The organism is Ruegeria sp. YTSA075, from assembly GCF_059610245.1.
In genome coordinates this window covers 111,247-166,878 of sequence record NZ_JBXWNG010000005.1, presented here as the reverse complement: position 1 = coordinate 166,878, position 55,632 = coordinate 111,247, and the positions used below count along the sequence as shown (strand labels likewise).

Sequence of the window (55,632 nt, the reverse complement as noted above, 5' to 3'; positions counted from 1 at the left end):
AATCGGCGATCCGTCCCGCTCGATCACGCGGGTCAAGGATGAACCGACGATCACAACCGTCTGCATATCGGCCATTTCAGGGATCGCTTCGGCCAATGTCGAAATCTGGATTGCCTCATCTGCGCGAGACACGGCGCGGGCGAACAGGATCAACCGTTTTGGCTCACATTCCTCGCGCAGGATTTCCAGCGTCTTTACAAACCCTTCCGGGCGATACTTCGAGCGGGGGTTATAGAACGCCATGGCGAAATCGCCTTGCGCAGCCAGACGTAGCCGCTTTTCGATCAGCGACCAAGGTTTAAGGTTATCACTCAGGTTGATGGCGCAAAAATCATGCCCCAGCGGAGCACCGGCGCGGGCCGAAGCGGCCAACATGGCCGTAATGCCCGGCAACACGTCGACAGGAATGTCGCGCCACTCAACGGGGCCGTTTTCCATCGCCTCGAACACGGCGGCGGCCATGGCAAATACGCCGGGGTCTCCGGACGAGACCACAACAACCCGTTTTCCGTCGGATGCCATTTGGAGCGCATGCTGAGAGCGGTCGATTTCAACGCGATTGTCGCTGGCATGCAGGGTTAGTCCTGCACGCTCTGCCACACGGGCAACATAAGGGATGTAACCGACTACATCCGTGGCCTCGGCCAGGGCTGCAGTAACCTCGGGCGTCACTAGCGCTTCATCCCCGGGTCCGAGCCCGGCGATCTTGACCCAACCGCTCATGGCCGCCGTCCCTGACCATGAACGATGATGATCGAGAAATAGGGCGTGATCTCTTCACAATCATCGGAAAGTTTGCAGACCCGCTGATTGGGCATCTGGGCGTATTCCACGATCCAGGCGCGGTCGTACAGGCCTGCGGTTTTCAAGGCGCGTTTGACCTTTTCGATATTGCGCCCGATCTTCATAACGACCAACGCGTCGGTTTGCTCCATACGACGGGCCAGATCATCTTCGGGCAATGTTCCCATCAGAACAGTCAGGACGTCATCGCCCCAGGTGATCGGGTCGCCCGTTGCGGTCCAGGCCCCGGACATGCCAGTGATGGCGGGCACGACATCAACTTGAGCCTCACCGCGCAAGCGGCTGTAAAGATGCATGAAAGAGCCGTAGAAAAACGGATCACCCTCACACAGAACTACGACATCTTCGCCTGTGTCTGCCAGGCTTTTCAGATGCGCGGCGCAATCCTCGTAAAACGCAGCAAGCAGGGCATTGTAGCGCGGATCAGACAGCGGAATCTCCGTGGTGACGGGGTATTCCATCGGAAACTCCGTCGCGTTGCCGGGGATCATCCCGTCCACGATCTTGCGCGCCTGACCGTTGCGGCCCGGCTTGCGAAAGAACGCCACGTGGCGCGCGTTGCGCAACAGGCGGTCAGCCCGGACGCTCATCAGATCCGGATCGCCGGGGCCGAGGCCCACGCCATATATCGTGCCTGCGCTCATTCCGCCCGGCTCGCAATCGCGTTGATCGCCGCAACAGTAATCGCGCTGCCGCCCAGCCGACCTTTGACGATGCAGGACGGCACAGGCTGCGCTTCCCACAGGGCATCTTTCGATTCCACTGCGCCGACAAAGCCCACGGGGCAGCCGATGATGGCGGCGGGCCGAGGGCAATCGGGGTCTTCCAGCATGTTCAGTATGTGAAACAATGCCGTTGGGGCATTGCCGATCGCGACCAGCGCACCTTCCAGATGTGGGCGCCAGAGTTCCAGCGCAGCGGCAGAGCGCGTGTTGCTCATCTCCGCAGCCAAAGGGCGAACGCGGTCGTCATGTAGGGTACAGATCACCTCATTCTCGGCGGGCAGGCGGAAACGGGTCACGCCCTCGCTGACCATACGCGCATCGCACAGGATCGGCGCACCAGCTTCCAGCGCGGTGCGCGCGGCGGCTACAAAACCGGGAGAGAAATGCACGAACTCTTCCAGCCCAACCATACCGGCGGCATGGATCATGCGGACGGCGACCTGTTCCTCGTCAGCGTCAAACCGGGCCAGATCGGCTTCGGACCGGATGGTGGCAAAGCTTTGTTTGTAGATTGCCGCGCCATTGGTTTCGTATTCATAGGGCATCAGGTGAAGTCCATGGTGGTAAGAGTTTCTTCGGTCAGGCCGTGCTGGAAAGGCTCATCCCCCGCGCAGCCGTGTTTGACAAGATCAAATCGTCCGGTGTTGCCGACCAACGTGATGTCGGCAGAGGCCATCCGAGCGCACCCTTTGGCACAGCCAGACACATGTAAGCTGCCGGGAATGCGGGGGGCCAAGGCGCGGGCGATGTCTCGGGTTTCCACCTGCGCTTGCGGGCAGTATGGCGCGCCTGGGCAGGCGTCGGTGGTCCTCAGCGGGTCGGTGCCGTCTGTCACAAACTCTGGGGCGGGTATCGCCGCCCCGCCTTCCAACAGGAACAACCGCCACGGGGTAACGCGCAGGGCCGCCGCACCTGAGGTGATGATCAAATCGGCAAGCGCGCGTGCGGGCAATTGTCCAAACGCCGCGCCGTAGACGGATCCGAGGTCGCAGCTGCCAGGCTGGATCGCCTCGCCGACGGCTCCCGGGGTGGTGCCGCTCCAATCCTTTGGCAGGTCCGTTTCGGTGATCAGCCGCGCCATGCGGCGGGTGCCGAGGCTATGGTTTTCGGCAAACCATTCTGCCAGCGCGATCAGATGGTTGATGGCATCCGTTTCGGTCACGGGGCGGCCGCTTTCACTGCCATTCGCGCGCAGGATCAGGCCACTGGGGCTTGTCTCCAGCCGAATATCGGCGGAATCCGCCGCCAGCAATCGGGCGGGGCCGGTGTCGATCGCAAAGCCGAACTTCGCAGGCAGTGAGGGCAATTCCCCCAGCCGGTCCATCAGTTCTTGTGTCAGCCGTGCGGTCAGATCGCCTGCCTGATATAGGGGCGAGACTAGAATATTGCGGCGCACTTCGATCCCGGGTTCCGCATCCAGCAGGTCCAAAGCAGCAAGCCCGTGCAGCAGCTTTTGGTGATCGGCCTCCGCCACCCCGCGCAACTGAAGGTTGGCGCGGTTGGTCAAGTCGATTGTACCGTTTCCGTAGTGTTCGGACAGGTCACACAGGCCCAAGATCTGATCTTGTTCTAGACGCGCCAGTCGGGGCCGCACCCGCACCACCAGCCCGTCGCCGGACATCATCGGGCGATGCGCACCGGGACACCAACCCTGCACGACCGGGGCGCTCACCCCAGCCCCTCCAGATCCGCGCGGATCGAATTCCGACGGGTGTCCCAAAGCCCCGCCTCCAACAGCGCGCGGAACCGGTCTTGCATGGCCTGATGGGCCTGCGGATTGGCCTGTTGTAGAAAGGCATTCACATCTGCGTCGCCCAGCGTGGCATCATGATAGAGGTCGAATAGGTGTGGCGCGACCGTACCGGATAGATGCGCAAATGACGCCATGTGATCCAGCGTCGCGGCGATTTCGGCCGCGCCCCGGAACCCATGCCGTTGCATGCCTGCGATCCAACTCGGATTGGCGGCACGGGCATGAACGACGCGGCTGATTTCCTCAGGCAATGTGCGTGCATGCGGCTTGTCCGGGTTGGTGTTGTCCAGATGATAAAGCTGCGCTTTGCCACCGGTCACTTTCTTGGCGGCGGCGAACCCCGCCTCATGCGTGGCGTAGTCGTTGGCCAGAAGCAGGTCTGTCTCTGTCAGGTCCTGCAGGTGCACGAAACTGTCGGCGTTGGCCACGCGCTGCAGGATGCCGTCTTTGTCCTGAGCGATATGCTCGCCTTCCAGCGCAAAAGAGCTGGCCTGCAACCACGCCTCGCCAGCCTGAGCGCGGGCTTCATCTGTGTAAATCTCAGACAGCTCGGTCATGTTAACACCATAGCTACCAGGGGCGGGGCCAAAAACACGTGCCGCTACGGGCTGCCCGGCATAGGGGTTCCAGTCCTGTGCCTCATCGCGGTCTGACAACGCGCGAACAGCTTGACCATACAACGCCGAGAGCGTTGGGAATACATCACGAAACAGGCCCGACACGCGTAGCGTGACGTCCAGACGCGGGCGGCTAAGATCGGTGATTGGCAGTACTTCGATGCCCGAAACACGTTCGGACCCCTTGTCCCAGACCGGTTTGACGCCCAGCAGGTGCAACGCCATGGCAAATTCTTCCCCGGCGGTGCGCATGGTGGCCGAACCCCAGAGGTCAATGATCAAACCTTTGGGGTAGTCGCCTTCCTCTTGCAAATGGCGCCGCACCAGTTCCTCTGCCAGTTTCACACCCTGTGTATAGGCCGCGCGGGTCGGCACCGAGCGCGGGTCAGTGGTGAAGAGGTTCCGCCCTGTCGGCAGAACGTCGGAACGTCCGCGATAAGGGGAACCGGACGGCCCGGCCTCGATCCGTTTGCCAGCCAGCGCATCCAGCAAGGCGTTGCGTTCTGCGCGGGCCGAGGGCGCGGGATCGAAGTTGCCCGTTACCTTGGGCGCGCGGCCATAGATATGCAGCCCGTCGCCGAACTGGCTTTCCTTGATGTCGCAGACGAACCGGTCGATACGGGTGATCGCTTCTGCCGTACAGGTGGCTTGATCGAGACCAAGGTCGCTTTCAAGTCCGATGGCCTGCGCTTCGTCGCGGATATCTTCTTGCAACCGGTCTCGGCGCTTGGGGTCCAGCCCGTCGGCGTTTGAGAACTCATCAAGCAGCGATTCCAGCCGGACCATCCGATCCGGTGTGCCACTCTCTTTCATTGGGGGCGGGATATGGCCCAGCGTGACAGCCCCGATCCGGCGTTTGGCCTGTGCAGCCTCGCCCGGGTCGTTGACGATGAAGGGGTAGATTACGGGCAGATCACGGATCAGCGCCTCGGGCCAGCACTCGCCAGACAGGGCGACCGACTTGCCGGGCAGCCATTCCAGCGTGCCATGGGCCCCGATATGGATCAGGGCATCCGCGCCTAGCCCTTTGCGCAGCCACAAATAAAACGCGACGTAGCTGTGGCGCGGGGTGCGCGACAGGTTGTGATAATCGTCATCGCGCAGCTCGGGCGTGCCGCGTTCAGGTTGCAGCGCGACCAACACCTTGCCCCGCCGCAAGGCGGTGAAATTGAAGGCGCCATCGGTAAAGGTCGGGTCGTCCTCTGGCTTGCCCCAGACCGTTTGAAGGTCGGTTTGTAGGTTCTCGGGCAGTTCGGCCAATGCTGCCAGGTAGTCCTGCAGTGGCCATGACATCCGAGCGTTCAGCAGCGTTGCTGCAATCGGCTCGGCAGGGGCGGTATCATATCCTTCGTCTTGCAGGTCTGACAACATTGCCTCGGCTGAAGCCAGCGCATCCAAACCCACTGCATGCGCCATCTGCCAATCCTTGCCAGGGTAGGTAGACAGCACCAGCGCAGGCGTCTGATCGGTTTTGGGTGTGCCATGCAGGTTCAGCCAACCTGAGACGCGGTCGATAATCGCTTCGATCCGCTCAGGTTCAGCTCGGTGGGCAAAGCGCGAGTATTCAAGATGCGGATCGCGCCTGCCCGGTTCCTTGAACGAGGCAATGCCCGCGGAAATCCTCCCATCCACCTCGGGCAGCACCACATGCATGGCGAGGTCGGCAGGCGATAGGCCACGTTCCGCCTCGGCCCAGGCTTTGCGGCGTGAGGTGGCCAGCGCCACTTGAAACACCGGGACATTCGCAACGTCGAGCGGCGAGCTGCCCGATGCACCTTTGCCCGAGAAAGATGTCGCGTTGATGATAGCGGACGGGGCCAAGGCAACCACTTGTTCACGCAGCCAGTCGGCGGCAGCCGGAGCCTTGAGCGAAGGGGCGAACAGGCCCACCGCCTCAAAGCCTCGCGCGCGGATGCTGCGGATCAGGGCCGCGACAGGGGCGGTGTCGGCTGAGGTCAGATAGGCGCGATAGAACGTCACGAGGATGCGTTTGGCATCGCCTTCGAACGCGGTATCCACCGGGATTACGCCACGATCCGGGCACCATGCACCGCATTCGGGAATTGTCTTTGCACCCATCACCGGCCCGGCATAAAGCCCCGCCGCCAATGCCATCTGTGCCAGCGCAGCCTGCGCCGCGACCTCACCGCCTGTATCGCAAAGATGCGCCAAGCGGCGCAGGGTTGAGACGGGCAGGGTGGAATAGTCATCCAACCGTGTGTCTTCGCGCCCGTCTGCGGGCAAAACGGCCACTGCGATTCCCTTGGTCTGTGCCAACGCCAGAACCTGCTGCACCCCATAGGACCAATAGGGTACCCCGCCGATCAGGCGGATCAGGATGCCCTTTGCACCTTCAAGCGTCTGTTCGACATAGGTATCGACAGACAGCGGATGCTTTAGCGCAGTCAGGTTTGCCAGCCGCAGGGTCGGCATCCGACCCTCGGGCCCACCACCGCGATGCCAGCCTGCCGCGAAAGCGCCAAGGTCGCTATCGGAAAACGACAACACCACCAGATCGGCCTGGCTTTGGCCCAGATCGAATGGGGTCTCGGATTCCTCTAACCCGTGGCTTTCGCGGAAGACAACGTGCATGTGGCTTACTCGGCAGCCTCGGTCACGCCCACAAGAACATCGCGGATCGCGGCCTCTTTGATGTCATCATGCTCGGCAATAACCACCATGCGCGAGCGGCGGTCTTCGCCGGGTTCCCACGGACGGTCATATTGATGGCGAACACGCGCGCCGACGGCTTGCACCAGCAGGCGCATGGGTTTGCCCAGAACAGCGGCATAGCCTTTGACGCGCAGGATGTTCAACTCTGTCGCCAGACGTTCGATCTTGGTGACCAGATCAAGTGGATCAGACTGTTCGGGCAACTCGACAATGATGCTTTCGAAATCGTCATGTTCGTGGTCATGATGGCCGTCGTGATGCGAGGGTCGCGCATCCATGTCATCCTCGGCAGCGGCCTCCAGGCCCAGCACAACGCGCACATCCACGACACCTTCGGCGACTTCGACCACAGGCAGCGGGCGCGGCGCTTCGGCGGCGATGATTGCTTTGGCCTTTGCCACGCCTTCGGGACCGGCCAGATCCGGTTTGGTCAGCAGGATTATATCGGCGCAGGATATCTGATCCTCGAATACTTCTGACAGCGGGGTTTCATGGTCAATCGAGTCATCCGCCAAGCGCTGGGCATCCACGGCCTCGACATTCGGCGCAAAGCGACCAGCGGCGACAGCCTCGGCATCCGCTAGAGCGATTACGCCATCCACCGTGATTTTAGACCGGATATCTGGCCAATCAAACGCTTTCAGCAGTGGTTTGGGCAGGGCCAGACCGCTGGTTTCGATCAGAATATGTTCAGGGCGCGGCTCTAGCGCCATCAGCGCCTCGATGGTCGGGATAAAATCGTCAGCCACGGTGCAGCAGATGCAGCCGTTCGCCAGCTCCATGATGTTCTCTGCCGGGCAATCCGGGATGGCGCAGGATTTCAGGATATCGCCATCGACACCGACATCACCGAATTCATTGACCACAACGGCCAGGCGTTTGCCCTGCGGGTTCTGCATCAGATGCTTGACCAGCGTGGTTTTGCCCGAGCCCAGAAAGCCGGTGATGACAGTGACGGGAAGTTTTTCGAGAGTAGACATGGGTCAAGCTCCAATCGGGGGAATACGGGCCGCACAGTTTTTGCGGAAATGTTCAGGACGTTCGCGCCATTTGACCAAACCATCGTCAGTGGCCAAATACTTGGTCACACCTTCAATGATCGTTTCGACATGGTCGGTTTCGTTGAGGTTTTCGTAGACAAAAGTCCAACGCGCGGGTCCCCCACGCAGCACGATGGAACAGCCCTGATCGCAATTTGACAGGCATTCCACAGGCTTTAGGTCGATCCCGTCTGGCACGCCGGCCTGTTCCAGCGCCTTGTGCAGCAAGGCACCAGGGCGCTGGGTGTCGTCTTCGATCGCCAGGCCACGGCGGCATGTCGTGCAGACCAGCAGTTCAACTGGTGCGGCTTTATTCATCTCTCTCATCCCCCTTAGTCAAATCTGGGGGACGGGGTTTCATGTGGGCCGATCCAAGCCCCACACCGGAACACCCCGTCCGGTTTCATCTTCGGGCGCTGGCAGGTCTCCCGGCTTGCGGATGTCAGGGTGTATACCCTGTCGGATGTCCCGCCTTCCCAGCCTTTGGCCAGTGGCTTTGGGCACCCTCTCCGGTCACGGTCGCGGGGGCGGCTGCGTTTGGCGGTAAACCCGTTGACGCATTCCCTTTTCATCCTCTTACGAGGACACCAACGGATCGGACATGCGGCACTGATACGGTGCTTGTCAAGCGTGTCGCCGACAACCGCAACGCCGGGTGCAGAAAAACGACCTGTGGCGGTCGTTGGGCGGCATGTCAGGGCTTAGCCTGCGGCTTTCGAAAGGTTTGACAGCGATCACTTCACTGAACCAAATGTTTGACGAATAACTAGACTGCCATTCATAACAGCAGACACGGGCCATTGGCGGGTGCGTTTTGCTCTGGTATCTGGAAGCTTTGTGAGAGTGGTGGGCGACCCTGGAATCGAACCAGGCGTGCGTCTCCGCGAGGGAGTTACAGTCCCCTGCCACACCTTGCGGCCTGTCGCCCACTGTCAGGCGTTGCACCTGACGTGGAGGCGTGATTACTAGCGCACCAAAGGAGCGTCAACAGGAAAATACGGCTTTGACGCAGGAAAGCGAATTCACGGCCCGGAGGCCCTCAGAATGAAAAAACCCAAGTGGGTTGTCGAAAAGGAACAGGCGCGAAAAGCGGCGGCCGCCGAGACGGTTTGGCTGTTTGGTTTGCACGCCGTGCGCGACGCCTTGATGAACCCCAAACGCCAAAAACTGCGCCTGATTGTAACGCGAAATGCGCAGGACAAACTGGTTGAAGCCATTGAATTTGCGGGGATTGAGGCCGAGATGGTTGACCCGCGCAAATTCAATGCCCCAATTGACGCGGGTTCTGTGCATCAGGGCGCGGCACTTGAAGTTAAGCCCCTGGAGTGGGGCGGTTTGGCCGAGAACTGCATCGGACGGGAACACCCCCGCGTGATCCTGCTGGACCGTGTAACGGACCCGCATAACGTAGGTGCGATTCTGCGGTCAGCCGAAGTGCTGGGTGCAAGCGCGGTGATCGGAACCCGGCATCATTCTGCCCCTGAAACCGGGGCACTGGCAAAAACCGCCAGCGGCGCATTGGAACGCCAGCCTTATCTGAGGGTGCGCAATCTGGCCGATGCCATAACCGAGCTTCAGTCGATGGGGTTTCTGGTGCTCGGTCTGGATGGCGAAGCGGATGAAACTATTGAAATTGCCCTTGGGGATCAAAGGGATCGACCTGTGGCACTGGTATTGGGTGCTGAAGGGCCAGGATTGCGGCAAAAAACCAAGGAAACCGTCGACCAATTGGTGAAAATTGACGCATCGGGGGGATTTGGATCACTGAACGTCTCAAATGCTGCTGCAATCGCCCTATATGCCTCTCGGCACCATTAGCGAGGAGAGTACTATTTCCGGACCGTCCAAAATCGCCACCTGCTGCTACTGCGGTACACGGGCTGCCCTGGTTCTGACAGGACAGAACCGGCATGAGCTGAGTTGTTCCAACTGCGGCGCACCGCTGCACGATCTTAAGAAACTGCCGAAGCACAAGGTTCAGAAATCAAGGCCTGACCAGGTCGCGATAAGTCATGCGGCGTCTCCGAAATCGCGAAAAAAGAAGAAGAAAAAGAGCACGCTTTATCGTGTTCTGGATGAGGCCTGGGATGTCATAGAAGACATCTTTGACTAAGGGCTGCTCCGCACTCGCAAGGATGTTCACATCCACGTCAACTGGGGTTTCACAGCCGCCCAAAAGTTGCATCTTAGTCGCTCGATTCTTTGTCACGGGACCCAGATGCAAAACCGCCGTTTCCTATTCGGTATACTGACAGCCATCGCCCTTGCGCCCGTCGCTTGGGCGCAGGACAAGCCTGTCTATTATGCGACCGAAGGGGCCGCGATGGCGGGGTATGATCCGGTGTCCTATTTCGACAGTGCTGCACCGGTTCGGGGTGAGCCGAGCATTGCTGTCATGTGGAAAGGGGCCCAGTGGCATTTTGCGTCACAGGAAAATCGCGAGCGGTTTGAAAGTAACCCGCGCGCCTTTGCACCTCAGTTCGGGGGCTATTGTTCCTATGCGATGGCAAATGGGGTTCTAAAAAGCACTGACCCCATGGCATGGCAGGTCGTGGATGGGCGTTTGTATCTCACTCATTCCCCAGCAGTTGAACGGATGTGGGAACAGGACAGAGCGGCGAATATTCATCTGGCCGAGGAAAATTGGCCCGTCATTCTGTACGAAGACTAGCCGATTGTCCGTATTTTGTGAAAAGTCATCACAAAAATGAGCGCATGGTCTTTTTTTTTACCAGATCATGCCTAAATGTCACAGTGACCGCGGAACGGAACTGCCGCGGGTCATTTCACTGTCCCTCGTTCCAACAACTGGCGCCCAAGGCTTCTTGGGCGCTTTTTTCTTTTTTGCGGCTATGATTAGGATGCAACCATGGCAAACTACTCTGACGCGCATCTGAAAACCATCCTGCAACGCACCAAAACCATCGCGGTAGTTGGGGTGTCGATGAACCCGGTGCGGCCCAGCTATTATGTGGCGCGGTATCTTTCCTTGAAGGGATATACCGTGATCCCCGTCAACCCGGGCCATGCTGGCAAGGACTTGTTCGGTCAAACGGTGCGTAGCGCCCTGTCCGAGATTTCTGAACCTGTCGATATGGTTGATATCTTCCGACGTTCCGAGGCTGTTCCGCTCATCGTCGACGAAGCGCTGGAGGTATTCCCCAAGCTTCGGACCATCTGGATGCAGATCGGGGTAGAGCATCCTCAGGCCGCTGAAACGGCGCAGGCCCGTGGTGTGGATGTGGTGATGAATCGATGCCCGAAGATCGAATATCAGCGCCTGTTTGGCGAGTTGCGCATGGGTGGGTTCAGCACCGGTATCATCTCATCCAAGCTGTAAGCCTAGTTTGCAACATAGGGTTTCAGCCGTGCCACCTGCGCCTGACGCCGTTTTTCCAGAACAACATCGCGCGGAACCCAGTCATATCGGCTGTCGTCTGACAGCGGTGACCAGAACAAAACCCCGCCATAGCGCCACGGGTCCAGCACAACACCTTCGTACATCGAGCCTCCGGCGCGGCTGATGATCGCCGTGCTGTGGTCGATGCGGAAAGGGTTGTCGGCATTGGCGATGGCGCGGTGCAACGCAAGCGTTTCGAAGTTTTCCTGTTTCAATCGGCGCTCGATGTCTTCGGCCCAATGCCAGCACAGCCCGCGTGGGCGTAGCCCCTGATTGACCTTTGTATTGTGGATCAGCGGGGGGTCGGTGATCTGATATTCCTGTACCAGTTGCGCGGTGTAGGAATAGGCGATCCGGGCAGCGCGGTTGGCCTCTTCCGGGTCAATGTCGGGGCCTAATGCCAGGATTTCGGTCGCAAGGCGCTGAACCTCATCGCCGGTCTGCGGGGGAGGGGTGGCACAAGCCGCCAAATTCACAAGGGCCAGAACAAAGGCCAAAGCTCTGATCATTCCGAGTTCCCCTATTGAGCCTTCCGAAGGATCATAAGCCGGGGGTGCGCAGATCGGAACCCTGCTTAGCGCGCGGCCTTCTCAGCAATGCCGCTGGTGCCCTGTCGCCGTTCGAGTTCAGCGAGCACATCATCCAGCGCAACATCGCGCGCTGCCAGCATCACCAACAGGTGGTACAGCACATCGGCCGCTTCGGAGGTTAGCCGAACCTTGTCGCCTTTGACGGCTTCGATGATCGCCTCAACGGCTTCTTCCCCGAATTTCTCGGCGCATTTTTCTGGGCCCTTGGCCAGCAACTTGGCGGTCCAGCTGGAGTCTGGGTCAGTCCCTTTGCGGGCTTCGATGGTTGCAGCAAGATCGTGGAGAATACTCATGTCAGCCTCATCGGAATACCCGCAGCGGCCATGTGTTCCTTGGCCTCGCGGATGGTGTATTCGCCGAAATGGAAGATCGAGGCCGCCAGAACCGCGCTTGCACCACCCTCGGTCACGCCTTCGACTAGATGGTCGAGATTACCAACACCGCCGCTGGCGATCACCGGCACGTCCACCGCGTCACTGATCGCTCGGGTCAGGGGCAGGTTGAATCCGGCCTTGGTGCCATCACGGTCCATAGACGTCAGGAGGATTTCCCCTGCACCTTTGGCTACAACCGTCTTGGCGAACTCGACCGCATCGATCCCGGTAGGTTTGCGTCCGCCATGGGTGAAAATCTCCCATTTCCCCGGGCTTACGGTTTTGGCGTCGATGGCACAGACGATGCACTGACTACCAAACTGGTCCGCGGCCTCTGCGATCACATCCGGGTTGGCGACGGCGGCCGAGTTGAAGCTGACTTTATCAGCTCCCGCCAGCAGCAGGGCGCGCACGTCGTCCTTGGTGCGCACGCCTCCACCTACGGTCAGGGGTACGAAGCATTGTTCGGCAGTGCGCCGGACCACATCGAACATCGTGCCGCGGTTTTCATGCGTCGCGTGGATGTCCAGAAAACAGATCTCGTCCGCGCCTGCGGCATCATAGGCTTTGGCCGATTCCACCGGATCGCCCGCATCGCGCAGGCCCACGAAATTCACGCCTTTGACCACACGGCCATCGGCAACATCCAGACAGGGTATGATGCGGGTCTTGAGCATGAACCTTCCTTTGTTTGGCGCACCTCTACCGGCAAAGCCCCGCCGATGCCAGACTTGTGATTGTGATCTGAGGCGAAGCCATGGAAATTAGGTGCGAAATTCAGCAAAAGGACGACTGCGATGAGACATCTTCTTCTGGCATCAGTTTTCACAATCGGAGGCGCTCTGACCGCCATGGCTGACGATATTATCAAGATTCAAACCGAAAAATCCGTGGCCGAAGCGCTGGATGCGTTGGAAGCCGCCGTGGGCAATGCGGGCGCAACCGTTTTTGCGCGGATTGACCACGCGGCAGGGGCCGAGAAGGTGGGCACGCCGATCCCACCCAACCAAGTGTTGATTTTCGGGAACCCCGCTCTGGGCACACCCGCGATGCAGATCGATCCTCGTGCTGGACTGTTCCTGCCATTGAAGGTTCAGGCCTATCAAGATGCAGAGGGTCAGGTCTGGTTGGCCTATGAGGACCCGAAAGAAACGATGGACGAGTTGGACGACGTCGAAAACGCGCCCGTTGTCGAGAAAATGCGCGGTGCTCTGGCCAAGCTGACTGCGGCGGCGGCTGGTTAAGCCCTAGGCGCTTGCGCGACTGACGCGTGCAAGCGCATTTCTGGCGATCAGGATGTGGAAGGGCAGGATTGCGGCCAGGTACAAGCGTCCGCCCAGATTGTGCCGGTGAACCCAGGTCGCCAGCGAGATGCGGCCGTTCTCAGATAAGACCGACACTCGAAAATCCAGATGGCGGTCGTTGAAGCCTGCGATCACCTCGGTCTCATCATCGTGTTCAACTGGAAATATCCCAACTTTATCCATTGCGCTCGGCCCAGTGGTGCTGAGTCCGAACGGCGCCACCAATAACCCGCGCAATCGAACAAGCGCCATGGCCCATGCCGGAAAGCTGGTGATGATTTCTGCTGCCTGACGTGGTGATAAATCCGACGCGACGCTGAAACAGTCCAGGTAATCGCCCTGTTTGAGTCGTTTATGAAGCAAGCTTCGGGCTGATAGTGCCGTGCGTTTGACAGCGGAATGGAACATTGCCCTATTCTCTGAGAGTTGTCAGAGCCTCTTTCAGATCGATCGCCCCATCATAAAGGGCGCGTCCGGAAATGGCACCGTTCAAGGCTGCGCCACAATCGCGCAGGGCGAGCAGATCTTCAATCGAAGAGACGCCGCCCGAAGCGATCACAGGGATGGAAACGGCTTTCGCCAGCGCGGCGGTTGCGTCGATATTCGGGCCCTGCATCGCCCCGTCCCGGTTGATGTCGGTGTAGATGATCGCCGCAACGCCTGCGTCCTCAAAACTGCGCGCCAGATCGGTGACCTGAACGTTCGTTTCTTCAGCCCAGCCTTTGGTTGCGACCAGGCCGTTGCGTGCATCGATCCCAACGGCGACCTTGCCAGGGAAGGTTTTGGCCGCTTCGCGCACCAGATCGGGGTTTTCAACGGCGACTGTTCCCAGAATGACGCGGGCCAGACCTTTGTCGATCCAGGTCTCGATGGTTGCCATGTCGCGGATGCCACCGCCCAACTGCGCGGGCACGTTGCAGGCCTTCAGGATCGCCTCGACCGGGGCGGCATTCACCGGCTCACCCGCGAAGGCGCCGTTCAAATCGACAAGGTGCAACCACTCGCACCCGGCCTCGACAAAAGCACGGGCCTGCGCGGTCGGGTCCTCATTGAAAACGGTGGCTTTATCCATCTCTCCGCGCAGCAGGCGCACGGCGTTGCCGTCTTTAAGGTCGATGGCGGGGTAGAGGATCATGTCGGGCGGCCTTATCTGAATGTTACATGGGCGGCATATCGCACAAGGCGGGCCGGGGATGCAACGCGACGCAAAGTCAATCTTGTCCGATGCCCAATGGCACGCCAGACTGACACCAAATCAGGGAGGTTACTATGATGAAATTTGCAACATCCGTTGTCTTTGCAACCTTGGCGACCGGCGCAATGGCGGCGGACCCCGTTGATGGGCTTTGGAAAACACAACCGGGTGATACCGGGGGCTATCTGCATGTCTCAATTGCTGAATGCGGCAGTGCGATCTGTGGCACTATAGACAGTGCGTTTGATGGCAATGGCGATCAGCAACTGGATTATGAGAATCTGGGCAAGCAGATTATCTGGGACATGGTGCCCGAAGGTGGCGGCAGCTATGACAGCGGCAAGATTTGGGCCCCCGACCGGGACAAGACCTACAATTCAAAGATGACCCTGGACAGCCAGAACCAACTGACCGTCAAAGGATGTGTCGCTGGTGGTCTGGTCTGCCGGGGGCAGACCTGGACGCGCGTTCAGTAAATTTTTAAGGGGCCCAGGTCAGGAAATTCCCGATCATGCGCAGGCCTACATCCTGGCTTTTCTCCGGGTGAAACTGCATCCCCACCATCGTGTCGCGGCCGATCACGGCCGTGACCTCTTGCCCATAGTTCACATATGCCAAGCGCTGCGCCGGGTCTGTGGCACGGAAGTGGTAAGAGTGGACGAAATAGGTATGATCACCGGATGCGACCCCGTTGAACACTGGGTGATCGCTTTCCAGAACCAGATTGTTCCAACCCATATGTGGCACCTTCAGCGCAAAATCTGACGGTTCAATCCGCACCACATCGCCAGCCACCCAGCCCAAACCATCGGTTTCGCTGTATTCATGGCCCTTTGTTGCCATCAGCTGCATGCCGACGCAGATGCCCAGAAACGGGCGGCCTTTCTGTTCGACCGCTTCGACCATGGCGTCGTAGATACCCTTATGCCCCCGCAGCTCTGCCGCGCAGGCGGGAAAGGCTCCATCACCGGGCAACACTAGCCGATCGGCGCGTGCAACAACATCCGCATCCGAGGTCACCACGACCTCGCCCGCGTTCTGTTCCTGTGCCATGCGTTGAAACGCCTTCTCGGCCGAGTGCAGATTACCGCTCTCGTAGTCGATAATGGCAGTCAGCATCTACAAGGCACCTTTGGTCGACGGAATCGCATCTGCCTTGCGCGGGTCGGTTTCGACCGCCTCGCGTAGCGCCCGCGCAACCGCTTTGAATGCGGCTTCGGCAATGTGATGGCTGTTAAAGCCGTGCAACTGGTCGATATGCAAGGTGATGCCCCCATGGGTGCTGAGCGCCTGAAAGAACTCACGCACCAACTCGGTGTCGAACGTGCCGATCTTCTGGGTTGGCAGGTCCACGTTCCAAACTAGGAACGGACGGCCCGACAGGTCCAGTGCACAACGCACTTGCGCATCATCCATGGGCAGGTGGCATTCACCATAGCGGCGAATCCCCTTTTTATCGCCCAAAGCCTGAGTCAGCGCCTGGCCCAGCGCGATCCCGGTATCCTCGACCGTGTGGTGGTCGTCGATGTGATAATCGCCCTTGGCCCGGATCGTCATGTCGATCAGCGAATGACGCGCCAACTGGTCAAGCATATGATCAAAAAAGCCAACACCGGTCTGGTTGTCATATCGACCGGTCCCATCCAGATTGACCTCGACCGAGATCTCGGTCTCGGCAGTCTGACGGCTGATCTTAGCGCTGCGCATGGGCGAATTCCTTTTGCTACAGGGGCGCTTATAGACGCGGACGGGCTGCCTATCCAGACCGCTTGATGCCTTCGCTGCAAACTGTTGCAGGGGATTGCACACAGGCGCGGCCCGTGCCAGCCTGCGTGCAACACGAACCAACAAGGCCCGGCCCATGTCCACCTGCGTTTTCATCCAGATCCGCTGTAAACCCGGCACCACTTACAAAGTGGCGGAAGAGATCGCGCTGCGCGAAATCCACTCCGAGCTCTATTCTACCAGCGGTGAATATGACCTGATGCTGAAGCTCTATATTCCAGAATCCGAAGATGTGGGCCATTTCATCAATGAAAACCTGCTGGTGATTCCCGGTATCGAACGATCACTGACGACGATGACGTTCAAGGCCTTCTAGCCCAACTCAAACGTCGTCACGCCGAAAATCCGGTTCAGGTCGATATCGGGTTCATGGTTCGAATACATCCGGGCGGTCTCAAAGACCTTCTCTAGCTCCAACGCATCGGCCAGCGCAAAGGCGGCGGCGTTGGGTTGGGGCATGTCGATAAACACCTCATGCGTCGTATGATCCTCGGGTATATTGCTCAGAACCGAGGCCAGCAGCGCCTGCGCAATCTCAGTGCTATCTGCAAACAATGGCCCGATCTTGTATCCGGTCTGGCAGGGGCGCAGGGTCACGTAACCTTTGATCACCCCGTTTTCAACAAAGGTGCGCGAGGTATGGCTGGGTGCGCGCAGCCATTCACGCAGGAAAACGTCACGCGGGGCAGGGAACAGGGCCCGATCATAGGCCAGCAAATCCTCGGATATCTCAGTCAGAACGGATATGTTCGCAGTCGACTGCGATCCAAGCGCTGCCAATATCCCGGTTTTTGTTCCGCTAAAGCGATAGTTGTTATAGGCAAAGGTAAAGCCGGATTTGCGATAGTTGTCCTGTTGCTCGACCACACCATCCAGACCCATATTGCGCCCTTTGCAATGGGCCAGCGCGTGCTGGGCGATCTCCAGCCCATGGCCCGATCCACGAAATTCGGGGCGGACGATGTAGAAACCTAGAAATGAAAACGCGTCGTCGTAGTTCACAGCGGACACTGACGCGATCATCTCTCCATCCAGAAATCCGCCCAGAAAGCCATGCGGGTCAGTAGGGCGAAAACACGCGGCATCGTTCTGACCAGGATTCCACCCTTCGCGCCCGGCCCATTCAACGGCGTGCTGCAGTTCGGCTGCTGTAAGGGGTCGGATGACGTAGTCAGACATATTCAATGATCCTGTAATGCGCGGTGTCGCCAGAATGGGGCAACGCTTCGCAAAGGACCAGCATGTTCGGGAAAGGTTAGTATCTGGAGCGGGCGAGGCGATTCGAACGCCCGACCCTAACCTTGGCAAGGTTATGCTCTACCCCTGAGCTACGCCCGCATCAGATACTTGTATGGTCCAAAGACCTCTCAATGGAGCGGGCGAGGCGATTCGAACGCCCGACCCTAACCTTGGCAAGGTTATGCTCTACCCCTGAGCTACGCCCGCGCCGTTGAGTGAGGAGGGATGTATAAAGTCCCACGCGAGGCTGCAAGCGGAAAAACACAAAATTCCGGAAAAATCTTTCGACGGAAACCGGTGTCTGGTGCGTTGAAGAACCAGAGCAACTGAGACCGAAAATGGCGGAGGTGGAAAGATGGTACAGATTGCAGACCTTAAATTGGCGGCGCTTGCGGTGATGATTGTGATGGGATTTTGGATCATCAAAGCCGAGCCGGATCAGGTAAGCCATGCATATCCAGTGGGCATGGCGTGGTCCTTGGCCGAGGTCAGCGTGATGCCGGGGTAAGCCCGGTCGAGGGACCTACAAAGCCAGAATAAGATTGGCGATGGCGCTGAACAGAATGGCGGCAAAGGTCATAACCATACCGATCTGGCGCAGAACAATAACCTGCGGGTTGTGGCCAAAGCCATAGGCATGCATCAGCCGTCCGGCGAGGATCAACAAACCCAACAGATTCACTAACAGAGCTGGCGCGCCCTGCAATTCGACCATTGCAATCAAGAGCAGCGCAAAAGGTGCATATTCCGCGCAATTTGCGTGAGTTCGCATCGCTTTGATCAGCGCTTTGTCATCCCCATCCCCGACCGAGACCTTCCCGCTGCGGCGCGCCGAGATGACCTTTGCACTGAGCCAGACGTAAAGAATTGCGATCAATGCGGCATAGATCGGGGTAATGGTCAGCATTCTTGGGGCCTCCGTCAGGGTCATGCAAAATGGCCGCGCAGTTGCCCGCGCGGCCATTCAAAGCTTAGCTGATTTTACAGCTTATTCCAGTTCCACCAGCAGGTCCTTGGCGTCAATCTGCCCGCCAGGCTGAACATGAACCGCTTTGACCAGTGCATCGCGTTCGGCGTGGATGCCGGTTTCCATCTTCATGGCTTCGATGGTCAGCAGCAGGTCACCTTCTTTGACCTGTTGTCCGACACTGGCCGCTACCGTTGCCACAACGCCCGGCATCGGGGCGCCAATATGGTTGGCGTTGCCCGCCTCAGCTTTGGGTCGCGCCTGCGTGGACGAGGTGACCATACGGTTCGGCACCCGGATCACCCGAGGTTGCCCGTTGAGTTCAAAAAAGACTTTGACCTCGCCCTTTTCATCGGTCTCCCCGATGGCCTGACAGCGGATTTCCAGCGTCTTGCCCGGGTCGATCTCGGCGGTGATCTCGTCCCCGGGTTCCATTCCATAAAAGAAGGTGCGGGTCGGCAGCGTGCGAACGGGGCCATAGGTCCGGTGACGGCCCATATAGTCGAGGAACACCTTAGGATACATCAGGTAGCCATTGAGGTCCTCGTCATCAACCTCCTTGCCTTCCAGTTGCTTGGACAGCTCGGCGCGGGTGGCTTCCAGATCAACCGGAGGCACGTCCTTTCCGGGGCGCTGCGTGTTCGGCGCTTCGTCCTTCAGCACTTTCTGGATGATGGTGTCAGGGAACCCGCCCGGAGGCTGACCCAGATTGCCGCGCATCATATCCACGACCGAATCGGGGAAGGCCACATCGGTATTCGGATCCTCGACCTGTTCACGGGTCAAGTTCTGGCTGACCATCATCAACGCCATGTCGCCAACGACCTTGGAAGACGGCGTGACCTTGACGATGTCACCGAACATCTGGTTCACGTCGGCATACATCTGTGCCACTTCGTGCCAGCGCTCTTCCAGACCCAGGCTGCGCGCCTGTGCCTTGAGGTTGGTGAACTGACCGCCCGGCATCTCGTGCAGGTAAACTTCGGACGCCGGGGCCTGAAGGCTGGATTCGAAGGCCGCATACTGGCCACGCACAGCCTCGAAGTAATCGCTGATTTCACGGATGGCCTTGATGTCCAGCCCGGTGTCGCGGTCGGTATGGCGCAGCGCCTCGACCACCGTACCCAGTGTTGCCTGGCTGGTGTTGCCCGAGAAGCTATCCATCGCGCAGTCAACAGCATCCACGCCCGCCTCGGACGCGGCAAGAATGGTCGCGCTGGCAATACCGGCGGTGTCATGGGTGTGGAAGTGTATCGGCAGCCCGACCTCTTCTTTCAGCGCGCGGATCAGGATCTTGGCCGCAGCCGGTTTCAGCAGGCCCGCCATGTCCTTCAGGCCCAGAATATGGGCGCCGGCGTCGCGCAGTTCTTTCGCCATGCCGACATAGTATTTCAGGTCGTACTTGGCACGATCCGGGTCAAGAATATCGCCGGTGTAGCAGACGGTACCTTCACAAATTTTGCCGCTTTCGACGACCGCATCCATCGCCACGCGCATGTTCTCGACCCAGTTCAGCGAGTCGAAGACGCGGAACACGTCAATTCCTGTCGCCGCCTGACGCACGAATTCCTGCACCACGTTGTCAGGGTAGTTCGTATAGCCCACGCCGTTTGCGCCGCGCAGCAGCATCTGGGTCATCAGGTTCGGCATCGCCTCGCGCAGGTCCCGCAGGCGCTGCCACGGGCATTCCTGCAAGAAACGGTAGGCGACGTCGAATGTCGCGCCGCCCCAGCATTCGACCGAGAACAACTGCGGCAGGTTCGCCGCATAGCTGGGCGCAACCTTGATCATGTCAATCGAGCGCATCCGGGTGGCCAGAAGTGACTGGTGCCCGTCGCGCATAGTGGTGTCGGTGATCAGCAATTGTCGCTGGGCCTTCATCCAATCTGCAACCGCCTGTGGACCTTTCTGTTCCAACAGATTGCGGGTGCCCATCTGCGGCTCAGCCTTGAGCGCGGGCGCCTTGGCCTCTTTCAGATCGGAGCGCGGTTCCGGGCGATCCTTGGTCTCGGGATGCCCGTTCACGGTGATATCCGCGATATAGGTCAGCACTTTGGTGCCCCGGTCGCGGCGGCGTTTAAAGGCAAACAGGTCCGGTGTCGTGTCGATGAACTTGGTGGTGTATTCGTTCGACAGGAAGGTCGGGTGTTTCAGCAGGTTGATGACAAAGTCGATATTGGTGCTGACCCCGCGAATCCGGAATTCACGCAGTGCACGATCCATCCGGGCAATTGCGGCCTGGGGTGTTGGAGCTTTCGCCGTCACTTTAGTGAGCAGCGAGTCATAGTATCGTGTGATCACCCCGCCCGCATAGGCTGTGCCGCCATCCAGACGAATGCCCATCCCGGTGGCCGAGCGATAGGCGGTGATGCGGCCATAATCGGGGATGAAGTTGTTCTGCGGGTCTTCGGTGGTGATCCGGGTTTGCAGCGCGTGGCCGGTCAGATGCACGTCGGCCTGGCTGGCTGCACCGGTGGCTTCGGCCAAGGTCTTGCCTTCAGCGATCAGGATCTGAGCTTGAACGATGTCGATACCGGTGACCTCTTCTGTGACGGTATGTTCAACCTGCACACGTGGGTTCACTTCGATGAAGTAGAACTTGCCGGTTTCCATATCCATCAGGAATTCGACAGTGCCCGCGCATTCATAGTTCACATGGGCGCAGATTTTGCGGCCAAGTTCACAAATCTCGGCGCGTTGGTCTTCGGACAGATACGGGGCAGGGGCGCGTTCAACCACTTTCTGGTTGCGGCGCTGGACCGAGCAGTCGCGTTCATAAAGGTGATAGATCTCACCATGTTTGTCGCCCAGAATCTGCACCTCGACATGGCGGGCGCGGGTGATCATCTTTTCCAGATACCCCTCGCCATTGCCAAAGGCGGCTTCTGCCTCGCGGCGACCTTCCAGAACCTTCTCCTCCAACTCGTCCTCGGATTCGATCGGGCGCATGCCGCGCCCGCCACCACCCCAGGAGGCCTTGAGCATCAGGGGATAGCCGATTTCCTTGGCCTCGGCCCGGATCGCATCCATGTCATCGCCCAGAACCTCGGTTGCCGGGATCACGGGCACACCTGCTTCGATGGCGACCCGTCGCGCGCTGGCCTTGTCCCCCAAGGCGCGCATGGTTTCCGCTTTGGGTCCGATGAACGTGATTCCGTTCTTCACACAGGCATCCACAAAGCTGGGGTTTTCCGACAACAAGCCATAACCGGGGTGGATCGCATCCGCACCGCATTCCTTGGCGACGCGAATGATCTCATCAATCGACAGATAAGCGGCAACCGGGCCCATTCCCTCGCCAATGCGATAGGCTTCATCCGCCTTAAAGCGATGCAGACCCAACTTATCCTCTTCTGCATAGACGGCGACTGTGCGTTTGCCCATCTCATTGGCGGCGCGCATCACGCGAATGGCAATCTCGCCGCGGTTGGCGATGAGGATCTTTTTGAAGTCAGTCATAGCGGGTCCCGGTGTTGATGGTTTGGGCGTGTTCTTAGCCGGACACTACGCGCAGATACATCAGTCTTTCTGGGTAGAACCGGCATGTTAACGCTCGCAAACGCCTTTTGTTTATGCGCATTTCTTAACGTCGCTGCGATGCAGCATCAATTCTTTAATTTACTTTGGGTCAGCTGATCCAAAGAAAAGGCGCCCATCTGTCCCATGTTGGACAGCATATCCTGTTTCAGAATCTCGATCACATGGGCCGGACCTAGCGGTCCCAAGGCTGCCATCCCGTATAAAAACGCACGACCCAGCATCACAAAATCCGCCCCACAGGCCAGCGCGCGCAGGATGTCCAGGCCACCTTCGATGCCACTGTCAAAGATCAGCGGCAGGTTGGTTGCCGAACGCAGCTCTGGCAAGACGTCGATACTGGCGGGGGCCGCATCGAACTGGCGCCCGCCGTGGTTTGACACCCACAGCGCATCAACGCCCGCGCGCTCCAAAGGCTCGGCGTCTTCGGCGCGCATCACACCTTTGATGATCAATGGCCCGTCCCAGTGATCGCGCAGCCAATTAACATAGTCCATGTCTGGCGAAGTGCGCAGCAGGTACCCCACATGGGCGGTTGGCGGCAGGTTCTGTCCGCTATCGACATATTTGTCCAGCGTGCGCATTCTGGGCGACCCCTGCCGCAACATCCCTAACGCCCAGGCGGGTCGCATCGCGATCTGTGCCAACAGTCGTGGCGTCAGCCTTGGGGGTTGGGTAAGGCCCGAGCGTGTCTGACGCTCACGCCGCGAGGCCACTGGAACATCAACGGTCAGTACCAGAGTCGCAAACCCCGCGTTTCGTGCGCGCGATAGCAAATCGGCGCGTATCCCAGGGTCTTTGGGCGGATAGAGTTGGAACCATGCATTTTCGCCAATACTGGGTGCCAGATCTTCGGGGCTTTGTGCCGCGACCGTAGAGAGCGTGTAGGGCAGGCGGGCCTTGGCGGCGGCGCGGGCCAACAGACCTTCGGCATCCGGCCAGACCAATCCGGACATGCCGATCGGGGCAATACCAAACGGCATCGGGTAGTTCTGGCCCAAAAACTGCGTGCGGGTGTCAAAATCTCTCTCACCTCGCAGGATTGCGGGATAAAGCTGTATTCGGTCCAGAGCATCCCGGTTGCGCTGCAGGGCGGTTTCAATCCCTGTTCCGCTTTCTACGTAGTCCCAGACGAATTGAGGCAATCGTCGCTTTGCGCGGTGCTTCAGGTCCGGGATGCCGGGATAAGTGCTGTGCAAGTCCATGCGGATTGATCCGTTCTGCTTTGCGATTCGGCAAGCATCTGAGGTTGTTTTCCTGGTCTGCGCCTACAGTGGGGTGAGGTTCGTTCGTGATTTGTGGGTATTTGGTCCCAAAAAATGAGTGAACAAGCCGTGAACAAACTCTTCCCCTCGACAAGCAACCCGCGTAGTTTAGAGGGATGAGCAGTTACGACGAAATGGACGCCTTCGAAGGCGCATCGCTTTCGGCGCGGGCGATGCCTGCAGCCTCGGCAGAGTATCTTAATGATCTCAACCCCGCGCAGCGAGAAGCGGTCGAGCATCTGGATGGGCCGGTTTTGATGTTGGCCGGGGCTGGAACGGGCAAAACCAAGGCTCTGACGGCGCGGATCACCCATTTGCTCAGAACCCACAGGGTACGCGAAAACGAAATACTGGCGGTGACCTTTACCAACAAGGCTGCGCGCGAGATGAAAGAGCGTGTTGGGCGTATGCTGGGTCGGCCCGCCGAGGGGATGCCGTGGCTTGGCACCTTCCACGCGATCTGCGTCAAGCTTTTGCGGCGTCACGCAGAGCTTGCCGATCTGAAATCGAACTTCACCATTCTGGATAGTGACGATCAGTTGCGTTTGCTCAAACAGTTGGTGCAGGCGGCCAATATCGACGACAAGCGCTGGCCCGCGCGTATGCTCGCCGGCATCATCGATGACTGGAAGAACCGTGCGCTAACACCTGACAAAGTGCCCGCTGCGGATGCGGGGGCGTATAATAACAAGGGCATTGAGCTTTATGCTCAATACCAGACCCGATTGCGCGAGCTGAACGCTGTGGATTTCGGCGACCTGCTTTTGCACATGGTCACGATCTTCCAGACCCATTCGGAGGTGCTGGAACAATATCAACGCTGGTTCCGCTACATCCTTGTGGATGAGTATCAGGATACCAACGTCGCCCAATACCTCTGGCTGCGTCTGTTGGCTGGGGGGCACAAGAACATTTGCTGCGTGGGCGATGATGACCAGTCGATCTACGGATGGCGCGGGGCCGAAGTGGGCAACATCCTACGGTTCGAAAAGGATTTCCCCGGCGCGTTTGTGGTGCGGTTGGAGCAGAACTACCGCTCGACCCCGCATATTCTGGCGGCCGCATCGAATGTCATTCGGGGAAATGAAGGCCGGTTGGGCAAGGAGTTGTGGACTGATCGCGAAGACGGAGAAAAGGTTCGCCTGATCGGCCATTGGGATGGCGAGGAAGAGGCGCGTTGGATCGGCGAGGAAATCGATGCGACGCAGGGAGGTACGCGCGGCGTGCGGCCGATGAACCTTGATGAGATTGCGATACTTGTACGCGCCTCGCATCAGATGCGGGCGTTCGAGGATCGGTTCCTGACTATCGGTCTACCCTATAAGGTGATCGGCGGCCCGCGCTTCTATGAGCGGATGGAGATTCGCGATGCCATGGCCTATTTCCGGCTGGTGGTCAGCCCCGAGGATGACCTGGCGTTTGAGCGGATCGTGAACACACCCAAGCGAGGTTTGGGAGACAAGGCACAGCAGACGATTCAGGTGGCGGCGCGTGAGAACGGGGTGTCTCTGGTCGAAGGCGCGCGGCTTGCGGTCGAAAATGGCCTGATCAAAGGCAAGGGCGGCACGGCGCTGCGCGAGTTGATCGACGGTCTGGCGCGCTGGAATGCGATGACACGGGGCCCGCGGATTGAGGTCGATGATGACTCGGTCATCGACGATGGCGTGTCGCCGATCCGCTATGGCGCGCCCGAGCATACGCATATCGAGCTGGCGCAGATCATCTTGGACGAGTCCGGCTATACCGGTCACTGGCAGAACGACAAAACACCCGAAGCGCCGGGGCGGCTAGAAAACCTCAAGGAACTGGTGAACCAGCTGGACAATTTCGAGAACCTGCAAGGGTTTTTGGAACATGTCAGCCTGGTCATGGACAATGAGCAGGATTCGGATGGCGCCAAGGTCTCGATCATGACCCTGCACGCGGCAAAGGGATTGGAGTTCCCAGCCGTGTTCCTGCCGGGGTGGGAGGATGGTCTGTTCCCCTCACAACGGTCGATGGACGAATCCGGGCTTAAGGGACTCGAAGAAGAACGGCGCTTGGCTTACGTGGGTATCACCCGTGCGGAAGAGGTCTGCACGATATCCTTTGCGGCCAATCGGCGGGTGTTTGGGCAGTGGCAGAACTCCATGCCTTCGCGATTCATTGACGAATTGCCCGAGGATCATGTTGAGGTGCTGACACCTCCGGGGTTGTATGGCGGCGGGCAGGTCTCGGCGGGTATTGAAACCCGCGCAGCCGAGGCGAATGTGTACAACTCGCCGGGCTGGAAGCGGATGCAGGCACGGCAGGGGCAGTATGGGATGTCGCAACCCAAGGAAAGCCGGAATACGGTGATCGATGTAACGGCAGTGGCCAGTTTCACCTTGGGTGAGCGCGTCTTTCATCAGAAATTCGGCTATGGCGGTGTGGTTGGTATCGAGGGTGACAAGGTTGAGGTCGAATTCGACAAGGCGGGGACCAAGAAAGTTGTCTCTCGGTTTCTGACGACCAAGGACGACGTGCCGTTTTGATCTTTTGCGAGGCTCTGCCTCGCGCTCCGAGGTATTTTTGAACAGAAGAAGGTGGGGGCGTTCGCGCCCCTTTTTTGCTGTTTGCAAAAGAAAAACGGCGATTCCCAGGGAGGAGGAGAGGGAACCGCCGCTCTTTGCAACATCAGAGCAGGGAGGAGGAGAGCCCTGATGTATCAGCACCCGGGTTTGAACCCGGTATGAGGAAGACGCGGCGACGTCAGGGAGGAGGTAGACGTCACCGCGCGCTTTCAACATCAGAGCAGGGAGGAGGAGAGCCCCGATGTATCAGTTTCCGGCTATTTGGGCCGGTATAAGGCGCGGCAGCATCAGGGAGGAGGTAGATGCTGCCGCTGATTACAGACCCTAAAGGGAGGAGGAAGGGCCTGATCTCGGTTGTTCTGGGCGCTTAGCGCGCTGTGTGCTCATCGGCGGCTTGCTTGGCCAGACGGCGGATCATCGATCGGTGCAGGCCAAGATCGGCCAGTTCCCGATCCGACAGGCCGGACAGTTCATTGACTGTCTGGCGGTACATCCGGTAGCGGGTGAAGCGAGTTTTGGCGGCTTCGACCCATGCGTTCAGACCGTTGCTGTATGCGCCTTTTAGCGCGGAGGTGTTGGTTGCGACTGCCATTTGCTCACTCGCTTTCATATCTCAGTGCTGGTCATTTCCAGCGTTTGCTTGAGACTGAAGATAAGCCAATGCTGCAATTGCACAATAGGTAGCGATAACAATGCTGCTATGCAGCAAATGCATAGATATCAAAAACTTGATGCTCTGCACCTTGATTGCCCCTAAAAACATGAGTTCTGGGCAGATCATTTGCAAAATCGTTACATTGAAAAAAGTTGATGCACGATCTGAGTGCGCAATGTTTGAGCGGCAAATCACAAATTTTAGGCGTTCGCGGATCGAATATCGAACGGTGTTGGGGTCTTTTCGAGGCGTCGTGTGACCTTACTGGGAATTCGTGGGATGCGGTGAACTCTGGCGATATCTATGAATTTTTTTGAGAGGTGATTCGACTTTACGAGCAAGAAAATCGACGAAAACGCCCGGTTCTTTGAAAAAGTCTGAGAATATATGGGAAATCATGGGGCCAATTGAGTTGGCCAGCTTTTCATATATATAGTGGCTTGTTTGACGGCAACAACTACAAGGGGTACCTTGGGTTTTCCACGGAGAGGCTTGAGGGTCGTCATTCGGCCGCTGATCCTGCGTCTGGCCCAAATTTCCTATTGATTTCCATGAATTCCCATGGCATCCCTATATGCATCCGATGAGGACGAGGCAGCAGGGGCACCAAACGACCCCAAACCAAATAACAAACAGGTTTCATACAGGCGCTTCGCTTTCATCACTCTGAAGATCCGGCGCGCGAGCGAGCAGACATCCCCCCAGGTGGCGCGCGCAGCTGGACATCCCGCACAGCGGGTCAATGCGGCGGGTTGATCAGTGGCAGCAGATCAACCCGCCGTTTTTAATCCGGGGGCGTGAATTTTGAGGTGGGGCGCAAGCGGAAGGGACAGTCGTCTTGGCGCGCAGGTTTAGAGGTGAAAGCCACCATAAGGTGGACACGAAGGGCAGGGTCTCGATCCCAGCCTCGTTTCGCCGTGTGCTTGAAGCGTCTGATCCCAACTGGCAGCCCGGTGACACTCCAGAGCTTGTGATTGTCTATGGCGACCACCGTCGCAAATATCTTGAATGCTACACGATGCAGGCGATTGATGAGGTCGACGACAAGATCGATGCATTGCCGCGCGGCTCGATGGAGCGGCGGATGCTACAGCGTATGTTCCATGGTCAGTCGTTCCCGACAACTGTAGACGAGACAGGGCGTTTGGTCCTGCCTGCCAAGCTGCGCAATAAGATCGACCTTGAAAATGAGGCATTCTTTATTGCCGCCGGTGATACTTTCCAGATCTGGAAGCCCGAGACCTATGAGGTCGAGGAACTGGCCAAGACCGAAGAGTGGATAGACGATCTGCCGGATGATTTCGACCCGATGGTCTACCTTGATGGCGTTGGGGACGCGTAGCGGCATGTCCGGCGTTGTCTCCTCTTCCACGAACCCACATATTCCTGTCCTGCTGCGTCCTTTACTGGGGGCGGTGTCGCCGGTGTCGGGCATTTGGTTAGACGGGACGTTTGGTGCCGGCGGTTATGCGCGGGGCTTGCTTGAGGCCGGCGCCGACAAGGTGATCGGCGTGGATCGCGATCCGCTGGCGTTTGAGATGGCCTCCGGCTGGGCGGGCGACTACGGCGACCGGCTGGTGATGCAGCCGGGTGTGTTTTCGCGGTTGGATGAATATGCGCAGGATCTGGACGGAATCGTTTTGGACCTTGGCGTGTCTTCGATGCAATTGGATCAGGCCGAGCGCGGGTTTTCGTTCATGAAAGATGGGCCGCTGGATATGCGGATGAGCCAAGAGGGCGAAAGCGCCGCTGATCTGGTGAACGGCGCGACCGAAGCTCAACTGGCCGATATTCTGTTCCATTTTGGCGAAGAACGGGCCAGCCGGCGTATCGCCAAGGCGATCATCAAGGCACGGACTGAGGCACTGATCACAACGACCCTGCGTCTGACTGAGATCATCGAATCTTGCCTGCCGCGTCCGAAACCGGGCCAATCGCATCCGGCGACACGTAGTTTTCAGGGGCTGCGGATCGCGGTGAACGCTGAATATGAAGAGCTGTTTCAGGGGCTTATGGCGGCTGAGCGGGCACTGAAGCCGGGCGGGCAACTGGCCGTTGTGACCTTTCATTCCATCGAGGATCGGATGGTCAAGCGGTTCTTGCAATCACGCGCCGGCAAGATCGGTCGGGCCAATCGTTATGCGCCCGAAATCGAACAGGAACTGCCGCAATTTACACTGAAGACTCGCAAGGCCGTGGGGCCGGATGACCAGGAATTGCAGGAAAACCCACGCGCGCGATCGGCCAAGCTGCGTGTCGCAGTGCGAACCGAAGCTCCGGCAGGGGAAATCGATGCGCGTGCCATTGGCATGCCGCAGCTGGGGGAGAGGGCAAGATGAAGAGTATTCTGTATGTGTTGACTGCCATGTCCGTATTTGGTTTGGCGCTTTGGGCGTATCAAGAGAACTACCGCACCCAGCAGGTTCTGAAAGAAACCCAGTCATTGCAGCGTCAGATTGGAACGGTGCAAGTGCGGCTGGCGGTTCTAAACGCCGAATGGGCTTATCTCAACCGCCCGGATCGTCTGCGTGAACTGGCCGATTTGAACTTCGAACGTCTGGGCCTGCTGCCCTTGCGGGCTGAACAGTTCGGGCGTGCGGATCAGATCGCCTATGCCGAGGATCCTGATCTGCCAATTGTTGATCCGATTGAATTGCAGGCCATAACGGATCTGCAGGCGCTGGGCGAGGTTCAGTTGCCATGACACGTACCCCACTTCGTCCTCTGGCCCGTGTTCTTGAGGCGCGCGCAAAAGGGGAAAACCCCAAGGTCATCGAGCGCGAGAATATCCGGCAACGCCACGAGCAGATGAAAGATCGCGCCCGCGCCCGCGCCGAGGGGCGCTTGCTGGTGCTCGGCCTGTTCTTTTTCTGCGCGTTTTCGGTTGTTGGTGCCCGCATGGGCATGCTGGCGACGTCCGAGGCACAGGAACCTTTGGCCAGCGCGCCTGGTGCGTCAATTGCGATGCAGCGGGCCAACATTGTTGATCGTGAAGGCCGTATTCTAGCGACCAATCTGGATACCTATTCGGTCTATGCCCAACCCCCGCTGATGATTGATCCGATTGCTGCGGCGGATCAACTGGTGGCGATCTTTCCTGATCTGGAAAAGGAACGTCTGGTCAAGGACTTCACTGGCAACCGCAAGTTCCTGTGGATCAAGAAACGCATCTCGCCCGAGCAGAAACAGGCCGTGCATGACATCGGCGATCCGGGCATCTTGTTCGGCCCACGTGAAATGCGCCTGTACCCCAATGGCAAACTGGCCGCGCATATTCTGGGAGGGTCCGGTTTTGGACGTGAGGGCGTAAGTGCCGCCGAAGTGATCGGCGTCGCTGGCGTCGAAAAGAAGTTTGATGACTATCTGCGCGACCCGGCCAACGGTAACAAACCGCTACAACTTTCGCTGGACCTGACCATTCAGGCCGCAGTTGAGCAGGTCTTGTATGGCGGCATGAAGATTATGAATGCCAAAGGGGCCTCGGCGGTTCTGATGAATGCCCATACGGGTGAGGTGATCTCGGCTGCGTCTCTGCCATCGTTCGATCCCAATGATCGCCCGCGCCCGCCAACTTCGGGTTTTGATCCCTCCGATAGCCCGTTGTTCAACCGCTATGTGCAGGGCGTGTACGAGCTGGGTTCGGTGTTCAAGATATTCACCGCAGCACAGGCGGTGCAGCTTGGGTTGGTGAATTCTGAGACTATCATCGATACCTCCGGCCCGATGAAGATCGGTCGTTTTCCGATTGGTGAGTTTAACGGCAAGAACTACGGCAAGATCAGCGTGGCCGATGTGATCGTCCACAGTTCGAACCGGGGAACAGGGCGGCTGGCCTTGCAGATTGGGGCCAAACGACAGCAGGAATTTCTGGCAACACTGGGCATGTTCGACGTCACGCCATTTGAGATTGTCGAAGCCTCGGGCGGCGCGCCACTCAAACCCAAGAAATGGGGTGAGCTGAGTACGGTGACAATTTCTTATGGCCACGGCTTGTCAACCAGCCCGATGCATCTGGCGGCAGGATATGCGGCGATTGCCAATGGTGGGCACTATGTCAGCCCGACGATCCTGAAGAAAAACGGCCCGCAATATGGCCCGCGTGTTCTGACAGATAGCGCTGCGTCGCAGGCGCAGCAGATGCTGCGCAAGGTTGTGACCGACGGCACAGCTAGCTTTGGTGATGTCAAAGGCTACGATGTGGCGGGTAAAACCGGAACGGCAGACAAGCCAAAGCCGCGCGGCGGCTACTATGATGACAAGGTTATCGCGACCTTCGCCACGATCTTTCCGGCGTACGATCCGAAATACGTGCTGATTGTTACGCTGGATGAACCCTCGATTGTGGCCTATGGCGAAAAGCGTCGCACGGCGGGTTGGACGGCTGTTCCTGTCGCGGCTGAACTGATTGGACGTCTGGCGCCGCTTTTGGGCTTACGTCCCCGGCTTGAGCCTGAGGCGGGCGCTGCTATAACCCTGACCTCGAATTAGAGTGCCAGGGAACAGGTGGGTCATGGGCGCAAGAACAAAGAAACTCAGCCAACTGGCCCTGACCGCGCGCGGAGGCGCTAACCCGGATATCACCGGGCTGGCCGTTGACAGCCGCGAGGTCAAAGAGGGTTTCCTGTTTGCTGCCCTTCCCGGCACGCGAGTTCATGGCGGTGAATTCATTCAATATGCCCTGCGAATGGGGGCCGCTGCGGTTTTAACCGATGCCGAAGGCGCGCAGATCGCTTCGGCAGAACTGGCCGCGTCTGATGCTGCATTGATCGTTGTCGAAGATCCCCGTCAGGCACTGGCCGGATCGGCGGCGCTGTGGTTTGGACAGCAGCCGCAAACGATCGTGGCGGTCACCGGCACCAACGGTAAGACTTCGGTTGCCAGCTTTGTACGCCAAATCTGGACCGAGCTAGGTTATTCCGCCGTCAATCTTGGCACGACAGGTGTTGAAGGTGCCTGGACTGCTCCACTGGCCCATACCACCCCAGAACCGATCACATTGCATCGTTGCCTATTCGAGGCGGCGGAGAATGGCGTAACGCATGCTGCGATGGAGGCGTCATCGCATGGGCTAGAACAGCGTCGGCTGGATGGCGTTCAACTGACCGCTGCCGGGTTTTCGAACTTCACGCAGGATCATCTGGACTACCACGAAACCTTCGAGGCTTACTTTGCTGCCAAGATGGGGCTTTTTGATCGGGTTCTGCCTCAGGACGGTACCGCAGTCGTAAATCTCAGCGACCCCAAGGGGGCTCAGGTGCGCAAGATCGCCGAAGCGCGGGGACAGTCGGTGCTGACCGTTGGGCTGGGTGAGGCCGACCTGTGTTTGATGAACCAAAGGTTTGACTCGACCGGGCAGGATTTGCGGTTCTCCTGGCAAGGCAAGACCTTCCAAACGCGCCTGAACCTTATCGGAGGGTTCCAGGCTGAGAACATCCTGCTGGCCTGTGGGCTGGTCATCGCAGCAGGCGAAGAGCCTGAGCGGGTGTTTGAAACCCTACCGCATCTGACAACGGTCCGAGGCCGCATGCAACTGGCCGCAACCCGCGACAATGGCGCGGCCGTATTTGTAGACTATGCCCACACGCCCGACGCTGTTGCGACAGCTTTGAAAGCGCTGCGCCCGCATGTGATGGGTCGTCTGATCGCCATTGTCGGTGCAGGTGGAGACCGTGATGCCACCAAACGCCCGCTGATGGGCAAGGCCGCAACCAACAACGCCGATATCGTCTTCATCACCGATGACAACCCGCGCAGCGAGGACCCGGCCGCCATCCGCACCGCCGTGATGGAGGGCGCGCCCGGTGCAACCGAAGTGGGCGACCGTGCCGAAGCCATCCTGCGGGGCATTGATGCCTTGCAACCGGGCGATGCGCTGCTGATAGCAGGCAAAGGACACGAAACCGGCCAGATCGTCGGCGATCAGGTTTTGCCCTTTGACGATGTCGAACAAGCCAGCATCTCCGTGGCCGCTCTGGATGGGAGGGTGGCATGACGCTCTGGACAGCGGCAGAGGCTGCAAGCGCAACCGGTGGTCGTGCGACGACTGAATGGACGGCAAACGGTGTGTCGATTGACACGCGCACCTTGCAGCCGGGTGACCTGTTTGTTGCGTTGAAGGCTGCGCGCGACGGGCATGATTTTGTGGCTCAAGCGCTTGAGAAAGGCGCGAGCGCAGCCTTGGTCTCGCATTTACCGGAGGGCGTGCCCGAAGATGCGCCGCTGTTGATTGTCGAGGATGTTCAGGCCGGTTTGGAGGCACTGGGCCAAGCCGCGCGTGCGCGCACTGAAGCACGTATCGTCGGGGTGACCGGCAGTGTCGGCAAAACTTCGACCAAGGAAATGCTGGCGACCATTCTGGAAAGACAGGGTAGGACCCATGCCAGCGTGGCCAGTTACAACAACCATTGGGGCGTGCCCCTGACGCTGGCGCGGATGCCACAGGATGCCGAATTTGCAGTGATCGAGATCGGGATGAACCATCCCGGCGAAATCGCTCCGCTGGCCCGCCAGGCCCGCCCACATGTGGCGCTGGTGACAACCGTGGCGGCGGTTCATCTCGAAGCCTTCGAATCGGTTGCAGGGATCGCCCATGAAAAGGCCACGATCTTCGAGGGGCTGGAGCCGGGCGGCGCGGCTATTGTGAATGGCGATATCGAACACGCGGATATTCTGCGCCAAACCGCGTTTGGACAAGGTGCTGGTGTGGTCGAATTTGGCCGCAAGGCTGCGGATTACCAAATGAACGAAGTCGTTGCCGGGCCAGACACGATGCAGGCTACGGCCACCGTTGGTGACACTCAATTCACCTTCGATATCCAATCAGCTGGTACACATTTTGCAATGAATGCGTTGGGGGCCTTGGCGGCCTGTGTCGAACTGGGTGTCGATCTGGAACAGGCCATCGAAGGGCTGCGGCACTGGTCTCCGGTCAAAGGTCGCGGTGTGCGCGAGACCTTGCCTTTGGCAAATGGTGGGCAAATCGAACTGCTGGACGACAGTTACAATGCCAACCCGACCTCGATGGAGGCGGCTTTGGATGTACTGGCGGCATCCCAAGGTGAGCGCAAGATTGCCTTTTTGGGCGATATGAAGGAGCTGGGGCCGCAGGAAAAGGCCATGCACGCCGCGATGGCTCAGGTCGATGCGATGGCGCGTGTGGATCAGGTGCATTGCATCGGCCCGCTGATGCAGGCGCTGCATGAGGCTCTGCCCGGCGACAAGCGTGGGATGTGGTTTGAAACCAGCGCCGAAATGGCCAAGCACCTGCCTGATCTGATCCAAACCGGCGATACCGTGCTGGCCAAGGGCTCGCTGAGCATGGCGCTTGCGCGGATTGTTGACGGTCTGCGCAAAATGGGGCAAGGGGGCGCGCTTAACGGGTAAACATACCCATAAGCCTCGTGTGAGAAGGGTTTTGTAATGCTGTATTGGTTGACCGCCTTGTCGGACGGAGGGGATTTCTGGAACCTCTTCCGCTACATCACCTTCCGCGCAGGCGGCGCCTTTCTAACGGCGCTGATCTTTGGCTTCATCTTCGGCAAACCCTTGATCAACGTGCTGCGTCGCAAGCAGGGCAAAGGCCAACCGATCCGTGATGACGGGCCCGAGGGGCATTTTTCCAAGGCCGGAACGCCCACCATGGGCGGGTTGCTCATCGTTGGTGCTCTGGTCACTTCGACCCTCGTTTGGGCACGATGGGACAACCCTTATGTCTGGATGGTGCTGTTCGTGACTTTGGCTTATGCGGCCATTGGTTTTGCCGATGACTACGCAAAGGTTTCAAAGCAGAATACCAAGGGCGTTTCGGGTAGGATGCGGCTGGCCTTGGGTGTCATCATCGCCGTGCTTGCGTCGTTTTGGGCCACTTTGCATCACCCAGAGATGCTGCAGAACCAGCTTGCCGTGCCAGTTTTCAAGGATACTCTGGTCAACCTTGGGATCTTCTATATCCCGTTCGCTATCGTCGTGATCGTAGGGGCCGCGAATGCGGTGAACCTGACCGACGGATTGGACGGCTTGGCCATCATGCCCGCTATGATCGCGGCCTCGACGCTTGGGATCATTGCCTATGCAGTGGGCCGGGTCGACTTTACCGAATATCTGGATGTGCATTACGTGCCCGGCACCGGTGAGATCTTCATCTTCACCTCCGCCCTGTTCGGCGCGGGGCTTGGGTTCCTGTGGTACAACGCCCCGCCGGCTGCCGTGTTCATGGGTGATACCGGATCATTGGCATTGGGTGGCGCGCTGGGGGCCATCGCGGTGGCCACCAAACACGAGCTGGTTCTGGCCGTCGTCGGCGGTCTGTTCGTGGTCGAGGCGCTGAGCGTGATCATCCAGGTCCTTTATTTCAAACGCACTGGCAAGCGCGTGTTCCTGATGGCCCCGATCCATCACCACTATGAGAAAAAGGGCTGGGCCGAGCCAACAATTGTGATCCGCTTCTGGATCATCTCGCTGATCCTGGCGATGATTGGTCTGGCGACGTTGAAGGTACGTTGAAGAACCGTCGGGTTGTACTGTCCGGCTGTTCGGGCAGTGGCAAGTCCACCTTACTGGGGGAAATGGCGCAGCGCGGCTATGCGACGGTTGCGGAACCGGGCCGTCGGGTGATCGAGGCCGAGCAAGAGCAGGGCGGAGTTGGTTTGCCCTGGATCAATCCCGAGTCCTTTTGCCGTAAAGTGATCCAAACATCTTTCGATGGTGTGACCGAGGCTCCCGATGGTTTGGTCTTATTCGACCGTTCCGCGCTGGACGCCTTGATTTGGTTTGATCGAACCGGTGCCAATCTGGAAAGTTCAATTCGGGATAAGATACAGAGCATAGGATACGATCACCGCGTTTATCTGTTCCCACCGTGGCCCGAAATCTATGTAAAAGACGAACAGCGAAGACATGACTTGTCCGACGCACTTGAAGAGTATGGGGCTTTGTGCGACCGCTTACCAACGCTCGGGTTTCAAACTGCGCTTGTTCCGAAAAAGCCAGTTGCAGCCCGGGCAGATTGGTTTGAGGCACAGCTAAACAAAGGGCAAACGACATGATCCCGGTCAAAGGGTTTTCAGGACAGAAAGTTGCGGTTCTGGGGCTGGGGCGGTCCGGGCTGACCACTGCGCGGGCATTGCGTGCGGGGGGGGCTCAGCCGATGTGTTGGGATGACAACCCGGACGCGCGGGAGAAGGCGCAAGCCGAGGGGTTCGACTGTACCGATCTGCATCGAAATGGGGCGTTCGAGGGCATCGCGTCTCTGATCGTCTCACCGGGTATTCCGCATCTTTACCCCTCGCCAAACCCTATCGTTGCGGCCGCCTTGGAGGCAGGCGTTCCGGTGGACAATGATATCGGCCTGTTCTTTCGCTCCTTCGCAGGGCCGGAATGGAACAACTTTGATACTCCACCGCGCGTGATCGCCGTCACCGGGTCGAATGGGAAGTCAACCACCGCAGCCTTGATCCATCACATCCTGACCGAAGCTGGACGATCAGCCGAATTGGCCGGGAATATCGGTCGGGGCGTGCTGGATATTGATCCTGGTACGGATGGTTCGGTCGTGGTGCTAGAACTCAGCAGCTATCAGACTGAACTGGCCCGGTCGCTGACGCCGGATGTGGCCGTATTCACCAATCTTTCGCCGGATCATCTGGACCGCCATGGCGGCATGGGCGGTTACTTCGCGGCCAAGAGACGCCTGTTTGCCGAAGGTGGACCCGATCGCGCTGTCATTGGCGTGGATGAAGCCGAGGGCGCGTTTCTGGCCGGGCAGATGGCCGAGGGGCCAGCGGATGACCGGGTTATCCGTGTTTCGGTCGATCGTAAGCTCACCGGTCCTGGCTGGCAGGTCTTTGCCCGCAAAGGGTTCTTGTCGGAGTACCGCAAGGGGCGGCAGGCGGGTTCAATTGACCTGCGCGCCATCAAGGGCTTGCCGGGGACCCATAACCACCAGAATGCCTGTGCGGCCTATGCCGCCTGCCGTTCACTGGGCTTGGCCCCTCGGCTGATCGAGGACGCGCTGCATAGCTATCCGGGCCTGCCGCATCGCAGCCAGATCATTGCTGAGGCGCAGGGCGTGACCTATGTGAACGACTCCAAAGCCACCAATATAGACAGTGCAGTCAAGGCACTGGGGGCGTTCAAACGCATACGCTGGATCTGTGGCGGCTTGGAGAAAGAGGGCGGGTTGGCGCCTCTGAACGAGGCAATCGCCGATGTGTTGAAGGCTTACATCATTGGGCGCGAGGCTGCGAATTTTGCAATGCAATTGAACGTTGACGCACTGGTTTGCACAACAATGTCTGCTGCGGTTGAACAGGCAATGGCAGATGCCGAAGCGGGTGATACTATTTTGCTTGCGCCTGCTGCTGCAAGTTTTGACCAGTATGATAGTTTTGAGAAACGCGGTGAGGATTTTGCGGAAAATGTCCTGCAAAGACTGGCGGAATAGAACGATTGCGATGGATCGCATGTTCATCAGTGCAAATGGGCTATCGACTTGACGCCCCAGTGGATTTGGTCTTGCCTTGGCAGGACGTTAGAAAACGAGGTTACGGATATGTCCAACCGAAAGAAATTTATGGTGTTGCCAGCGGTGCTGCTGGTCGGAGCTTGTGCCAGCTCGGGCGCGAACTACACGCCGATTATCGATGGCAATATCGGCCCCAACTACAACGCGGATCTGGCGCAGTGTCAGGCTCTGGCCCGAACACAGCCAACCGTTGATGGCAGAACAGCGGGTGCCGCGGCGATTGGTGCTGCAGGCGCTGCTGGTACAAAAGCGATCATCGATGACAGTGCCAGCGATCTGGGTCGTGCTGCTGTTGCCGGTGCCCTGATTGGCGCAGGCGCAAGCGCGTTGCAGAATACTCAAAATCAAGAGGTTATCGTGCGCAACTGCATGCGCGGGCGTGGATACAACGTCGTCGGCTAAGGGCTGATCGTCAAAACGAGCGGCTCGCGATAGCGGTTCCGGCGGCGTGGCCCGAGGACCACGCCCATTGGAAGTTGTACCCACCCAACCACCCGGTGACATCCACCGCTTCACCAATCGCATAGAGGCCGGGGACATCCCTGGCCTCCATCGTTTTTGAAGACAGGTCATCTGTGTCGATCCCGCCCAGCGTGACCTCGGCCGTGCGGTATCCTTCGGTGCCCGATGGGGTCAGTTGCCAGTTGGACAGGGCAGAGCTCAGATCGCTGAGCGCTGCATCAGACTGATCGGCGAGATTGCCTTGCATTGGTATCTGCTGACTAAGATAGTCGACCAGCCTGCTCGGCAAGTGACGCGCCAGTTCCGTGGTCAAATCCTTGCGCCCAGCGCTTTGGCGTTGATCACGCAGCAGATCGAACAGCGGCAGATCGGGGATCAGGTTCACGCGGATTGCCTCACCCTCGCGCCAATAGGACGAGAGTTGCAAAACCGATGGCCCGCTTAGGCCACGATGGGTGAACAGTAGCGCTTCGTCAAAACTGGTGCGCTCGTTTGACAGTCGCGCGGGCAGCGAGACGCCTGAGAGGTCTTTGAACCTCCCGTCTGAAAACGTGAACGGGACCAGCGCTGCGCGGGTTTCAGTCATTCGTAACCCGAATTGCAGCGCGATATCAAAGGCCAGTCCGGTTGCCCCCATCTTCGGGATCGATTTGCCGCCCGTGGCCAAAACCAGATTAAAGCATGTCAGGCTTCGGCGCTGTCCTTCGCGCTCGACCTCCAGCGTGAAGCCACTTTCAGTCTTGCGCAGGTCCTTCAGCTCTGTCCGCACCCACAGCTCTGCTCTCGCACGCGTCATCTCATCCAGAAGCATCTGTATGATCTGTTTGGAGGACCCATCGCAGAACAGTTGCCCCAGTGTTTTCTCATGCCAAGCGATATTGTGGCGTCCGACCAGTTCGACGAAATCCCATTGCGTATATCGCGCCAGGGCGGATTTGCAGAAATGTGGGTTCTTGGACAGGAAGTTTCCCGCCCCCGCATGCATATTAGTGAAATTGCAGCGCCCGCCGCCCGAAATGCGGATTTTCTCACCCGGCGCTTTCGCGTGATCGATCACCAGAACGTGGCCACCGCACTCGGTTGCGCACATCATGCCAGCCGCTCCAGCTCCCAGTATGATCGTGTCGTAGGTCATGGGCGGGGGATGGCGGGCTTTTGACCAGAAAGCAAGCACCTATGCCCCGCGATACGAAGTCGAGAAAATGAATAGGTTCAAGACTAAGTCGGCTAATTGCTGTTAATCCAGAGGAGTCGGAAGCAACTTAGGTCTGCGCCGCCCTAGATCGTCGTGTACTTCCGCGCGTTTCCCGTTGTAGCCTGAATACTCTCTGGATGACCTACGTCCGTTGCGGTCTTCGATTGTGACCACGTATTTGTTTCCGCTTGTTTGAGAGATAAAGCGCACGAGAAATGCCGTATAGTCAGAGTAGTTCACTTGGTGCTTCTCGCAGAAACCCGGAAACGCGCCCTTGTAGAGCGGAATAATGGTCGCCATTTCGTCATCCAGCAACGTGTCGTGAACTCGTCCGGTAAGAAAATCCGCTACGAAATACCCATCATTCGTGCTGGCGGCCTCAGCGAACACTGAGGTCGAAATCACATGGTGGGGCACAACGAAACTAAGGCCTCCGGCCAATGATTCAGTGAAGTTATGTGCTATGCTGTGCAACAGGTTGTGTTTCATATCGGTATGTTACACTGGTATCCAAACTCGGGAGAAGCTCCGGCTCGGTTGTCGCTCAAGTTCATTTCATTTGAAACCTCATTTCCCTAGCCCAATCCCCAAAATCTCTGTACACTTAGACCCAGACCCCGAAAACGGGGCGTTAACGAGGCAGTAAGTGGCGGTATCTCATGACTGAGATGGTGTATGGCGCGGTCCAGGACCAGCGCGGCGAACCGATTCTACCAAAGTGGTGGCGCACGATTGATCGCTGGACGATGTCCTGCGTTCTGATCCTGTTTGTCATCGGGCTATTGTTGGGGCTGGCATCTTCGCCGCCACTGGCAGGGCGCAACGGATTCGATCCGTTTCACTATGTCGAACGGCAGGTGCTGTTCGGTGGGCTGGCGCTGATTGCGATGTTGCTGACCTCGATGATGTCGCCGACCCTGGTACGCCGTCTGGCAGTGTTGGGCTTTCTGGGGGCCTTTGTCGCGCTCGCTTTCTTGCCAATCTTCGGCACGGATTTCGGTAAAGGGGCGGTGCGTTGGTATTCGCTCGGCTTTGCCTCACTGCAACCGTCCGAGTTTCTCAAGCCCGGATTTGTGGTTGTTGCCGCGTGGTTGCTGGCGGCATCGCAGGAAATCAACGGTCCGCCGGGGCGGTTATGGTCTTTTGCCCTGTGTATGGCGATTGTTGGGATGCTGGTGATGCAGCCTGATTTCGGGCAGGCCTGTCTGATCCTGTTTGGTTGGGGCGTTATGTACTTCGTGGCAGGCGCCCCCATGCTGCTGCTGGTTGGCATGGCAGGTGTGGTCATTCTGGCGGGGATGTTCGCTTATTCCAACTCGGACCATTTCGCGCGACGTATTGACGGATTTTTGAATCAAGAGGTCGATCCGACCACTCAGCTTGGCTATGCCACCAATGCCATTCGCGAGGGCGGTTTGTTCGGCGTCGGCGTAGGCGAGGGGCAGGTGAAGTGGTCTCTGCCCGACGCGCATACGGATTTCATCATCGCCGTCGCGGCTGAGGAGTACGGCCTGATCCTGGTGTTAATTATCATCGCGCTCTATTCGATCATCGTCGTGCGCTCGCTGCTTAGGCTGATGCGCGAGCGGGATATGTTCATCCGTTTGGCCGGGACCGGCCTGGCCTGCATGTTTGGCGTTCAGGCGATGATCAACATGGGTGTCGCGGTACGCCTGTTGCCCGCCAAGGGCATGACGCTTCCCTTCGTAAGCTACGGCGGCTCTTCCCTGATTGCAGGCGGCATCGCTATTGGCATGTTGCTGGCCTTCACCCGAACCCGCCCGCAGGGCGAACTTGGCGATATTCTGCGCGGACGAAGCTGATGGGCAAACCCTACCTACTGATCGCGGCGGGCGGCACCGGGGGGCATATGTTCCCGGCGCAAGCCCTGGCGGAGGCGATGTTGCACAAAGGTTGGCGGGTACGCCTGTCTACGGATGCTCGTGGTGCCCGCTATATCGGCGGCTTCCCGCACACAACCGAGATTGTCGAATCCTCGTCGGCCACTTTCGCGCGAGGCGGTTTGGCGGCTAAGGCACTGGTCGGCCCTAAGATTGCTGGTGGCGTCGCCAGCATGACGTTTCAGATGATGCGGGACAAACCGGATGTGGTCGTGGGCTTCGGCGGTTACCCTTCGATCCCGGCGCTGGGTGCGGCGGTGATGCTGAAACTACCACGCATGATCCATGAGCAAAACGGGGTGCTGGGCCGAGTGAACCAGCTGTTTGCCACGCGCGTTTCACAAGTGGCCTGCGGTGTCTGGCCCACGGACCTGCCCGAAGGCGCACATGGCGTTCACACCGGAAACCCCGTCAGAGCGGCCGTATTGGATCGCGCCGCAGCGGGGTATATTCCCCCCGGCGATTACCCGATGTCGATCCTTGTCATGGGTGGCTCGCAAGGTGCCCGAATTCTCAGTGACGTGGTGCCAGAATCCATTGCGGCGCTACCCGAAGACATCCGTGCTCATATCCGCGTCTCACATCAGGCGCGGGATGAAGACGGTGCACGCGTCACGGCCTTTTACAACGAGCACGGCATTCGTGCGGATGTTCAGCCGTTTTTTGATGACGTGCCACGTCGTATGTCAGATGCGCAACTGGTGATCAGCCGTTCGGGCGCATCCAGCGTGGCCGATATCTCGGTCATCGGCCGCCCGTCGATCCTGATCCCGTTTGCCGCCGCCGCAGGAGATCACCAGACCGCCAATGCCCGAGGGTTGGTACAGGCGGGCGGGGCGATCATGATCCCCGAAAAGGCACTTGACGTTGCCGCGCTGACCGAGCAAATGAGCACGGTTTTGACGAACCCTGAAGCCGCACAGAAAATGGCCCATGCCGCCTTGTCGGTCGGAACCCCCGACGCCACCGAGCGTCTGGTCGCCCTGGTCGAGCAATTGGCGCAGAAGGAGATCACATGACCCCAGCAACCAAACTGCCGCAGGATGTCGGGCCGATCCATTTCGTTGGGATTGGCGGGATCGGGATGTCGGGCATCGCCGAGGTGTTGCTGAACCTCGGGTATCAGGTGCAGGGTTCTGACCTGAAGGCGTCGAAGATCACCGAAAGGTTGGCTTCGCTGGGGGCCGAGATATTCGTGGGTCAAAAGGCCGAAAACCTGAAAGACGCTGCCGTGGTTGTCACCTCAACCGCGATCAAGCCGGGAAATCCGGAACTGGATGAGGCGCGCGCGCAGGGTCTGCCGGTTGTCCGTCGCGCTGACATGCTGGCGGAACTGATGCGGCTGCGGTCGAACATTGCCATTGCCGGGACGCACGGTAAGACGACTACGACCACAATGATGGCTGAGCTAATGGTGGCCGGAGAGTTTGACCCGACCGTGATTAATGGCGGCATCATCCACGCCTATGGCTCGAACGCCCGGATGGGGCAGGGCGAATGGATGGTGGTCGAGGCGGACGAATCCGACGGTTCGTTCAACCGCCTACCTGCTACTATCGCCATCGTCACCAATATCGACCCCGAACATATGGAGCATTGGGGCGATTTCGACACGCTGCGCGATGGGTTCTATGAATTCGTCTCGAACCTGCCGTTCTACGGACTGGCTGTGTGCTGCACGGATCATGCCGAGGTTCAGGCTTTGGTTGGGCGCATCACAGATCGCCGCGTGCGCACCTATGGGTTCAACGCTCAGGCCGATGTGCGGGCTTTGAACCTGACCTACAAAGGCGGCGTCGCGCATTTTGATATTCACCTACAATACGAAGACAAGGTGATCGAAGGTTGCACTTTGCCTATGCCGGGCGACCACAACGTCTCGAACGCGCTGTCTGCAGTGGCTGTTGCCCGCCATCTGGGTATGAAAACCTCTGAAATCCGCGAGGCGCTGGCCAATTTCGGCGGCGTGAACCGGCGTTTCACCAAGGTCGGAGAGATTGATGGCGTCACCATCATCGACGACTATGGCCACCACCCGGTCGAAATCGCCGCAGTGCTGAAAGCTGCGCGTCAGGCGACTGAGGGACGCGTGATTGCCGTGCACCAGCCGCATCGCTACTCGCGCCTCTCCAATCTGTTCGATGATTTTTGCACCTGCTTCAATGACGCGGATGTGGTGGCGATCGCTGATATCTTCGCGGCTGGAGAAGACCCGATCGAAGGGGCATCCCGCGATGATCTGGTGCAGGGGCTGATCCGCCACGGGCATCGACACGCCCGGGCCTTGTTGGACGAGGACGATCTTGAACGCCTTGTGCGCGAACAGGCGCGGCCTGGGGACATGGTCGTCTGTCTTGGCGCCGGTACGATCAGCGCCTGGGCGAATGGGTTGCCTGAGAGATTGCAAAGAAAACAAACGGTTTGACGTCAATCCTCATTTGCAGCACAACCTGAAAGTGTGATACAATAACCTCAGTTACCGCGAGTCCTCGGAGGGGGCGCATGGACTATTCAATGATCTTTGCAGCGATCTGGGTGATCTGCGCCACTCTTGTGGCGTTGTTGCCTATGCGGCTGCAATTCCCTCCGGGTGTCACCCTGCTGATCTGCGCACCGATCCTGATTGTCTGGCTGGGCTATGATCATGGTTGGTTCTGGTCGGTTTTCGCCTTTGGCGGCTTTGTTTCGATGTTTCGCAATCCCATCCGCCATTTCTGGCGCAAATGGTCAGGGCGGGAGGTGAGGGAATGAGCTGGTCGCTTGCCCTGGCCGCCTTGTGGGGCATTGCCGCCAACCTGTTGGCCATGATCCCCAGCAAGGACAACCATTGGACGCGCGCCTATATCCTGATCGCAGTGGGCATTCCGATCCTAGGCTATGTTACCTATGAGAACGGCCCATGGATTGGGTTGTTGGTTTTGGCTGCGGGCATGTCCATGCTACGCTGGCCGGTGATCTATTTGGGGCGGTGGGTGCGTCGTTTGGGACGTAATCCGCAGTGAATGCAGTATTAATTGCTTTCGGTCTAATTGCCGTTTTGTCCTTTCTTGTTGCTACAGCGGCAATGCACTTCCTTTCAAAGAACGGTCTGCTTTGGCTTGCAGTGTGTTTGATCGTAGTACTGGCTTTGAGTGTCGCGTATTTGTTTACCTACGACAGTTCCGGCGCGCCGCAAAAAGACGATTATCGACGCTTCGTTCTACTGTTTACGCTGTTTGCGCCGGCGCTTTTTGGCGCAGTTCTTGGCGGCCTGTTTGGCGCAATCAAGTGGACAAACAGAAAACGTTGAATTTAGCGTCTTACGATGGATGACATCTACCTGTGCCAGCTATAGAAGATGCGAATGACACTTTCTTCACTCACGCTGCGCGGCAAACTCACCGAAAACCGCTACCTGAACGATTTGACTTGGCTGCGTGTTGGCGGTCCGGCCGATTTCTTGTTTCAACCTGCCGATCTTGAGGATTTGCAGGCATTCCTGCGTGAGCTACCCGAAGATGTGCCGGTCTTCCCTATGGGCGTCGGCTCCAACCTGATCGTGCGTGACGGTGGCTTGCGGGCGGTAGTGATCCGGCTGGGGCGCGGGTTCAATGGGATTTCAGTTGAGGGCCACTCGGTCACCGCAGGTGCAGCTGCGCTGGATGCGCATGTTGCGCGCAAAGCGGCGGACGAGGGTGTTGATTTGACGTTTCTGCGAACTATCCCCGGTTCCATAGGTGGAGCAGTACGGATGAACGCGGGCTGCTATGGCAGTTACACAGCGGATGTTCTGCGCAAGGCGACGGTCGTAACCCGGCAGGGTGAGCTTGTTGATCTGACGCCGGACGACCTGAACTTCCGCTATCGCCAATCCGACCTGCCTGAAGGGGCTGTCCTGGTGTCGGCCACGTTCGAAGGCCCCAAGGGCGACCCGGCAGAGCTGCACACCCGAATGGAGGCGCAGCTGAAAAGACGCGATGAGACGCAACCCACCAAGGACCGTAGCGCCGGATCGACCTTTCGCAATCCGGCGGGGTTTTCCTCGACCGGGCGAGCAGATGACGTGCACGACCTGAAAGCGTGGAAGGTGATCGATGATGCCGGGATGCGTGGCGCGACCAAAGGTGGTGCGCAGATGAGTCCCAAACACTCGAATTTCATGATCAATACCGGTGACGCCACCGCGGCTGATCTGGAAGGGTTGGGCGAGGAGGTGCGAAAAAAGGTTTACGAAACAAGCGGCATCACGCTAGAGTGGGAAATCATGCGGGTCGGTGATCCGCTGACAGAATAAAGCCCCAACCGTCAGACCAAAACAGGCAAATTCAGGCGACGGAACAAAGGCATAAACACATTACGGACCACCACATAAGGTCCGGGGACATTGAGGCGCACATTGGGTATGTCGAGCAGGACAAACCCCAAAGTGGCGGTATTGATGGGTGGCCCCTCGGCTGAACGCGAGGTGTCTCTCAGCTCTGGGCGCGAATGCGCGGCCGCCCTTGTGGGAGAAGGCATTGACGTGGTCGAACTGGACGCAGGTCCGGACCTCTATGCGCGCCTGATGGAGATCAAGCCGGATGTGGTGTTCAACGCCCTGCACGGCCGTTGGGGTGAAGATGGCTGTGTGCAAGGTCTGCTGGAGTGGATGCAAATCCCATACACGCATTCCGGCGTTCTGGCCTCAGCCCTGGCAATGGACAAGCAGCGCAGCAAAGAGGCGTTTCGCATAAACGGCCTGCCCATCGCAGACAGCATTATCGCGCCCAAGCACGACGTGATGGTCGAACACGTGATGGCGCCGCCTTATGTGGTAAAGCCGAACAATGAAGGCTCAAGCGTCGGCATCTATCTGGTGCATGAGGATGCAAACGGCCCGCCACAGCTATCCGACGACATGCCGGATCAGGTGATGGTCGAGCAATATGTGGCCGGTCGAGAGCTGACCGTGACCGTCATGGGTGACCGCGCCCTGACTGTGACCGAGATCATGACTGATGGCTGGTATGATTACGACGCCAAGTATAAGCCCGGCGGCTCTTGGCACGTTTTGCCGGCTGAGATCCCGGCTGAGATTTTCGACCTGTGCATGGACTATGCCCTGCGCGCCCACAATATTCTTGGTTGCAAAGGCGTTAGTCGGACCGATTTCCGTTGGGATGACGTCAAAGGCGCTGATGGTCTGGCATTGCTGGAAACCAATACTCAGCCTGGGATGACGCCCACCTCGCTGGTCCCTGAACAGGGTGAGCATTGCGGCATGACATTCGGTCAACTGTGCGCCTGGATGGTGGAGGACGCCTCATGCGACCGCTGAGCGCCACCCGCGCGCCGGTGATCCACCGGACCAAACCCGTTGCAGGGCCGGATGCGGATTTCGACTCTGCAGATACAGAAACGCATGAAGTGGACCCCGTCTTGCGTCTGCGCGGGGCGCGGCTGTTTGGGCGTAAACCGCGCGGCTCTGACCCGGCGCCTTCGCGGCTAAGCTATCGGTTCCAGCGGTGGATGCTGACGCCGGGCATTCGATTGGGTGTCAAGCTGGGCTTGCCTATATGCGCGGTCGTTGCGGGTGTAGGGTTTTACTTTGCCTCCGCCGATCGGCGCGAGGCTGTCAGTACTTACATCGCCGACATTCGCACTTCGATTCAGGAACGTCCGGAATTTATGGTCAACCTAATGGCCATCGATGGTGCAGGATCAAGCCTTGCTGAGGATATCCGCGAGGTCGTGCCGCTGGATTTCCCGATCAGTTCCTGGGATCTGGATGTCGAGCAGATGCGCGACACGATCATAGGGTTGGATCCGGTGAAAACGGCCACCGTGCGCATCCGGCCCGGCGGCATATTGCAGGTCGATGTGATCGAACGTCAGCCCGTCATTGTCTGGCGCACTCGGAATGGCATTGAACTGCTGGATGAAACCGGGGTTCATGTCGATCAGATCGCCTCGCGCAAGGATCATGTTGATCTGCCGCTTATCGCGGGCGAGGGCGCGGACCTGCACGTTGCCGAAGCGTTGGAACTTTTCCGGACCGCGCGCAGCCTTGGCACGCGGGTGCGTGGGCTTGTGCGCATGGGCGAACGGCGCTGGGATCTGGTTCTGGATCGCGGCCAGCGCATCATGCTGCCGACCGAGCGTCCGGTGCGCGCGCTTGAGCGGGTATTGGCAGTCAATGAAGTGCAAGACCTTTTGGAGCGCGATGTCGCCACCGTCGACATGCGCCTTGGGCAGCGTCCCACGGTCAGAATGACCAAAGCCGCCAGCGAAGACTGGTGGAACACAAAAACAGACGTGAGTAACGGGCAGTAACGACCATGATGACCGATCTTTATCAGTCCCAACGCGCCATGCGGCAGATGCGCAGACAAGCGATGCAGCGGGGTGTCATTGCCATTCTGGATGTGGGCAGTTCCAAGATTGCCTGCCTGGTGCTGCGCTTTGACGGAACCGGTCGCCTGCAAGAGGATAACACGATCGGATCCATGGCGGGTCAGACCGGGTTCCGCGTCATCGGTGCCGCCACGACGCGTTCGCGCGGGGTACAGTTCGGCGAAGTTACCGCCATGCAGGAAACTGAGCGGGCCATCCGAACCGCCCTGCAAGCAGCACAGAAAATGGCCGATATTCGCGTTGATCATGTGATTGCCTGTTTCTCGGGCGCAAATCCGCGGTCTTACGGTCTGGACGCTCAGGTTGATCTGGAAGGCCAGTTGGTGACCGAGGCAGAGGTGGGCCGCGTGCTCAACGCTTGCGACGTTCCGGATTATGGGGCAGGGCGCGAGGTGTTGCATGCGCAGCCTGTGAACTTTGCGTTGGATAACCGCTCGGGCCTGATCGATCCGCGTGGGCAACTGGGTCAAAGCCTGGCCGTTGATATGCACATGCTGACTGTCGATGCGGTCGCGATCCAGAACATTGTGCGCTGTATCAAGCGCTGTGATCTTGAACTGGCTGGTATTGCGAACTCGGCCTATGTGTCGGGTGTTTCGGCATTGGTTGAAGACGAGCAGGAGCTGGGTGCGGCCTGTATCGACATGGGCGGTGGTACGACCAGCGTGTCGATCTTTATGAAGAAGCACATGATTTATGCCGATTGCGTACGCATGGGTGGGGATCACGTGACCGCTGATATCTCAATGGGGCTGGGCGTACCGGCGGCCGTAGCCGAGCGGATCAAAACCTTCAATGGTGGTGTCCACGCGACCGGGGCCGATGATCGGGACCTGATCGATATCGGGGGTGACACTGGCGATTGGGAGCATGATCGCCGCACTGTCAGCCGGGCCGAGTTGATCGGCATCATGCGCCCCCGCGTAGAGGAAATCCTGGAAGAGGTACGCGTGCGTTTGGATGCAGCAGGCTTTGAGCATATGCCGAGCCAGCAAATCGTTCTTACTGGCGGCGGCAGTCAGATCATGGGGCTGGATGGGCTGGCCACACGCATATTGGGTCAGCGCGTGCGCCTGGGCCGCCCACTGCGCGTTCACGGCTTGCCGCAATCGGCAACGGGGCCGGGTTTCTCGTCTGCCGTGGGGCTCAGCTTGTTTGCGGCCCATCCGCAGGACGAATGGTGGGATTTCGAAATTCCGGTCGACACCTATGCCGCGCGTCCGTTCAAACGCGCCGTCCGGTGGTTCCGTGACAATTGGTAAGGTTCTCGGCCTTTCCGCTCTGACGCTGTGGTCGGGCGCTGCCGCGGCTCAGACCCGGATAACGCCCGAAGCCTTTCTGGATGCCGTTGTTGGCAAAACCGTCATGTTCTACGAGATTCGCAGCGGCGATCTGGTCGGGACCGAAGAGTTTCTGAATCACCGAACCTCGGTCTGGCGGGAAGAAGGGCGCGGCTGCGTCTATGGTCAGATCACCACGCCCGACGGTCAGATTTGTTTTCTGTATGACAATGACGCGGACGGGGTGCCTGTTTGTTGGTGGCCGTTCCTTTATCAGGACCGTCTGATGGTGCGACTGGCCTCATTATCGGATGGTGAGATTCAGGAAACGCGAAACATATCTGAAACAAGTTTGAACTGCCCCAACGCGCCCATCAGCTAAAGAAACCGGTTGCAGCGCTGAGATTTATCCATAAAGATATCCACAAGGCCCGTCAGAGGCCCGGCGGCAGGACCATGAGCAGTTTTCCGCCCTGTGAACCTGGGAATTCGACCCACCCGTGAGCTGAGAGGCGTCGCGTTAATTTCGCCTGGCTTGTGGCATCCTTAAGGCAATCCGCTAGATTTCGCGGGTAGTGCGAAATACCGCCGGATAGTGCCTCATTTCCTCCATATTTTGTGGGAATTCGCGATTTTTAGCGTGACCTTTGCGCATCACAACGATAGAATCGAACAAGGATAGGTAAGAAAAACACCGCTTTGGCGGGACAAAAATACAGGCGGACAGAGCATGACATTGAACCTTTCGATGCCCGGGCACGACGAACTGAAGCCTCGGATTACAGTATTTGGTGTTGGCGGTGCGGGTGGCAACGCAGTCAACAACATGATTGAAAAGCAATTGGACGGCGTTGATTTTGTAGTTGCCAACACCGACGCCCAGGCACTGCAGCAAAGCCATTCGTCGTCGCGGGTGCAACTGGGTGTGAAAGTCACAGAAGGTCTGGGGGCTGGGGCCCGTCCGACGGTAGGGGCCGCCGCTGCCGAAGAAAGCATCGAGCAGATCGTTGATCATCTGGCCGGCGCGCATATGTGCTTTATCACCGCCGGTATGGGCGGGGGCACCGGTACCGGGGCCGCGCCGATCATCGCGCAGGCCGCGCGGGAACTGGGCGTACTGACCGTTGGTGTTGTCACCAAGCCCTTCCAGTTCGAAGGCGCCAAGCGGATGCGTCAGGCTGAAGATGGCGTTGAATCGCTGCAAAAGGTCGTCGATACGCTGATCATCATTCCGAACCAGAATCTGTTCCGTCTGGCCAACGAAAAAACCACCTTCACCGAAGCCTTCTCGATGGCTGATGACGTTCTGTATCAGGGCGTCAAAGGTGTGACCGACCTGATGGTGCGCCCGGGCCTGATCAACCTCGACTTCGCCGATGTCCGCGCTGTGATGGACGAGATGGGCAAGGCGATGATGGGTACAGGCGAGGCCACAGGCGAAGACCGTGCCATCCAGGCGGCCGAGAAGGCCATTGCCAACCCGCTGCTGGATGAAATCAGCCTGAAGGGTGCCAAGGGCGTACTGATCAACATTACCGGTTCGCACGACCTGACCCTGTTCGAACTGGACGAGGCCGCGAACCGCATCCGCGAGGAAGTGGACCCTGAGGCCAATATCATTGTCGGCTCGACGCTAGACACAGCGATGGAAGGCGGTATGCGCGTTTCGGTCGTGGCGACTGGTATCGACGCCACCGAAAAAACCACAGAGGTTCCGGTTGCGCGCCGCTCGATGTCAGAGCCGCTGACCCGTACCGTATCTGCAGAAGAACCAGCAGTGGAAGCAGCGCCTGTTGCGGCTGAAGTAGCGGAACCTGCACCTGAGATGGTCGAAAACCGCGAGCCGACCTTGTTCGAAACCGCGGAAGACCCGGCAGCCCGGTTCCAGCAGGAGGATGATGGCCTGCCGCCGCCAGCCTATCAGCCTCGGGTCGCCGAGTTTGAGCCGCAGCCAGAGCATTTCGAGCAGACCCCCGAAAGCTATGTAGCGCCGCAGCCAGAACCCGCAGGAACACCTTCGCCAGAAGCGTTGCAACGGTTGCAGGCCGCTGTTCAGAACGTACCCTCTTCGGCGCAGCGTCTGACGGCAACCCGGCCTCAGGAACCCGCACCTCAGGCGCAGGCTGAGACCGAGGAACGCTCGCGCTTTGGCTTCAACCGGCTGATCGATCGGATGACCGGACATGCAGCAGACACGCCGTCTCAGCCAGCCCGTCAGCAGCCTGCGATGCGCCAGGTTGACGCAACGGCACCTGCCCATGAAGAGGCTGATCCCGATCAGGATCGGATCGAAATTCCGGCTTTCTTGCGCCGTCAAGCCAACTGATCGCGGTAACAAAATGAATGCAAAGGGTCGCCCTAGTGCGGCCCTTTTTCGTTTGTAAACAGGTGGATATGGGGGGATAAGCAGGGTTTTGCCGATCTGTCACATTGATGTTTCATTCAGTTACAAAGAGTGAGTTGAGCATAGACCCGTGCTTCCTTAACTGAGTGGCCAACACAGCTGTCACAGGCTGGACACCACTCGCTGAGGCCCAATTTGCAACATACGCTCAAATCTCCGGTTACGTTTAACGGCGTCGGACTGCATGGCGGTCAGCCTGTCGTTATGGTTCTGAAACCTGCTGCGGCAGGTCATGGGATCTGGTTCAAGCGGACGGATATTGAGTTGGGCAATGCGCTGATCCCTGCCATCTATGATGTGGTCGAGCGGACACCGCTCTGTACCCGCTTGGTGAACGATGCGGGCGTGTCGGTTTCAACAGTGGAACATATCATGGCCGCGCTGGCAGGCTGTGGTGTTCACAACGCGCTGATCGAGATTGACGGCCCCGAGGTTCCAATCATGGATGGCTCGTCGATTGATTTCGTGCGGGGCATCATGGCTAAGGGCGTGCGCCGTCAGGCCAGCCCGGTTCTGGCTTACGAAGTGCTCAAGCCCGTGACCGCGTCCCGCGAAGGCGCAAGTGCAACAATCGCACCGGCGGATGGCCTGATCATCGATTTCCACATCGACTTTGAAGATGACGCAATCGGCAGCCAGACCAAGACGCTGGATATGCGCAACGGCTCGTTCGTGCGCGAGCTGAGTGACAGCCGTACGTTCTGTCGTCGGACCGATGTCGAAGCGATGCGTGAAAACGGGTTGGCTTTGGGTGGTACACTTGAAAATGCTGTCGTGGTGCAGGGCGAAGAAGTGCTGACACCGGGTGGTTTCCGCCATTCTGATGAGGCGGTACGTCACAAGATGCTGGACGCTCTGGGTGACCTGTATCTGGCCGGTGGGCCGATTCTGGGCCATTTCACCGGCGAAAAATCCGGCCATTCGATGACCAACACGCTGCTGCGGAAGCTGTTTGAAACGCCGGGCGCCGTGCGTCCGATCCTGTGCACCTCAGAGCAGGCCGCGCGCTTGCCGGGTCAAGGTCTGGTTCAGCAAGAGATTCCGGCGGTGGCCTGAGCCGCTCACCTTTGACGACATTTGCGACAGAGGGTGCATAAGGCGTTTTGCACCGGAAATATCTATGCTAGACCAAGGCTCAATTCGGGGCGAACCCCGGTAAGTAAGATGACAAGGATGGGCGGTATGGTTGGCAGCAAAGCGGCAGTCAGGTTCGCAGGTGCGATTCTTCTGGCAGCAGTTTTGACGGCATGCGGCAACAAAGGCGCAGACCGCAATGAGAACCTCGAAGGCTTCACGCCCGAGCAAATCTATACCCGTGGTGAATACGAACTGTCTCAGAATCGCTCGGATGATGCGGCTTGGTATTTCTCGGAAGTTGAACGTCTTTATCCCTATTCCGACTGGGCAAAACGCGCGCTGATCATGCAGGCGTTTTCGTTCCATTCCGACAAGAACTACGAAGAAAGCCGCGCCGCTGCACAGCGCTATATCGATTTCTATCCCACGGATGAAGATGCCGCCTATGCGCAGTATCTGCTGGCGCTCAGCTACTATGATCAGATCGACGAAGTGGGTCGTGATCAGGGTCTGACCTTTCAGGCGTTGCAAGCTCTGCGGACCGTGATTGAGGTTTATCCTGACAGCGAATACGCCACTTCAGCGGTGTTGAAGTTCGATCTGGCCTTTGATCATCTCGCAGGCAAGGAAATGGAGATCGGGCGGTATTATCTGCGCCAGGATCACTATGTCGCCGCCATCAACCGATTCCGCGTCGTGGTTGAGGATTTTCAGACTACGTCCCATACAGCCGAAGCCCTGTATCGTCTGGTCGAAGCTTATTTGTCTCTGGGCCTGTTTGATGAGGCGCAGACCGCTGGTGCGATCCTGGGATATAACTACCAATCTTCAGAATGGTATGACGATGCCTACAAGCTGCTGACCTCGCGCGGATTGGATCTGAAGAGCCGTGGCAACAACTGGCTCAGCCAGATTTATCGTCAGACGATCAAGGGCCAGTGGTTGTAAGCTGGTGACGGGCAGGGGATGCTAGAACCCGATGCTGCGCGCCTTAGATATCCGTGACATGCTGATCATCGACCGGCTGGAATTGACCTTCCAGCCGGGATTGAATGCGTTGACCGGTGAGACCGGGGCTGGCAAGTCGATCCTTTTGGATTCGTTGGGGTTTGTTCTGGGGTGGCGCGGTCGTGCCGAACTGGTCCGGCAGGGCGCGGCGCAAGGTGAGGTCGTGGCCGAATTCGAACTGCCTGAAGATCACCCCGCGCACGAGGTTTTGGCCGAGGCTGGACTGCCGGGCGGGGAAGAGTTGATCCTGCGCCGCGTCAACACGGCCGAGGGTCGCAAGACCGCCTGGGTCAATGACAGGCGTTGTTCGGGTGAGGTTCTGCGCGCCTTGTCTGAAACCTTGATTGAGCTTCACGGCCAGCATGATGATCGCGGATTGTTGAACCCGCGGGGGCATCGCCTGCTGCTTGATGACTACGCTAACGTTTCGGAGCAACTGACCGCAGTGCGGCAGGCCTGGTCCGAAATGTCACGCAGTCGCAAAGCCCTGGCCGAAACCGAAGCGGCGCTGGCTGCTATGCGGGCCGAGGAAGAGTTTCTGCGTCACTCCGTTGCCGAACTGGACAAGCTGGACCCGCAACCGGGTGAGGATGCTGAATTGGACGCCCGTCGTCGTATGATGCAGGGGGCTGAACGCATCCGCGATGATGTTGCCCGAGCTTTTGATTTGCTGGGCGGCGAAGGCGCCGAACGGGCGATGTCGGATGCGATGCGCTGGTTGGAAGGTGTCTCTGACAATGCAGGCGGACAGTTGGAAGGGCCAATCGGTGCATTGGGCCGCGCGCTGATCGAGCTAGGCGAAGCACAAGATGGCGTGAACACCTGCCTGCAAGCGCTGGATTTCAATCCGGCCGAGCTGGAAGCGGCTGAGGAACGTCTGTTTGCGATCCGCGCATTAGCCAGAAAGCATGATGTCGCCCCGGATGACCTTGGGGCCTTTGCGGATACTCTGCGGGATCGTCTGGGCCGTCTGGATGCGGGTGATGCGGATCTGGCGGATCAGCGCGCATCGGTTGAGGCCGCGCAGGCGGCCTATGATGCCGCGGCTGCAGCCCTGAGCGCAGTCCGTCAGAAAGCTGCTGGTCAACTGGATGCAGCGGTGATGGCCGAGCTTGCGCCGCTCAAGATGGAACGCGCCGTGTTCCAGACCGAAATCACCCCGGCGGATCCGGGCCCCGAGGGCATCGATGCGGTTGCCTTTACAGTCGCGACCAATCCCGGCGCGCCGTCAGGTCCGTTGAACAAGATCGCTTCGGGGGGCGAGCTCAGCCGCTTTCTGCTGGCGCTCAAGGTCTGCCTATCCGGCGATGACAGCGCGCGGACCATGATCTTTGATGAGATTGACCGGGGTGTCGGGGGCGCAACCGCCGATGCGGTTGGCCGCCGGTTGGCGGCGTTGGCGCAGGGGGGGCAGGTGCTGGTCGTGACCCATTCTCCTCAGGTGGCCGCGCGGGCAGCGCATCACTGGCGGGTGCAGAAACAGGTCAGCGACGGGCAGACGCTGTCTACCGTTGTTCCGCTGGCCGAAAGTGACCGCGTGGATGAAATCGCCCGGATGGTTTCGGGCGATACGATCACCGACGAAGCACGGGCCGCAGCGCGTGCCTTGCTGCAAGCGTGATGGATCGGTGCTGCTTTCTTTGCCTTGCCATACTTTTATATGACCGCCCCTTGGCTTACTAAGGGGTAAGCGACGAGCCCCGAAGGCAGATGACTCAATCAACCTACACTGTACTGCGCAATCAACTGAATCAGGCCATCGCCGCGATCAAGGATGCCTTTTGGGTGATGCGCCGACGCGGGCCCAGTCAGATACAGTTCTGGTTCATCGCGTTGGTGATCGGTATTGCCGCAGGGTTCATGGCCCTGGGGTTCCGCAAGGCGATCCAGTTTTTACAGGCCTATCTGTACGACACAGATAACATCCTGCTGCTGCACAGCCATGCCGAGAAACTACCGTGGTACATGGTTCTGATCATCCCGATCCTGGGCGGTTTACTGGTTGGCGTGATCCTGAACCGGTTCACCCATGACGGCCGTGTTCGGTCGGTCGCGGATGTGATCGAAGGGTCTGCTGTCACCGATGGTCGCGTCGAGGTGAAGGCGGGTATCGCGTCCTTCTTCGCCTCACTGATCACGCTCAGCTCTGGCGGTTCGACCGGCCGGGAAGGGCCAGTTGTGCATATGGCAGGGGTGATCTCGACTTGGGTCAGCAACCGTATTCACGCGGATGGGATCACGGGCAGGGATCTGTTGGGATGCGCTGTTGCGGCTGCTGTCTCGGCCAGTTTCAACGCGCCCATTGCGGGGGCCTTGTTCGCGCTTGAGGTCGTGCTGCGCCATTTCGCGGTTCACGCCTTTGCGCCCATCGTCATTGCCTCGGTCGCGGGAACGGTGATCAACCGGCTGGCCTATGGGGATGTGACTCAATTCGCGCTGGATACGCCTGGGTCCCTGAAGTTTTATGTGGAACTGCCTGCCTTTCTGATCCTTGGCCTGATCTGCGGGCTCGTCGCTTTGGTATTGATGCGTTCGATCTTCTTTGCCGAAGACATCGGCACCCATGTACAGAACCGTCTGTCTTTGCCGGGATGGCTGCGCCCGGCGGTGTCGGGGGCGATGCTGGGCCTTTTGGCCATCTGGTTTCCGCATATTATTGGCGTCGGCTATGAAACCACGATCCGCGCGTTGACGGGTGATCTGGTTCTGACCACCGCGATCCTGCTGGCCGTGGTCAAGACCATCGCGGTGGCCATCACCATGGGCGGCCGCATGGGGGGCGGGGTGTTTTCGCCCTCGCTGATGATCGGGGCGTTGACCGGGTTGGCCTTTGGTTTGATTGCAACGGGATTGCTGCCGGATGTCTCGGGGACCCATACGCTTTATGCTTTTGCGGGGATGGGAGCGGTTGCGGCTGCGGTACTGGGTGCGCCGAT

56 protein-coding genes, 3 tRNA genes and 1 riboswitch (2 of these 60 cut by a window edge) are annotated in these 55,632 nt (G+C 58.7%); of the genes, 35 read left to right on the top strand and 24 right to left on the bottom strand.

Translation table 11 applies throughout. From position 1 onward, the window contains the following. The 8 genes from cobJ to AC2FGE_RS11760 all read right to left on the bottom strand — a co-directional run. On the bottom strand, positions 1–723 hold the 5' portion of the coding sequence (cobJ, locus tag AC2FGE_RS11795) for a precorrin-3B C(17)-methyltransferase (RefSeq protein ID WP_496819410.1). The gene continues 42 nt to the left of window position 1, outside the view; only the first 723 of its 765 coding nucleotides appear in the window; the start codon lies at positions 721–723; its stop codon lies off the left edge, out of view. Further along, a complete protein-coding gene (locus tag AC2FGE_RS11790; RefSeq protein ID WP_496819409.1) occupies positions 720–1,448 on the bottom strand; it encodes a precorrin-2 C(20)-methyltransferase in 729 nt (242 codons plus the stop codon). The genes cobJ and AC2FGE_RS11790 overlap by 4 nt, the downstream gene beginning before the upstream one ends. After that, a complete protein-coding gene (locus tag AC2FGE_RS11785; protein ID WP_496819408.1) occupies positions 1,445–2,074 on the bottom strand; it encodes a precorrin-8X methylmutase in 630 nt (209 codons plus the stop codon). Before AC2FGE_RS11785 ends, AC2FGE_RS11790 begins: the two co-directional genes overlap by 4 nt. Further along, a complete protein-coding gene (gene cobG, locus AC2FGE_RS11780; RefSeq protein WP_496819407.1) occupies positions 2,074–3,201 on the bottom strand; it encodes a precorrin-3B synthase in 1,128 nt (375 codons plus the stop codon). Before cobG ends, AC2FGE_RS11785 begins: the two co-directional genes overlap by 1 nt. Continuing rightward, positions 3,198–6,491 carry a cobaltochelatase subunit CobN gene (gene cobN / locus AC2FGE_RS11775; protein ID WP_496819406.1) on the bottom strand — a complete coding sequence of 1,098 codons (3,294 nt, stop codon included), beginning with the start codon at positions 6,489–6,491 and terminating at the stop codon, positions 3,198–3,200. Before cobN ends, cobG begins: the two co-directional genes overlap by 4 nt. Positions 6,492–6,496: 5 nt before the next feature. Then, complete coding sequence (gene cobW / locus AC2FGE_RS11770; RefSeq protein ID WP_496819405.1) at positions 6,497–7,552, bottom strand: cobalamin biosynthesis protein CobW; 1,056 nt, start codon at positions 7,550–7,552, stop codon at positions 6,497–6,499. A 3-nt stretch (positions 7,553–7,555) separates the two neighbouring features. Continuing rightward, positions 7,556–7,930, bottom strand: coding sequence for a DUF1636 family protein (locus AC2FGE_RS11765; protein ID WP_496819404.1), 375 nt, complete (start codon positions 7,928–7,930; stop codon positions 7,556–7,558). An 83-nt stretch (positions 7,931–8,013) separates the two neighbouring features. After that, positions 8,014–8,219, bottom strand: a riboswitch (cobalamin riboswitch). Between the two features lie 237 nt (positions 8,220–8,456). After that, a tRNA-Tyr gene (locus AC2FGE_RS11760) sits at positions 8,457–8,540 on the bottom strand. A gap of 116 nt (positions 8,541–8,656) precedes the next feature. Here AC2FGE_RS11760 and rlmB point away from each other — a divergent pair. From rlmB to AC2FGE_RS11740, 4 genes are all read left to right on the top strand, one after another. After that, positions 8,657–9,430 (top strand): 23S rRNA (guanosine(2251)-2'-O)-methyltransferase RlmB, encoded by a 774-nt coding sequence (gene rlmB, locus AC2FGE_RS11755; protein WP_496819403.1) that lies wholly within the window; start codon positions 8,657–8,659, stop codon positions 9,428–9,430. Next, a complete protein-coding gene (locus AC2FGE_RS11750) occupies positions 9,411–9,725 on the top strand; it encodes a hypothetical protein (protein ID WP_496819559.1) in 315 nt (104 codons plus the stop codon). The genes rlmB and AC2FGE_RS11750 overlap by 20 nt, the downstream gene beginning before the upstream one ends. A gap of 105 nt (positions 9,726–9,830) precedes the next feature. Then, a complete protein-coding gene (locus AC2FGE_RS11745) occupies positions 9,831–10,283 on the top strand; it encodes a YHS domain-containing (seleno)protein (RefSeq protein ID WP_496819402.1) in 453 nt (150 codons plus the stop codon). Between the two features lie 198 nt (positions 10,284–10,481). Continuing rightward, positions 10,482–10,952, top strand: a complete 471-nt coding sequence (locus AC2FGE_RS11740) for a CoA-binding protein (protein ID WP_496819401.1) — start codon at positions 10,482–10,484, stop codon at positions 10,950–10,952. Between the two features lie 2 nt (positions 10,953–10,954). Here the strand turns inward: AC2FGE_RS11740 and AC2FGE_RS11735 are convergent, their stop codons facing one another. The 3 genes from AC2FGE_RS11735 to hisF all read right to left on the bottom strand — a co-directional run bounded on the left by AC2FGE_RS11735 (position 10,955) and on the right by hisF (position 12,653). Beyond that, the gene (locus tag AC2FGE_RS11735) at positions 10,955–11,521 is read right to left on the bottom strand and encodes a hypothetical protein (protein WP_496819400.1); all 567 of its coding nucleotides are present in this window, start codon (positions 11,519–11,521) and stop codon (positions 10,955–10,957) included. 65 nt (positions 11,522–11,586) lie between these two features. Then, positions 11,587–11,895 carry a phosphoribosyl-ATP diphosphatase gene (locus tag AC2FGE_RS11730; RefSeq protein WP_496819399.1) on the bottom strand — a complete coding sequence of 103 codons (309 nt, stop codon included), beginning with the start codon at positions 11,893–11,895 and terminating at the stop codon, positions 11,587–11,589. Continuing rightward, positions 11,892–12,653, bottom strand: coding sequence for an imidazole glycerol phosphate synthase subunit HisF (hisF, locus tag AC2FGE_RS11725; protein WP_496720581.1), 762 nt, complete (start codon positions 12,651–12,653; stop codon positions 11,892–11,894). Before hisF ends, AC2FGE_RS11730 begins: the two co-directional genes overlap by 4 nt. A 120-nt stretch (positions 12,654–12,773) precedes the next feature. On the opposite strand from hisF, the gene AC2FGE_RS11720 reads away from it, so the two are divergent. Further along, on the top strand, positions 12,774–13,220 hold the full coding sequence (locus AC2FGE_RS11720; protein ID WP_496819398.1) for a DUF302 domain-containing protein: 447 nt from the start codon (positions 12,774–12,776) through the stop codon (positions 13,218–13,220). 3 nt (positions 13,221–13,223) lie between these two features. Here the strand turns inward: AC2FGE_RS11720 and AC2FGE_RS11715 are convergent, their stop codons facing one another. After that, complete coding sequence (locus AC2FGE_RS11715; RefSeq protein ID WP_496819397.1) at positions 13,224–13,643, bottom strand: DUF2867 domain-containing protein; 420 nt, start codon at positions 13,641–13,643, stop codon at positions 13,224–13,226. Positions 13,644–13,692: 49 nt separating this feature from the next. Continuing rightward, the gene (hisA, locus tag AC2FGE_RS11710) at positions 13,693–14,415 is read right to left on the bottom strand and encodes a 1-(5-phosphoribosyl)-5-[(5-phosphoribosylamino)methylideneamino]imidazole-4-carboxamide isomerase (protein WP_496819396.1); all 723 of its coding nucleotides are present in this window, start codon (positions 14,413–14,415) and stop codon (positions 13,693–13,695) included. 134 nt (positions 14,416–14,549) lie between these two features. Here hisA and AC2FGE_RS11705 point away from each other — a divergent pair, with 134 nt between their 5' ends. Continuing rightward, complete coding sequence (locus AC2FGE_RS11705) at positions 14,550–14,951, top strand: DUF2147 domain-containing protein (protein WP_496819395.1); 402 nt, start codon at positions 14,550–14,552, stop codon at positions 14,949–14,951. A 4-nt stretch (positions 14,952–14,955) separates the two neighbouring features. On the opposite strand, the gene hisH is transcribed toward AC2FGE_RS11705, so the two are convergent. Continuing rightward, complete coding sequence (hisH, locus tag AC2FGE_RS11700; protein WP_496819394.1) at positions 14,956–15,594, bottom strand: imidazole glycerol phosphate synthase subunit HisH; 639 nt, start codon at positions 15,592–15,594, stop codon at positions 14,956–14,958. Further along, positions 15,595–16,182 (bottom strand): imidazoleglycerol-phosphate dehydratase HisB, encoded by a 588-nt coding sequence (hisB, locus tag AC2FGE_RS11695; RefSeq protein ID WP_496819393.1) that lies wholly within the window; start codon positions 16,180–16,182, stop codon positions 15,595–15,597. It abuts the gene before it with no gap. A 154-nt stretch (positions 16,183–16,336) separates the two neighbouring features. Between hisB and AC2FGE_RS11690 the strand changes: the two genes are divergently transcribed. After that, positions 16,337–16,576 (top strand): Lrp/AsnC family transcriptional regulator, encoded by a 240-nt coding sequence (locus AC2FGE_RS11690; protein ID WP_170532103.1) that lies wholly within the window; start codon positions 16,337–16,339, stop codon positions 16,574–16,576. On the opposite strand, the gene AC2FGE_RS11685 is transcribed toward AC2FGE_RS11690, so the two are convergent. From AC2FGE_RS11685 to AC2FGE_RS11675, 3 genes are all read right to left on the bottom strand, one after another. Further along, positions 16,573–17,439 (bottom strand): GNAT family N-acetyltransferase, encoded by an 867-nt coding sequence (locus tag AC2FGE_RS11685; protein ID WP_496819392.1) that lies wholly within the window; start codon positions 17,437–17,439, stop codon positions 16,573–16,575. The genes AC2FGE_RS11690 and AC2FGE_RS11685 overlap by 4 nt on opposite strands. Before the next feature lie 84 nt (positions 17,440–17,523). Then, a tRNA-Gly gene (locus AC2FGE_RS11680) sits at positions 17,524–17,598 on the bottom strand. A 33-nt stretch (positions 17,599–17,631) separates the two neighbouring features. After that, positions 17,632–17,706 (bottom strand) — tRNA-Gly (locus tag AC2FGE_RS11675). A gap of 148 nt (positions 17,707–17,854) precedes the next feature. Between AC2FGE_RS11675 and AC2FGE_RS11670 the strand changes: the two genes are divergently transcribed. Continuing rightward, a complete protein-coding gene (locus tag AC2FGE_RS11670; protein WP_496819391.1) occupies positions 17,855–18,007 on the top strand; it encodes a hypothetical protein in 153 nt (50 codons plus the stop codon). A 15-nt stretch (positions 18,008–18,022) separates the two neighbouring features. Here AC2FGE_RS11670 and AC2FGE_RS11665 read toward each other — a convergent pair whose 3' ends face one another. The 3 genes from AC2FGE_RS11665 to AC2FGE_RS11655 form a co-directional block, all read right to left on the bottom strand. Next, a complete protein-coding gene (locus AC2FGE_RS11665) occupies positions 18,023–18,430 on the bottom strand; it encodes an MAPEG family protein (RefSeq protein WP_496819390.1) in 408 nt (135 codons plus the stop codon). 57 nt (positions 18,431–18,487) lie between these two features. Beyond that, complete coding sequence (locus AC2FGE_RS11660; RefSeq protein ID WP_496819389.1) at positions 18,488–21,925, bottom strand: pyruvate carboxylase; 3,438 nt, start codon at positions 21,923–21,925, stop codon at positions 18,488–18,490. Positions 21,926–22,071: 146 nt separating this feature from the next. Further along, positions 22,072–23,208: an alpha-hydroxy acid oxidase gene (locus tag AC2FGE_RS11655; RefSeq protein ID WP_496819388.1), complete on the bottom strand. Its 1,137-nt coding sequence runs from the start codon at positions 23,206–23,208 to the stop codon at positions 22,072–22,074. Between the two features lie 176 nt (positions 23,209–23,384). Here AC2FGE_RS11655 and AC2FGE_RS11650 point away from each other — a divergent pair, with 176 nt between their 5' ends. Next, a complete protein-coding gene (locus AC2FGE_RS11650; RefSeq protein ID WP_496819387.1) occupies positions 23,385–25,781 on the top strand; it encodes an ATP-dependent helicase in 2,397 nt (798 codons plus the stop codon). A 406-nt stretch (positions 25,782–26,187) separates the two neighbouring features. On the opposite strand, the gene AC2FGE_RS11645 is transcribed toward AC2FGE_RS11650, so the two are convergent. Continuing rightward, entirely contained in the window at positions 26,188–26,412 is a 225-nt protein-coding gene (locus tag AC2FGE_RS11645; RefSeq protein ID WP_496819386.1) for a DUF1127 domain-containing protein, read from the bottom strand. A gap of 937 nt (positions 26,413–27,349) precedes the next feature. Between AC2FGE_RS11645 and mraZ the strand changes: the two genes are divergently transcribed. From mraZ to AC2FGE_RS11595, 10 genes are all read left to right on the top strand, one after another. After that, on the top strand, positions 27,350–27,817 hold the full coding sequence (gene mraZ / locus AC2FGE_RS11640) for a division/cell wall cluster transcriptional repressor MraZ (protein ID WP_496819385.1): 468 nt from the start codon (positions 27,350–27,352) through the stop codon (positions 27,815–27,817). A 4-nt stretch (positions 27,818–27,821) separates the two neighbouring features. Continuing rightward, on the top strand, positions 27,822–28,814 hold the full coding sequence (gene rsmH, locus AC2FGE_RS11635) for a 16S rRNA (cytosine(1402)-N(4))-methyltransferase RsmH (RefSeq protein WP_496819558.1): 993 nt from the start codon (positions 27,822–27,824) through the stop codon (positions 28,812–28,814). Further along, the gene (ftsL, locus tag AC2FGE_RS11630; RefSeq protein ID WP_496819384.1) at positions 28,811–29,179 is read left to right on the top strand and encodes a cell division protein FtsL; all 369 of its coding nucleotides are present in this window, start codon (positions 28,811–28,813) and stop codon (positions 29,177–29,179) included. The genes rsmH and ftsL overlap by 4 nt, the downstream gene beginning before the upstream one ends. After that, positions 29,176–30,963 carry a peptidoglycan D,D-transpeptidase FtsI family protein gene (locus AC2FGE_RS11625; RefSeq protein WP_496819383.1) on the top strand — a complete coding sequence of 596 codons (1,788 nt, stop codon included), beginning with the start codon at positions 29,176–29,178 and terminating at the stop codon, positions 30,961–30,963. The genes ftsL and AC2FGE_RS11625 overlap by 4 nt, the downstream gene beginning before the upstream one ends. A 22-nt stretch (positions 30,964–30,985) precedes the next feature. Next, entirely contained in the window at positions 30,986–32,467 is a 1,482-nt protein-coding gene (locus AC2FGE_RS11620; RefSeq protein ID WP_496819382.1) for a UDP-N-acetylmuramoyl-L-alanyl-D-glutamate--2,6-diaminopimelate ligase, read from the top strand. Beyond that, positions 32,464–33,858: a UDP-N-acetylmuramoyl-tripeptide--D-alanyl-D-alanine ligase gene (locus AC2FGE_RS11615; protein ID WP_496819381.1), complete on the top strand. Its 1,395-nt coding sequence runs from the start codon at positions 32,464–32,466 to the stop codon at positions 33,856–33,858. The genes AC2FGE_RS11620 and AC2FGE_RS11615 overlap by 4 nt, the downstream gene beginning before the upstream one ends. A 36-nt stretch (positions 33,859–33,894) precedes the next feature. Next, the gene (mraY, locus tag AC2FGE_RS11610; RefSeq protein WP_496819380.1) at positions 33,895–34,977 is read left to right on the top strand and encodes a phospho-N-acetylmuramoyl-pentapeptide-transferase; all 1,083 of its coding nucleotides are present in this window, start codon (positions 33,895–33,897) and stop codon (positions 34,975–34,977) included. Beyond that, a complete protein-coding gene (locus AC2FGE_RS11605) occupies positions 34,974–35,519 on the top strand; it encodes an AAA family ATPase (protein ID WP_496819379.1) in 546 nt (181 codons plus the stop codon). Before mraY ends, AC2FGE_RS11605 begins: the two co-directional genes overlap by 4 nt. Then, on the top strand, positions 35,516–36,916 hold the full coding sequence (murD, locus tag AC2FGE_RS11600) for a UDP-N-acetylmuramoyl-L-alanine--D-glutamate ligase (protein WP_496819378.1): 1,401 nt from the start codon (positions 35,516–35,518) through the stop codon (positions 36,914–36,916). The genes AC2FGE_RS11605 and murD overlap by 4 nt, the downstream gene beginning before the upstream one ends. A gap of 108 nt (positions 36,917–37,024) precedes the next feature. Next, a complete protein-coding gene (locus tag AC2FGE_RS11595) occupies positions 37,025–37,399 on the top strand; it encodes a glycine zipper family protein (protein WP_496819377.1) in 375 nt (124 codons plus the stop codon). Positions 37,400–37,409: 10 nt separating this feature from the next. Here AC2FGE_RS11595 and AC2FGE_RS11590 read toward each other — a convergent pair whose 3' ends face one another. Both AC2FGE_RS11590 and AC2FGE_RS11585 read right to left on the bottom strand, forming a co-directional pair. Further along, a complete protein-coding gene (locus tag AC2FGE_RS11590) occupies positions 37,410–38,594 on the bottom strand; it encodes a BaiN/RdsA family NAD(P)/FAD-dependent oxidoreductase (RefSeq protein WP_496819376.1) in 1,185 nt (394 codons plus the stop codon). A 102-nt stretch (positions 38,595–38,696) separates the two neighbouring features. Next, positions 38,697–39,059: a hypothetical protein gene (locus AC2FGE_RS11585; RefSeq protein WP_496819375.1), complete on the bottom strand. Its 363-nt coding sequence runs from the start codon at positions 39,057–39,059 to the stop codon at positions 38,697–38,699. 254 nt (positions 39,060–39,313) lie between these two features. On the opposite strand from AC2FGE_RS11585, the gene ftsW reads away from it, so the two are divergent. The 16 genes from ftsW to AC2FGE_RS11505 form a co-directional block, all read left to right on the top strand. Then, positions 39,314–40,477 carry a putative lipid II flippase FtsW gene (gene ftsW, locus AC2FGE_RS11580; protein ID WP_480827691.1) on the top strand — a complete coding sequence of 388 codons (1,164 nt, stop codon included), beginning with the start codon at positions 39,314–39,316 and terminating at the stop codon, positions 40,475–40,477. Then, positions 40,477–41,574 (top strand): UDP-N-acetylglucosamine--N-acetylmuramyl-(pentapeptide) pyrophosphoryl-undecaprenol N-acetylglucosamine transferase, encoded by a 1,098-nt coding sequence (locus AC2FGE_RS11575; RefSeq protein WP_496819374.1) that lies wholly within the window; start codon positions 40,477–40,479, stop codon positions 41,572–41,574. Before ftsW ends, AC2FGE_RS11575 begins: the two co-directional genes overlap by 1 nt. After that, positions 41,571–42,980 (top strand): UDP-N-acetylmuramate--L-alanine ligase, encoded by a 1,410-nt coding sequence (gene murC, locus AC2FGE_RS11570; protein WP_496819373.1) that lies wholly within the window; start codon positions 41,571–41,573, stop codon positions 42,978–42,980. Before AC2FGE_RS11575 ends, murC begins: the two co-directional genes overlap by 4 nt. A 77-nt stretch (positions 42,981–43,057) precedes the next feature. Then, on the top strand, positions 43,058–43,306 hold the full coding sequence (locus AC2FGE_RS11565) for a DUF2484 family protein (protein WP_496819372.1): 249 nt from the start codon (positions 43,058–43,060) through the stop codon (positions 43,304–43,306). Continuing rightward, positions 43,303–43,557, top strand: a complete 255-nt coding sequence (locus AC2FGE_RS11560; protein ID WP_496819371.1) for a DUF2484 family protein — start codon at positions 43,303–43,305, stop codon at positions 43,555–43,557. The genes AC2FGE_RS11565 and AC2FGE_RS11560 overlap by 4 nt, the downstream gene beginning before the upstream one ends. Further along, a complete protein-coding gene (locus AC2FGE_RS11555) occupies positions 43,554–43,844 on the top strand; it encodes a hypothetical protein (protein WP_496819370.1) in 291 nt (96 codons plus the stop codon). The genes AC2FGE_RS11560 and AC2FGE_RS11555 overlap by 4 nt, the downstream gene beginning before the upstream one ends. 54 nt (positions 43,845–43,898) lie before the next feature. Continuing rightward, positions 43,899–44,828, top strand: a complete 930-nt coding sequence (murB, locus tag AC2FGE_RS11550; protein WP_496819369.1) for a UDP-N-acetylmuramate dehydrogenase — start codon at positions 43,899–43,901, stop codon at positions 44,826–44,828. A 108-nt stretch (positions 44,829–44,936) separates the two neighbouring features. Further along, entirely contained in the window at positions 44,937–45,851 is a 915-nt protein-coding gene (locus AC2FGE_RS11545) for a D-alanine--D-alanine ligase (protein ID WP_496819368.1), read from the top strand. After that, positions 45,839–46,846, top strand: a complete 1,008-nt coding sequence (locus tag AC2FGE_RS11540; RefSeq protein WP_496819367.1) for a cell division protein FtsQ/DivIB — start codon at positions 45,839–45,841, stop codon at positions 46,844–46,846. Before AC2FGE_RS11545 ends, AC2FGE_RS11540 begins: the two co-directional genes overlap by 13 nt. 8 nt (positions 46,847–46,854) lie before the next feature. Beyond that, entirely contained in the window at positions 46,855–48,189 is a 1,335-nt protein-coding gene (gene ftsA, locus AC2FGE_RS11535; protein ID WP_496819557.1) for a cell division protein FtsA, read from the top strand. Beyond that, positions 48,176–48,589: a hypothetical protein gene (locus tag AC2FGE_RS11530; protein WP_480827684.1), complete on the top strand. Its 414-nt coding sequence runs from the start codon at positions 48,176–48,178 to the stop codon at positions 48,587–48,589. Before ftsA ends, AC2FGE_RS11530 begins: the two co-directional genes overlap by 14 nt. Before the next feature lie 348 nt (positions 48,590–48,937). Next, on the top strand, positions 48,938–50,533 hold the full coding sequence (gene ftsZ, locus AC2FGE_RS11525; RefSeq protein ID WP_496819366.1) for a cell division protein FtsZ: 1,596 nt from the start codon (positions 48,938–48,940) through the stop codon (positions 50,531–50,533). A gap of 213 nt (positions 50,534–50,746) precedes the next feature. Beyond that, the gene (gene lpxC / locus AC2FGE_RS11520; RefSeq protein ID WP_496819365.1) at positions 50,747–51,667 is read left to right on the top strand and encodes a UDP-3-O-acyl-N-acetylglucosamine deacetylase; all 921 of its coding nucleotides are present in this window, start codon (positions 50,747–50,749) and stop codon (positions 51,665–51,667) included. Between the two features lie 126 nt (positions 51,668–51,793). Next, on the top strand, positions 51,794–52,636 hold the full coding sequence (locus AC2FGE_RS11515) for an outer membrane protein assembly factor BamD (RefSeq protein WP_496819364.1): 843 nt from the start codon (positions 51,794–51,796) through the stop codon (positions 52,634–52,636). A gap of 31 nt (positions 52,637–52,667) precedes the next feature. Continuing rightward, on the top strand, positions 52,668–54,317 hold the full coding sequence (gene recN / locus AC2FGE_RS11510; RefSeq protein ID WP_496819363.1) for a DNA repair protein RecN: 1,650 nt from the start codon (positions 52,668–52,670) through the stop codon (positions 54,315–54,317). A gap of 89 nt (positions 54,318–54,406) precedes the next feature. Further along, positions 54,407–55,632, top strand: partial view of a chloride channel protein gene (locus AC2FGE_RS11505; protein ID WP_496819362.1) — the 5' portion only. It continues 460 nt past the right edge of the window; only the first 1,226 of its 1,686 coding nucleotides appear in the window; its start codon is at positions 54,407–54,409; the stop codon falls past the right edge of the window.

What these genes read in the sequence shown, in the direction of transcription:
- AC2FGE_RS11790 (WP_496819409.1), bottom strand. Translation starts at nt 1,448, where the DNA reads ATGAGCGCAGGCACGATATATGGCGTGGGCCTCGGCCCCGGCGATCCG.
- AC2FGE_RS11785 (WP_496819408.1), bottom strand. Translation starts at nt 2,074, where the DNA reads ATGCCCTATGAATACGAAACCAATGGCGCGGCAATCTACAAACAAAGC.
- cobN (WP_496819406.1), bottom strand. Translation starts at nt 6,491, where the DNA reads ATGCACGTTGTCTTCCGCGAAAGCCACGGGTTAGAGGAATCCGAGACC.
- cobW (WP_496819405.1), bottom strand. Translation starts at nt 7,552, where the DNA reads ATGTCTACTCTCGAAAAACTTCCCGTCACTGTCATCACCGGCTTTCTG.
- AC2FGE_RS11765 (WP_496819404.1), bottom strand. Translation starts at nt 7,930, where the DNA reads ATGAATAAAGCCGCACCAGTTGAACTGCTGGTCTGCACGACATGCCGC.
- rlmB (WP_496819403.1), top strand. Translation starts at nt 8,657, where the DNA reads ATGAAAAAACCCAAGTGGGTTGTCGAAAAGGAACAGGCGCGAAAAGCG.
- AC2FGE_RS11750 (WP_496819559.1), top strand. Translation starts at nt 9,411, where the DNA reads ATGCCTCTCGGCACCATTAGCGAGGAGAGTACTATTTCCGGACCGTCC.
- AC2FGE_RS11745 (WP_496819402.1), top strand. Translation starts at nt 9,831, where the DNA reads ATGCAAAACCGCCGTTTCCTATTCGGTATACTGACAGCCATCGCCCTT.
- AC2FGE_RS11740 (WP_496819401.1), top strand. Translation starts at nt 10,482, where the DNA reads ATGGCAAACTACTCTGACGCGCATCTGAAAACCATCCTGCAACGCACC.
- AC2FGE_RS11735 (WP_496819400.1), bottom strand. Translation starts at nt 11,521, where the DNA reads ATGATCAGAGCTTTGGCCTTTGTTCTGGCCCTTGTGAATTTGGCGGCT.
- AC2FGE_RS11730 (WP_496819399.1), bottom strand. Translation starts at nt 11,895, where the DNA reads ATGAGTATTCTCCACGATCTTGCTGCAACCATCGAAGCCCGCAAAGGG.
- hisF (WP_496720581.1), bottom strand. Translation starts at nt 12,653, where the DNA reads ATGCTCAAGACCCGCATCATACCCTGTCTGGATGTTGCCGATGGCCGT.
- AC2FGE_RS11720 (WP_496819398.1), top strand. Translation starts at nt 12,774, where the DNA reads ATGAGACATCTTCTTCTGGCATCAGTTTTCACAATCGGAGGCGCTCTG.
- hisA (WP_496819396.1), bottom strand. Translation starts at nt 14,415, where the DNA reads ATGATCCTCTACCCCGCCATCGACCTTAAAGACGGCAACGCCGTGCGC.
- AC2FGE_RS11705 (WP_496819395.1), top strand. Translation starts at nt 14,550, where the DNA reads ATGATGAAATTTGCAACATCCGTTGTCTTTGCAACCTTGGCGACCGGC.
- hisH (WP_496819394.1), bottom strand. Translation starts at nt 15,594, where the DNA reads ATGCTGACTGCCATTATCGACTACGAGAGCGGTAATCTGCACTCGGCC.
- hisB (WP_496819393.1), bottom strand. Translation starts at nt 16,182, where the DNA reads ATGCGCAGCGCTAAGATCAGCCGTCAGACTGCCGAGACCGAGATCTCG.
- AC2FGE_RS11690 (WP_170532103.1), top strand. Translation starts at nt 16,337, where the DNA reads ATGTCCACCTGCGTTTTCATCCAGATCCGCTGTAAACCCGGCACCACT.
- AC2FGE_RS11685 (WP_496819392.1), bottom strand. Translation starts at nt 17,439, where the DNA reads ATGTCTGACTACGTCATCCGACCCCTTACAGCAGCCGAACTGCAGCAC.
- AC2FGE_RS11670 (WP_496819391.1), top strand. Translation starts at nt 17,855, where the DNA reads ATGGTACAGATTGCAGACCTTAAATTGGCGGCGCTTGCGGTGATGATT.
- AC2FGE_RS11665 (WP_496819390.1), bottom strand. Translation starts at nt 18,430, where the DNA reads ATGACCCTGACGGAGGCCCCAAGAATGCTGACCATTACCCCGATCTAT.
- AC2FGE_RS11660 (WP_496819389.1), bottom strand. Translation starts at nt 21,925, where the DNA reads ATGACTGACTTCAAAAAGATCCTCATCGCCAACCGCGGCGAGATTGCC.
- AC2FGE_RS11655 (WP_496819388.1), bottom strand. Translation starts at nt 23,208, where the DNA reads ATGGACTTGCACAGCACTTATCCCGGCATCCCGGACCTGAAGCACCGC.
- AC2FGE_RS11650 (WP_496819387.1), top strand. Translation starts at nt 23,385, where the DNA reads ATGAGCAGTTACGACGAAATGGACGCCTTCGAAGGCGCATCGCTTTCG.
- AC2FGE_RS11645 (WP_496819386.1), bottom strand. Translation starts at nt 26,412, where the DNA reads ATGGCAGTCGCAACCAACACCTCCGCGCTAAAAGGCGCATACAGCAAC.
- rsmH (WP_496819558.1), top strand. Translation starts at nt 27,822, where the DNA reads ATGTCCGGCGTTGTCTCCTCTTCCACGAACCCACATATTCCTGTCCTG.
- ftsL (WP_496819384.1), top strand. Translation starts at nt 28,811, where the DNA reads ATGAAGAGTATTCTGTATGTGTTGACTGCCATGTCCGTATTTGGTTTG.
- AC2FGE_RS11625 (WP_496819383.1), top strand. Translation starts at nt 29,176, where the DNA reads ATGACACGTACCCCACTTCGTCCTCTGGCCCGTGTTCTTGAGGCGCGC.
- AC2FGE_RS11620 (WP_496819382.1), top strand. Translation starts at nt 30,986, where the DNA reads ATGGGCGCAAGAACAAAGAAACTCAGCCAACTGGCCCTGACCGCGCGC.
- AC2FGE_RS11615 (WP_496819381.1), top strand. Translation starts at nt 32,464, where the DNA reads ATGACGCTCTGGACAGCGGCAGAGGCTGCAAGCGCAACCGGTGGTCGT.
- mraY (WP_496819380.1), top strand. Translation starts at nt 33,895, where the DNA reads ATGCTGTATTGGTTGACCGCCTTGTCGGACGGAGGGGATTTCTGGAAC.
- murD (WP_496819378.1), top strand. Translation starts at nt 35,516, where the DNA reads ATGATCCCGGTCAAAGGGTTTTCAGGACAGAAAGTTGCGGTTCTGGGG.
- AC2FGE_RS11595 (WP_496819377.1), top strand. Translation starts at nt 37,025, where the DNA reads ATGTCCAACCGAAAGAAATTTATGGTGTTGCCAGCGGTGCTGCTGGTC.
- AC2FGE_RS11590 (WP_496819376.1), bottom strand. Translation starts at nt 38,594, where the DNA reads ATGACCTACGACACGATCATACTGGGAGCTGGAGCGGCTGGCATGATG.
- ftsW (WP_480827691.1), top strand. Translation starts at nt 39,314, where the DNA reads ATGACTGAGATGGTGTATGGCGCGGTCCAGGACCAGCGCGGCGAACCG.
- AC2FGE_RS11575 (WP_496819374.1), top strand. Translation starts at nt 40,477, where the DNA reads ATGGGCAAACCCTACCTACTGATCGCGGCGGGCGGCACCGGGGGGCAT.
- murC (WP_496819373.1), top strand. Translation starts at nt 41,571, where the DNA reads ATGACCCCAGCAACCAAACTGCCGCAGGATGTCGGGCCGATCCATTTC.
- AC2FGE_RS11565 (WP_496819372.1), top strand. Translation starts at nt 43,058, where the DNA reads ATGGACTATTCAATGATCTTTGCAGCGATCTGGGTGATCTGCGCCACT.
- AC2FGE_RS11560 (WP_496819371.1), top strand. Translation starts at nt 43,303, where the DNA reads ATGAGCTGGTCGCTTGCCCTGGCCGCCTTGTGGGGCATTGCCGCCAAC.
- murB (WP_496819369.1), top strand. Translation starts at nt 43,899, where the DNA reads ATGACACTTTCTTCACTCACGCTGCGCGGCAAACTCACCGAAAACCGC.
- AC2FGE_RS11545 (WP_496819368.1), top strand. Translation starts at nt 44,937, where the DNA reads ATGTCGAGCAGGACAAACCCCAAAGTGGCGGTATTGATGGGTGGCCCC.
- AC2FGE_RS11540 (WP_496819367.1), top strand. Translation starts at nt 45,839, where the DNA reads ATGCGACCGCTGAGCGCCACCCGCGCGCCGGTGATCCACCGGACCAAA.
- ftsA (WP_496819557.1), top strand. Translation starts at nt 46,855, where the DNA reads ATGACCGATCTTTATCAGTCCCAACGCGCCATGCGGCAGATGCGCAGA.
- ftsZ (WP_496819366.1), top strand. Translation starts at nt 48,938, where the DNA reads ATGACATTGAACCTTTCGATGCCCGGGCACGACGAACTGAAGCCTCGG.
- AC2FGE_RS11515 (WP_496819364.1), top strand. Translation starts at nt 51,794, where the DNA reads ATGGTTGGCAGCAAAGCGGCAGTCAGGTTCGCAGGTGCGATTCTTCTG.
- recN (WP_496819363.1), top strand. Translation starts at nt 52,668, where the DNA reads ATGCTGCGCGCCTTAGATATCCGTGACATGCTGATCATCGACCGGCTG.